At 68.3% G+C, this 52,468-nt stretch carries 50 protein-coding genes and 1 pseudogene (1 of these 51 running past the window's edge); 28 read left to right on the forward strand and 23 right to left on the reverse strand.

All coding sequences use genetic code 11. From position 1 onward, the window contains the following. Nucleotides 1-1,481: the 5' portion of a M23 family metallopeptidase gene (locus ACW7G5_RS12600; protein WP_457005017.1), read on the reverse strand. Its footprint begins 13 nt before the window's first position; only the first 1,481 of its 1,494 coding nucleotides appear in the window; its start codon is at nucleotides 1,479-1,481; its stop codon lies beyond the left edge, outside the window. 262 nt (nucleotides 1,482-1,743) lie between these two features. On the opposite strand from ACW7G5_RS12600, the gene tyrS reads away from it, so the two are divergent. After that, nucleotides 1,744-2,934 carry a tyrosine--tRNA ligase gene (gene tyrS / locus ACW7G5_RS12605; protein ID WP_457005105.1) on the forward strand — a complete coding sequence of 397 codons (1,191 nt, stop codon included), beginning with the start codon at nucleotides 1,744-1,746 and terminating at the stop codon, nucleotides 2,932-2,934. A gap of 83 nt (nucleotides 2,935-3,017) precedes the next feature. Then, nucleotides 3,018-3,530, forward strand: coding sequence for a hypothetical protein (locus tag ACW7G5_RS12610; protein ID WP_457005018.1), 513 nt, complete (start codon nucleotides 3,018-3,020; stop codon nucleotides 3,528-3,530). Between the two features lie 84 nt (nucleotides 3,531-3,614). On the opposite strand, the gene ACW7G5_RS12615 is transcribed toward ACW7G5_RS12610, so the two are convergent. After that, the gene (locus ACW7G5_RS12615; RefSeq protein ID WP_457005020.1) at nucleotides 3,615-5,312 is read right to left on the reverse strand and encodes a M28 family metallopeptidase; all 1,698 of its coding nucleotides are present in this window, start codon (nucleotides 5,310-5,312) and stop codon (nucleotides 3,615-3,617) included. Between the two features lie 66 nt (nucleotides 5,313-5,378). Beyond that, entirely contained in the window at nucleotides 5,379-6,065 is a 687-nt protein-coding gene (locus ACW7G5_RS12620) for a hypothetical protein (protein ID WP_457005022.1), read from the reverse strand. A 62-nt stretch (nucleotides 6,066-6,127) separates the two neighbouring features. Here ACW7G5_RS12620 and gpmI point away from each other — a divergent pair, with 62 nt between their 5' ends. From gpmI to ACW7G5_RS12635, 3 genes are all read left to right on the forward strand, one after another. Then, nucleotides 6,128-7,672, forward strand: coding sequence for a 2,3-bisphosphoglycerate-independent phosphoglycerate mutase (gene gpmI / locus ACW7G5_RS12625; protein WP_457005023.1), 1,545 nt, complete (start codon nucleotides 6,128-6,130; stop codon nucleotides 7,670-7,672). A gap of 92 nt (nucleotides 7,673-7,764) precedes the next feature. Further along, nucleotides 7,765-9,009, forward strand: a complete 1,245-nt coding sequence (locus ACW7G5_RS12630; protein ID WP_457005107.1) for a murein hydrolase activator EnvC family protein — start codon at nucleotides 7,765-7,767, stop codon at nucleotides 9,007-9,009. 86 nt (nucleotides 9,010-9,095) lie between these two features. After that, nucleotides 9,096-10,628 carry a S41 family peptidase gene (locus tag ACW7G5_RS12635; RefSeq protein WP_457005025.1) on the forward strand — a complete coding sequence of 511 codons (1,533 nt, stop codon included), beginning with the start codon at nucleotides 9,096-9,098 and terminating at the stop codon, nucleotides 10,626-10,628. Here ACW7G5_RS12635 and ACW7G5_RS12640 read toward each other — a convergent pair. After that, nucleotides 10,622-11,314 carry a rhomboid family intramembrane serine protease gene (locus ACW7G5_RS12640; protein ID WP_457005109.1) on the reverse strand — a complete coding sequence of 231 codons (693 nt, stop codon included), beginning with the start codon at nucleotides 11,312-11,314 and terminating at the stop codon, nucleotides 10,622-10,624. The two genes, ACW7G5_RS12635 and ACW7G5_RS12640, sit on opposite strands and share 7 nt — an antisense overlap. Nucleotides 11,315-11,452: 138 nt before the next feature. Here ACW7G5_RS12640 and ACW7G5_RS12645 point away from each other — a divergent pair, with 138 nt between their 5' ends. Then, nucleotides 11,453-12,793, forward strand: a complete 1,341-nt coding sequence (locus tag ACW7G5_RS12645; RefSeq protein ID WP_457005027.1) for an OmpP1/FadL family transporter — start codon at nucleotides 11,453-11,455, stop codon at nucleotides 12,791-12,793. 64 nt (nucleotides 12,794-12,857) lie between these two features. On the opposite strand, the gene ACW7G5_RS12650 is transcribed toward ACW7G5_RS12645, so the two are convergent. The 3 genes from ACW7G5_RS12650 to putA all read right to left on the reverse strand — a co-directional run bounded on the left by ACW7G5_RS12650 (nucleotide 12,858) and on the right by putA (nucleotide 17,145). After that, nucleotides 12,858-13,364, reverse strand: a complete 507-nt coding sequence (locus tag ACW7G5_RS12650) for a hypothetical protein (protein ID WP_457005028.1) — start codon at nucleotides 13,362-13,364, stop codon at nucleotides 12,858-12,860. 29 nt (nucleotides 13,365-13,393) lie between these two features. Then, complete coding sequence (locus ACW7G5_RS12655) at nucleotides 13,394-13,879, reverse strand: hypothetical protein (RefSeq protein WP_457005030.1); 486 nt, start codon at nucleotides 13,877-13,879, stop codon at nucleotides 13,394-13,396. 89 nt (nucleotides 13,880-13,968) lie between these two features. Next, nucleotides 13,969-17,145 (reverse strand): bifunctional proline dehydrogenase/L-glutamate gamma-semialdehyde dehydrogenase PutA, encoded by a 3,177-nt coding sequence (gene putA, locus ACW7G5_RS12660; RefSeq protein ID WP_457005031.1) that lies wholly within the window; start codon nucleotides 17,143-17,145, stop codon nucleotides 13,969-13,971. A gap of 243 nt (nucleotides 17,146-17,388) precedes the next feature. Here putA and coxB point away from each other — a divergent pair, with 243 nt between their 5' ends. The 5 genes from coxB to ACW7G5_RS12685 are packed head-to-tail and all read left to right on the forward strand — an operon-like array spanning nucleotide 17,389 to nucleotide 21,663. Next, complete coding sequence (gene coxB, locus ACW7G5_RS12665) at nucleotides 17,389-18,354, forward strand: cytochrome c oxidase subunit II (RefSeq protein WP_457005033.1); 966 nt, start codon at nucleotides 17,389-17,391, stop codon at nucleotides 18,352-18,354. Between the two features lie 23 nt (nucleotides 18,355-18,377). Further along, nucleotides 18,378-20,036 (forward strand): cytochrome c oxidase subunit I, encoded by a 1,659-nt coding sequence (gene ctaD / locus ACW7G5_RS12670; protein WP_457005035.1) that lies wholly within the window; start codon nucleotides 18,378-18,380, stop codon nucleotides 20,034-20,036. After that, a complete protein-coding gene (locus tag ACW7G5_RS12675) occupies nucleotides 20,020-20,160 on the forward strand; it encodes a hypothetical protein (protein ID WP_457005037.1) in 141 nt (46 codons plus the stop codon). The genes ctaD and ACW7G5_RS12675 overlap by 17 nt, the downstream gene beginning before the upstream one ends. Next, a complete protein-coding gene (locus tag ACW7G5_RS12680) occupies nucleotides 20,157-20,756 on the forward strand; it encodes a cytochrome c oxidase assembly protein (protein WP_457005039.1) in 600 nt (199 codons plus the stop codon). Before ACW7G5_RS12675 ends, ACW7G5_RS12680 begins: the two co-directional genes overlap by 4 nt. 22 nt (nucleotides 20,757-20,778) lie before the next feature. Next, nucleotides 20,779-21,663: a cytochrome c oxidase subunit 3 gene (locus ACW7G5_RS12685; RefSeq protein WP_457005041.1), complete on the forward strand. Its 885-nt coding sequence runs from the start codon at nucleotides 20,779-20,781 to the stop codon at nucleotides 21,661-21,663. 119 nt (nucleotides 21,664-21,782) lie between these two features. Here ACW7G5_RS12685 and ACW7G5_RS12690 read toward each other — a convergent pair whose 3' ends face one another. Beyond that, the gene (locus tag ACW7G5_RS12690; RefSeq protein WP_343254606.1) at nucleotides 21,783-22,001 is read right to left on the reverse strand and encodes a twin transmembrane helix small protein; all 219 of its coding nucleotides are present in this window, start codon (nucleotides 21,999-22,001) and stop codon (nucleotides 21,783-21,785) included. A 60-nt stretch (nucleotides 22,002-22,061) separates the two neighbouring features. On the opposite strand from ACW7G5_RS12690, the gene ACW7G5_RS12695 reads away from it, so the two are divergent. From ACW7G5_RS12695 to cyoE, 4 genes are read left to right on the forward strand one after another with little or no spacing between them, the layout of a single operon-like run. After that, the gene (locus ACW7G5_RS12695) at nucleotides 22,062-22,781 is read left to right on the forward strand and encodes an SURF1 family protein (protein WP_457005043.1); all 720 of its coding nucleotides are present in this window, start codon (nucleotides 22,062-22,064) and stop codon (nucleotides 22,779-22,781) included. Then, nucleotides 22,778-23,368, forward strand: a complete 591-nt coding sequence (locus ACW7G5_RS12700) for a hypothetical protein (protein WP_457005045.1) — start codon at nucleotides 22,778-22,780, stop codon at nucleotides 23,366-23,368. Before ACW7G5_RS12695 ends, ACW7G5_RS12700 begins: the two co-directional genes overlap by 4 nt. Beyond that, nucleotides 23,368-24,546, forward strand: a complete 1,179-nt coding sequence (locus ACW7G5_RS12705) for a COX15/CtaA family protein (RefSeq protein ID WP_457005047.1) — start codon at nucleotides 23,368-23,370, stop codon at nucleotides 24,544-24,546. The genes ACW7G5_RS12700 and ACW7G5_RS12705 overlap by 1 nt, the downstream gene beginning before the upstream one ends. A 1-nt stretch (nucleotide 24,547) precedes the next feature. Next, nucleotides 24,548-25,468 carry a heme o synthase gene (gene cyoE, locus ACW7G5_RS12710; RefSeq protein ID WP_457005048.1) on the forward strand — a complete coding sequence of 307 codons (921 nt, stop codon included), beginning with the start codon at nucleotides 24,548-24,550 and terminating at the stop codon, nucleotides 25,466-25,468. Nucleotides 25,469-25,807: 339 nt separating this feature from the next. Here the strand turns inward: cyoE and ACW7G5_RS12715 are convergent, their stop codons facing one another. The 6 genes from ACW7G5_RS12715 to rpsU all read right to left on the reverse strand — a co-directional run bounded on the left by ACW7G5_RS12715 (nucleotide 25,808) and on the right by rpsU (nucleotide 31,356). Beyond that, nucleotides 25,808-26,209, reverse strand: coding sequence for a hypothetical protein (locus ACW7G5_RS12715; RefSeq protein ID WP_457005050.1), 402 nt, complete (start codon nucleotides 26,207-26,209; stop codon nucleotides 25,808-25,810). 16 nt (nucleotides 26,210-26,225) lie between these two features. Continuing rightward, nucleotides 26,226-27,473, reverse strand: a complete 1,248-nt coding sequence (locus tag ACW7G5_RS12720) for a DNA/RNA non-specific endonuclease (protein ID WP_457005052.1) — start codon at nucleotides 27,471-27,473, stop codon at nucleotides 26,226-26,228. 204 nt (nucleotides 27,474-27,677) lie between these two features. Then, nucleotides 27,678-29,408: a DNA primase gene (gene dnaG, locus ACW7G5_RS12725; RefSeq protein ID WP_457005111.1), complete on the reverse strand. Its 1,731-nt coding sequence runs from the start codon at nucleotides 29,406-29,408 to the stop codon at nucleotides 27,678-27,680. Nucleotides 29,409-29,499: 91 nt separating this feature from the next. Next, nucleotides 29,500-30,423: a YihY/virulence factor BrkB family protein gene (locus ACW7G5_RS12730; protein WP_457005054.1), complete on the reverse strand. Its 924-nt coding sequence runs from the start codon at nucleotides 30,421-30,423 to the stop codon at nucleotides 29,500-29,502. A gap of 166 nt (nucleotides 30,424-30,589) precedes the next feature. Next, the gene (locus tag ACW7G5_RS12735; protein WP_457005056.1) at nucleotides 30,590-31,036 is read right to left on the reverse strand and encodes a GatB/YqeY domain-containing protein; all 447 of its coding nucleotides are present in this window, start codon (nucleotides 31,034-31,036) and stop codon (nucleotides 30,590-30,592) included. Nucleotides 31,037-31,140: 104 nt separating this feature from the next. Next, a complete protein-coding gene (gene rpsU / locus ACW7G5_RS12740) occupies nucleotides 31,141-31,356 on the reverse strand; it encodes a 30S ribosomal protein S21 (RefSeq protein WP_343254595.1) in 216 nt (71 codons plus the stop codon). A 103-nt stretch (nucleotides 31,357-31,459) separates the two neighbouring features. On the opposite strand from rpsU, the gene tsaD reads away from it, so the two are divergent. From tsaD to ACW7G5_RS12765, 5 genes are all read left to right on the forward strand, one after another. Continuing rightward, a complete protein-coding gene (gene tsaD, locus ACW7G5_RS12745) occupies nucleotides 31,460-32,545 on the forward strand; it encodes a tRNA (adenosine(37)-N6)-threonylcarbamoyltransferase complex transferase subunit TsaD (RefSeq protein ID WP_457005058.1) in 1,086 nt (361 codons plus the stop codon). A gap of 27 nt (nucleotides 32,546-32,572) precedes the next feature. Next, nucleotides 32,573-32,929, forward strand: coding sequence for a dihydroneopterin aldolase (gene folB, locus ACW7G5_RS12750; protein WP_457005060.1), 357 nt, complete (start codon nucleotides 32,573-32,575; stop codon nucleotides 32,927-32,929). Between the two features lie 21 nt (nucleotides 32,930-32,950). Then, on the forward strand, nucleotides 32,951-34,222 hold the full coding sequence (locus ACW7G5_RS12755; RefSeq protein WP_457005062.1) for a mechanosensitive ion channel family protein: 1,272 nt from the start codon (nucleotides 32,951-32,953) through the stop codon (nucleotides 34,220-34,222). Nucleotides 34,223-34,334: 112 nt separating this feature from the next. Next, a complete protein-coding gene (gene folK / locus ACW7G5_RS12760; RefSeq protein ID WP_457005064.1) occupies nucleotides 34,335-34,847 on the forward strand; it encodes a 2-amino-4-hydroxy-6-hydroxymethyldihydropteridine diphosphokinase in 513 nt (170 codons plus the stop codon). Between the two features lie 130 nt (nucleotides 34,848-34,977). Continuing rightward, nucleotides 34,978-35,811, forward strand: coding sequence for a DUF6159 family protein (locus tag ACW7G5_RS12765; RefSeq protein WP_457005065.1), 834 nt, complete (start codon nucleotides 34,978-34,980; stop codon nucleotides 35,809-35,811). A 17-nt stretch (nucleotides 35,812-35,828) separates the two neighbouring features. Here ACW7G5_RS12765 and ACW7G5_RS12770 read toward each other — a convergent pair whose 3' ends face one another. Further along, the gene (locus tag ACW7G5_RS12770) at nucleotides 35,829-36,581 is read right to left on the reverse strand and encodes a pteridine reductase (protein WP_457005066.1); all 753 of its coding nucleotides are present in this window, start codon (nucleotides 36,579-36,581) and stop codon (nucleotides 35,829-35,831) included. A gap of 70 nt (nucleotides 36,582-36,651) precedes the next feature. On the opposite strand from ACW7G5_RS12770, the gene ACW7G5_RS12775 reads away from it, so the two are divergent. Both ACW7G5_RS12775 and ACW7G5_RS12780 read left to right on the forward strand, forming a co-directional pair. Continuing rightward, entirely contained in the window at nucleotides 36,652-37,836 is a 1,185-nt protein-coding gene (locus ACW7G5_RS12775) for a class I SAM-dependent methyltransferase (protein WP_457005068.1), read from the forward strand. An 11-nt stretch (nucleotides 37,837-37,847) separates the two neighbouring features. Then, entirely contained in the window at nucleotides 37,848-38,255 is a 408-nt protein-coding gene (locus ACW7G5_RS12780; RefSeq protein ID WP_457005113.1) for a VanZ family protein, read from the forward strand. Here the strand turns inward: ACW7G5_RS12780 and ACW7G5_RS12785 are convergent. Further along, on the reverse strand, nucleotides 38,215-39,489 hold the full coding sequence (locus tag ACW7G5_RS12785) for a multifunctional CCA addition/repair protein (RefSeq protein ID WP_457005070.1): 1,275 nt from the start codon (nucleotides 39,487-39,489) through the stop codon (nucleotides 38,215-38,217). The genes ACW7G5_RS12780 and ACW7G5_RS12785 overlap by 41 nt on opposite strands. Before the next feature lie 8 nt (nucleotides 39,490-39,497). Then, entirely contained in the window at nucleotides 39,498-41,492 is a 1,995-nt protein-coding gene (locus tag ACW7G5_RS12790) for a transglycosylase SLT domain-containing protein (protein WP_457005072.1), read from the reverse strand. A 48-nt stretch (nucleotides 41,493-41,540) separates the two neighbouring features. On the opposite strand from ACW7G5_RS12790, the gene ACW7G5_RS12795 reads away from it, so the two are divergent. Both ACW7G5_RS12795 and ACW7G5_RS12800 read left to right on the forward strand, forming a co-directional pair. Then, nucleotides 41,541-42,353, forward strand: a complete 813-nt coding sequence (locus tag ACW7G5_RS12795) for a sulfite exporter TauE/SafE family protein (protein ID WP_457005073.1) — start codon at nucleotides 41,541-41,543, stop codon at nucleotides 42,351-42,353. A 100-nt stretch (nucleotides 42,354-42,453) separates the two neighbouring features. Further along, nucleotides 42,454-45,315 carry a TonB-dependent receptor plug domain-containing protein gene (locus tag ACW7G5_RS12800; RefSeq protein ID WP_457005115.1) on the forward strand — a complete coding sequence of 954 codons (2,862 nt, stop codon included), beginning with the start codon at nucleotides 42,454-42,456 and terminating at the stop codon, nucleotides 45,313-45,315. 48 nt (nucleotides 45,316-45,363) lie between these two features. Here ACW7G5_RS12800 and ACW7G5_RS12805 read toward each other — a convergent pair whose 3' ends face one another. The 3 genes from ACW7G5_RS12805 to ACW7G5_RS12815 all read right to left on the reverse strand — a co-directional run bounded on the left by ACW7G5_RS12805 (nucleotide 45,364) and on the right by ACW7G5_RS12815 (nucleotide 47,906). Further along, a complete protein-coding gene (locus ACW7G5_RS12805) occupies nucleotides 45,364-46,488 on the reverse strand; it encodes a zinc-binding dehydrogenase (protein WP_457005075.1) in 1,125 nt (374 codons plus the stop codon). A 150-nt stretch (nucleotides 46,489-46,638) separates the two neighbouring features. Further along, on the reverse strand, nucleotides 46,639-46,890 hold the full coding sequence (locus ACW7G5_RS12810; RefSeq protein ID WP_457005077.1) for a hypothetical protein: 252 nt from the start codon (nucleotides 46,888-46,890) through the stop codon (nucleotides 46,639-46,641). 146 nt (nucleotides 46,891-47,036) lie between these two features. Continuing rightward, a complete protein-coding gene (locus ACW7G5_RS12815) occupies nucleotides 47,037-47,906 on the reverse strand; it encodes a LysR family transcriptional regulator (RefSeq protein WP_457005079.1) in 870 nt (289 codons plus the stop codon). A gap of 94 nt (nucleotides 47,907-48,000) precedes the next feature. On the opposite strand from ACW7G5_RS12815, the gene ACW7G5_RS12820 reads away from it, so the two are divergent. Then, nucleotides 48,001-48,501, forward strand: a complete 501-nt coding sequence (locus ACW7G5_RS12820) for a lactoylglutathione lyase family protein (RefSeq protein ID WP_457005081.1) — start codon at nucleotides 48,001-48,003, stop codon at nucleotides 48,499-48,501. A gap of 565 nt (nucleotides 48,502-49,066) precedes the next feature. Here ACW7G5_RS12820 and ACW7G5_RS12825 read toward each other — a convergent pair. Continuing rightward, nucleotides 49,067-49,732: a hypothetical protein gene (locus ACW7G5_RS12825; protein ID WP_457005083.1), complete on the reverse strand. Its 666-nt coding sequence runs from the start codon at nucleotides 49,730-49,732 to the stop codon at nucleotides 49,067-49,069. A 246-nt stretch (nucleotides 49,733-49,978) separates the two neighbouring features. Here ACW7G5_RS12825 and ACW7G5_RS12830 point away from each other — a divergent pair, with 246 nt between their 5' ends. Together ACW7G5_RS12830 and ACW7G5_RS12835 are read left to right on the forward strand one after the other, a co-directional pair. Next, nucleotides 49,979-50,371 carry an IS110 family transposase gene (locus ACW7G5_RS12830; RefSeq protein ID WP_457005085.1) on the forward strand — a complete coding sequence of 131 codons (393 nt, stop codon included), beginning with the start codon at nucleotides 49,979-49,981 and terminating at the stop codon, nucleotides 50,369-50,371. Nucleotides 50,372-50,378: 7 nt separating this feature from the next. Further along, nucleotides 50,379-50,594 (forward strand): annotated as a pseudogene (locus ACW7G5_RS12835) (IS110-like element ISCARN26 family transposase); the annotation flags it as partial. A gap of 119 nt (nucleotides 50,595-50,713) precedes the next feature. On the opposite strand, the gene ACW7G5_RS12840 reads toward ACW7G5_RS12835, so the two are convergent. Further along, on the reverse strand, nucleotides 50,714-51,046 hold the full coding sequence (locus ACW7G5_RS12840; protein WP_457005087.1) for a YegP family protein: 333 nt from the start codon (nucleotides 51,044-51,046) through the stop codon (nucleotides 50,714-50,716). Between the two features lie 132 nt (nucleotides 51,047-51,178). Then, the gene (locus ACW7G5_RS12845) at nucleotides 51,179-51,751 is read right to left on the reverse strand and encodes a hypothetical protein (protein WP_457005089.1); all 573 of its coding nucleotides are present in this window, start codon (nucleotides 51,749-51,751) and stop codon (nucleotides 51,179-51,181) included. A 626-nt stretch (nucleotides 51,752-52,377) separates the two neighbouring features. Between ACW7G5_RS12845 and ACW7G5_RS12850 the strand changes: the two genes are divergently transcribed. Next, on the forward strand, nucleotides 52,378-52,468 hold a 91-nt coding region (locus ACW7G5_RS12850; RefSeq protein ID WP_457005116.1), incomplete at its 3' end, for a transposase.

A 52,468-nucleotide genomic window follows, 5' to 3' on the forward strand; every position in this document is an offset into this window, starting at 1 on the left:
CGGCCGGACGGCGCGTCGCGCCTCGCCTTGGCCACGCGGGTGCCATCGGCGGCATCCGGTACCTGGGCGTAGATGATGTCTTCGACGGTGCGGATGCGCGCCAGCGCCGGCCCGGTCTGGGCGTGGAAGGCGGCCAGCGCGACGCCCTTCAGCGGCTCGGGCTCGGGCATGGTGTGCTGCAGCGGGTTGCGGTGCACGCCGTTGATGCGGAACTCGTAGTGCAGGTGCGGGCCGGTGGACAGGCCGGTGGTGCCGACGCGACCGATCACCGTGCCCTGGCTGACGCGCTGCCCCTGGCGGATGTTGCCAAAGCCGGACATGTGCGCGTACAGCGTGGTGTAGCCGCGACCGTGGTCGAGGATCACGGTGTTGCCATAGCCGCCACGCCAGCCCTTGAACTGCACCCGCGCGTCGCCGGCGGCCATGATCGGCGTGCCGGTGCGCGCGGCGTAGTCCACGCCCTTGTGCTGGCGGACGTTGCCGCTCACCGGGTGCCTGCGCGAGCCGAAGCGCGAGCTCAGGCGCGCGTACTGGATCGGCATGCGGATGAAGCTCTTCTTCAGCGGCCGGCCTTCGGCGTTGTAGTACTCGGTCTTGCCGTCCTGCTCGAAGCGGAACGCGGTGAACGGCTTGTTCTTGGCGGTGAACACAGCGGCCAGGACCTTGCCCGTACGCAGCAGTTCGCCCTCGCGGTAGACCTGCTCGACGACCACGCTGAAGCGGTCGTTCTGGGTGACGTCGGTGTTGAAATCGATGTCGTACTGGAAGATCTCATCGGTCAGCATGTTGATGCTGGAACCCGACAGCCCGAGCTTGCGGGCGGAGTGGAACAGTGAGCGGCCGACCTTGCCGCTGACCACGGAGGTGCGGACCTCGATGGGGCGCTCGATGACGGTTTCGACGACCTTGCCGGCGTCCAGCGCGAGCTCGACGCGCTCGGCTTCGCCGCGGTCGTAGCGCAACGCGTGCAGGCTGCCGCGGCCACCATTCTCCGGGGCCGGGTTGAAGGCGAAGCCGAGCTGCACGCCGGGACGCAGCCGGGTCAGGGCATCGCGCGCGCCGGGCTGCTCGAGAAGCGCGTGCATGGTGCTGGCCGGGATGCCCAGTTCGTCGAAGATGGCGCCGAGGGTCTGGCCCTTTTCCACCGTCACCGGCATCCAGTTTGCGGCCGCCGCTTCCGGCTCCGGCTGCACGGGAAGCGCCGGCAGCGACAGCGACAGCGTGGTCAGGCGCGCGCTGTGGGGTACGTCGACGGCGGTATTGAAACCGGGCACGATGGCCAGCAGCAGGGCACCTGCGGTGGCGATCAGGCTGGCATGGGCCCACTGCCGCCGCGACCAGCGGCGGTTGCCGGTGGTTTCGGCGGAGGCTTCAGCCTGGTGGCTGCTGGTGGTGGCCTGGCGCTCGAGTTCGCGCAGGTTTTCGAGGCGGACGCGCTCGCTGCGCTGCGCGTCGGATTGATGCGATTCGGGCGTGGTCATATGTGGATCGGACCCCCGGGCCCGTGCGTGACGGGCGCGTCACCGGGCCACCATAATCACGCGAAGATCACGCGTCAAACGATTGACGCGGCTGGAGTTTCTTCTTGGTAATAATTTAACTTCCAGTTAACAACCACTTGAACCCGCGTCACATTTCCATGCCGGAACGACGCCCAGCCGGACCCGAGCCTTGTCACAGAACTCCCACGAACACGCCAGCCAGCCGCACGTCCCATCCGCGCACGCGGTCGACCCCGGCGCCATCGAATTGATCGCCCGCGGCACCGACGAGATCCTCAAGCGCGAGGAACTCGAGGCCCGACTCGCCTCCGGCCGCCCCCTGCGGGTCAAGGCCGGATTTGACCCGACCGCCCCCGACCTGCATATCGGCCACACCGTGTTGCTCAACAAGATGCGCCAGTTCCAGGACCTGGGGCATACGGTGGTGTTCCTGATCGGCGACTTCACCGGGATGATCGGCGACCCTTCCGGCAAGAGCGCCACCCGCAGGCCGCTGACCCGCGAGGACGTGCTGGCCAATGCGAAGACCTACGAGGACCAGGTGTTCAGGGTGCTCGACCACGAGCGCACCGAGGTCCGCTTCAACTCCGAATGGTTCGGCAAGATGGCTGCCGCCGACATGATCCGCCTGGCTGGCCAGCACACCGTGGCGCGCATGCTCGAGCGCGACGACTTCGCCAAGCGCTATGCCGCGCAGCAGTCGATCGCGATCCACGAATTCCTCTATCCGCTGGTGCAGGGCTACGACTCGGTGGCGCTCGAGGCCGACGTCGAGCTCGGTGGCACCGACCAGAAGTTCAACCTGCTGATGGGCCGCGGCCTGCAGGAGCATTACGGCCAGAAGCCGCAGGCGGTGCTGACGATGCCGCTGCTGGTGGGCCTGGACGGCGTCAACAAGATGTCCAAGTCGCTGGGCAACTACATCGGGGTCACCGATCCGGCGATCGACTTCATCAACAAGACCATGAAGATCGGCGACGACCTCATGTGGGACTGGATCGAATTGCTGAGCTTCGACATCGGCATCGACGAGGCGACGGCGCTGAAGGCGGGCGTGGCCTCCGGTGCGCTGAATCCGCGCGAGGTGAAGCTGCGCCTGGCGCGCGAGCTGGCCACGCGCTTCCACGATGCCGCAGCGGCGGAAACCGCGATCGCAGGCTGGCACGCGGCGGTGACGGGGCAGGGCGACACTTCGCTGCTTCCGCTGCAGGACGTGACGGTGCCGGCCGACGGCCTGCGCATCGCCGCACTGCTGACCGCGGCCGGGATCACGCCGTCGAATTCGGAGGCCAATCGCAAGTTGAAGGAGCGCGCGGTGAAGGTGGACGGCACGGTGGTCGATGATGCGGGCACCACGTTCGCGCCCGGCTTCGAAGGCGTGCTGCAGGTCGGCAAGCGGAACTTTGCGCGGGTGCGGCTCATCACCGGCTGATCGGGACTTGGCCGCTTTCGGATGGAAAAGCCGTTACTGCATTGTGCTCGTACGACGTCCGTCGTCGAATCCAGAGGAAGAACATGAAAGCCCCGCTCTCGATACTATCCATCGCAATGTTGGCCGCAGCGATCGCCACACCAAATGCGCACGCCGGCACGAGCGCGCGTATGAGCCAGGAGAGCGGTTCCCGGGCCTGCCAGGGCGCACTGCCCGCATTCGCCGGGACGCTGCGCGCCCGCCCCCTCGGAATCGGCAACGAAGGGGCCGCCCCTGCGTTCGTCACCTGCGCCTGGGAAGGCTGGGATGGTGGATACGGCCGCACCATGAGCCAGGCGTCGCTGTACATGGGCAACACCGGCGCAGAGGCGGTGACGGTTAACTGCACCTTCGTGCACGGCCATGCCATGGGGTCGAACAATACATACGCCCCGGTCTCGCACACGCTCAATCCCGGCGACGGGACCTTCGTCCATTTCCCGACCAGTCAAATGGGCTTAGACCAGCTCTATTGGCCACAGGTCAGCTGTGCGCTCCCGCGGGGCGCGGTCATTCACTACCTTTACCAGTATTACAACGAAGAAATCGGCAGCTGAGGGGCGCTTCCCGGATGCCGGAAATGGGACGGCGCCTTGCGGCGCCGTCCCATGCAGCCGTTCCCGGCCACGGGTCGTCAAGGCTTACTGCGCGCCGGTACGCATCGCCTCGCGCGCGGCCTTGAAGGCGTTGCCTTCGTACCAGTTCGGCCAGCTGCCGTCGTCAGCCAGGGTACGACCCACGCCGTACAGCACTTCCAGGTCCTGGATCACGCCGTCGAGGTTCCATGCCGGGTCGAACTCGTCGGCAGGCTTGTGGTACGCGACCTCGGTGTAGTGGCGCGCATGTTCCGCGCCCGCGTCCTTGCCGCCGTCGAGCAGGTCGTCGCCGCCCTTGGCGTACAGCGCCGGCACGCCGGCCTTGGCGTAGTTGAAGTGATCGGAGCGGAAGAAGAAGCCGCCGGCCGGGTTGCCTTCGGACACGATTTCACGGTCCTGGCCATCGGTGAAGGTCTTCAGTACGTCCTCGAGCTCGGAGTTGCCCTTGCCGACCACGACCATGTCACGCGACGGACCGGCGACGCTCATCGCGTCGAGGTTGACCACGGCCACGGTGTCCTGCAGCGGGAACACGGGGTGCGCGACCTGGTACTTGGAGCCGAGTAGGCCGGACTCCTCCAGGGTCACGGCCACGAATGCGATCGAGCGCTTCGGCTGGCCGTCGGCTTTGAACTTTTCGGCGATCTCGATGATGCCGGCGATGCCGGTCGCGTTGTCGATGGCGCCGTTGTAGATCGTGTCGCCCTCGCCCTCGTGCGTGCCCAGGTGGTCCCAGTGGCCCATGTAGACGATTGCCTCGTCGGGCGCTTCGCTGCCGCGAAGCACGCCAATGACGTTGCGCGACGAGCTCTCGCGGGTGGTGCTGGCGAGGTCGAAGGACACGCGCGCGTCCAGCGGGACCGCGCTGAAGCCGCGCTGGTTGGCCGCGGTGTACAGCGCCTCCAGGTCCTGGCCGACGTCGGCGAAGAGCTTCGTCGCGGCCTCGGCGCTCAGCCAGCCCTGGGCCGGCAGGCGCGGCTCCGGATCGTCGGATGCGCGCAGGTCGAACTGCGGGCCGGACCACGAATTCTTGACCACGTCCCAGCCGTAGGACGCGCCCGCGGTGTCGTGGATGATCAGCGCGGCGGCGGCGCCCTTGCGCGCGGCCTCTTCGAATTTGTAGGTCCAGCGGCCGTAATAGGTCATGCGCTCGCCTTCGAACAGCGAGTCGTCCTTGGCATGGAAGCCGGGGTCGTTGACCAGGATGACCACGGTCTTGCCGGTGACGTCGATGCCGGCATAGTCGTTCCAGCCGAGCTCCGGCGCGTCCACGCCGTAGCCGACGAACACCAGGTCGCTGTCGGCGACCTTGACCTCGGCCTCGCCGGTGCGGGTGCCGATCACCATGTCGGTGCCGAACGCGAGCTCGCGGGGCTCGCCGGCGACCTCCATGTGCAGCACGGTCGATTCGTCGGCGGTGGTCTCGACCATCGGCACGGTCTGGAAGAAGCTGCCGTCGTCGCCGCCGGGTTCCAGCCCGATGCGCTCGTACTGCGCCTTGATGTATTCGACGGTCATCTCGCCACCGGGCGAGCCGGGTGCGCGGCCCTGGAATTCATCGGAGGACAGCGTCTTCACCATCTCGGCGAAGTCGTCCTTGCTCAGGTCGGGGCTGAAGTCGTGCGTGGACGCTTCCGCGGCCGGCGCGTCGCCGGTGGGGGCGGCGGTGGCGGGTTCGCCGTTGCCGCACGCGGCCAGGGCCGTGGCCACGGCGAGGCTGAGCACAAGGTGGGTCGGTCGCATTCGTCGGGTCCTGCAGAAATGGAATCCCCGATTCTATGCGTTCGGCGCCATGCGGGGGCGCGGGCTTCAGTCGCTGGTGCGAGGCGGCGCGGTCGCCGTCGAGTAGGGCACCGGCGTGGCGCCGCTGATTTCGCCGACGCGGGCGCTGTCGTGCACGTACAGCGTGACCTCGCGTTCGAACTCCAGCGGGCCGTCGACCACGGCGCCGGGCCCGATGATGATCCGCTGGCGGCGGGTGCTGATGCGGATCGGCATCCAGTTGGCGCTGGGCTTGTCGACGTGCAGGCGTCCGCGCACGTGCGAACCGGTGCCGATGGTCACGTTGCCGCTGCTGGTGCCGACGTCGCCGGCCACGACCGTCGCGACCAGGCCGATGGCGCCGTTGACGGTCTCGACGTCGCCCTCGACCTCGCCGCCGCGGCCGATGAACACGCCGCCGTTGACGGTCTCCACGCTGCCGCCGATGCGCGCGCGTTCGCCCACGCGGATGCCGCCGTTGACCGTGGACAGTCCGCCGCTGGCGATGTCGTTGCCGGCGCGGATGGCGCCGTTCACCGTGTTGGCGTCGCCGGTGCGGGCGCCATCGTCCAGGGTGATGCTGCCGTTGACGGTTTCCAGCTGGCCGTGCCCGGTGCCGGCGCTGGCGGTGATCGCGCCGTTGACGCGGTTGATGTCTTCCGCGGCCAGCGCGGAGCCGGCCGCGAGCGCGGCGATGAAAACGAGGGCGAATCGGGGAGCTTGACGGATGTTCATGGCCCGAGTCTGCGCCGGCCGGCGCTACAATGCATGCGTCCAACGTCACAGGGTCGAACGTCGTGCCTGAGCCCGATTCCGTCCGCCGGCCGAAGCCGGTCGTGCTGCTGATCCTCGACGGCTGGGGCCATCGCGACGATCCCCGCGACAACGCGCTGGCGCTCGCCGACCTCCCCAACTGGCGGCGCCTGTTCGCCGCGCACCCGACCACACTGGTGCATACCGAAGGCACCCACGTCGGCCTGCCCGACGGGCAGATGGGCAATTCCGAGGTCGGGCACATGAACATCGGCGCCGGGCGCGTGGTCTACCAGGACCTGACCCGGGTCGATGCCGCGATCGCCGACGGCAGTTTCTTCGCCAATGACGGCCTGCGCGCGGCCTGCGCCGCGGTGAACGCGTCGGGCGGCACCCTGCACGTCATGGGCCTGCTCTCGCCCGGTGGCGTGCACAGCCACGAGGCGCACGTGCTGGCGATGCTCGCGCTGGCCAGGCGCGAGGGCGTGGCGCGCGTCGCCGTGCATGCGTTCACCGACGGCCGCGACATGCCGCCGCGCTCGGCCGCGCCCAGCCTGCGCGCGCTGGCCGATGCCTGCGCGCTGCACGGCAACGCGCGCATCGCCAGCGTCAGCGGGCGCTACTACGCCATGGACCGCGACCAGCGCTGGGAGCGCGTGCGCCTGGCCTGGGACGCCATCGTCGAGGCGCGGGCGGAGCACGTCGCGCCCGATGCCATGGCCGCGCTTGACGCCGCCTACGCCCGCGGCGAGAACGACGAATTCGTGCTGCCGACGGTGATCGCCGGCGCCGAACCGATGCGCGACGGCGACGCGATGGTGTTCATGAACTTCCGCGCCGATCGCGCGCGCCAGCTGGCCGCGGCGTTCGTGGCCCCGGCATTCGATGGATTCGCCGCGCGGCGGCCGGTGCTGGCCAGCTTCACCTGCCTGACCGAGTACGACGCCACCCTGCCGGTGGCGCTGGCGTTCGCGCCCGACGACCTGCGCAACACCCTGGGCGAAGTGCTGGGTGCCAATGGCCTGGCCCAGCTGCGCATCGCCGAGACCGAGAAGTACGCCCACGTCACCTTCTTCTTCAACGGTGGCCGCGAGACCCCGTTCGACGGCGAGGAGCGCATCCTGGTGCCGAGCCCGAAGGTTGCCACCTATGACCTGCAGCCGGAAATGAGCTGCCCCGAGGTAACGGAAAAGCTGGTGGCCGCGATCGCCTCCGGCCGCTTCGACGCCGTGGTCTGCAACTTCGCCAACCCCGACATGGTCGGCCACACCGGCGACCTGCAGGCCGCGATCAAGGCCGTGGAGGCCGTGGACCGGGCACTTGGCGAGGTCGCCGCGGCGGTCGCCGCGCAGGGCGGCGAGCTGCTGGTCACCGCCGACCATGGCAACGTCGAAATGATGCGCGACCCGGTGACAGGCGAGCCGCACACGTCGCACACCGTTGGTCCGGTGGATCTCATCTATGTCGGTGGGCGCGGCGATGCGACCCTGCGCACGGGTGGTGCGCTGCGCGACCTTGCGCCGACGATGCTCGACCTGCTGGGCGTCGCGAAGCCGGTGGAGATGACCGGTTGCAGCCTGCTGGCGTGAACCTCGCGCCGGCCACGCCGCCGCGCCGCGACTGCCTGCACCGGCGCGTTCCGGCGCGGCCGCTGCTGGCCGGATCCGTGCCGCTGCTGCTGATGCTGTCGGCGTTGCTGGTGTTGCTGGCATTTCCCGCCGGGCCGGCATCGGCCCAGGACAGCCGTGACGCGCAGCGCCGGCTGGACAAGGTCAAGCGCGAACTCAACGAAGTCGGACGCGAGCGCCGCCGCATCGAAGGCGACCGCGGCAAGGCCAGCCGTGAGCTTCGCGACGCCGATGAGCGGGTAGCCCGCAATGCCCGGGAACTTGCCGCCACCGGGGCGGCGCTGGCGCGGCAGCAGCAGGCGCTTGCGGATCTGGAGACGCAGCGTGACGCCCTCGCGGAAGGCCTTTCGACGCAGCGCAAGGAGCTTGCCGGGCTGCTGCGCGCGGCCTACACCGTGGGCGGGACCACGCCCCTGAAGCTGCTGTTGGCACAGGATGATGCCGCGGGCGCCAATCGCAGCCTGGCCTATCACGGCTATCTGCAGCGCGGCCGCAGCGCGCGGATCACCGAGCTGTCAGCCGAGCTCGCCGGGCTCGAGGAGATGGAGCAGGCGATCGCCGCCGAACGGGCGGCCCTGGTCGCCACCAGCGAGCGCCAGCGCGCGCAATCCGAGGCGCTGGAGCGCGAGCGTGCCGAGCGCGCCAAGGCGGTGGCCGGGCTCGATGCCAGCTACAGGGACCGCAGCGAGCGCGAGAAGGCCCTGGGCGCCGATGCGAAGTCGCTCGAACGCCTGCTCGCGCGCCTGCGCGAGGCGGCGCGCAAGGCCGAAGCCGAGCGCAAGGCCGAAGCCGCGCGCCGCGCCGCCGCAGCCACCGCGGCGCGCGATGGCGACAAGCCCGGCGCGGGCGCCGGGGCCGGACGCAATCCCGTGCCCGATGCGCCAAAGGTCGCGGTCGCCCGCACCGCCGCGGTCCAGGTCGGCGGCCTGTCCTGGCCCCTCAGCGGCAGCCTGCTGGCCGGCTATGGCGCGCGCATGCCCGACGGCCGCCGCAGCGATGGCGTGCTGGTCGCCGCCGCCGCCGGCACCCCGGTCACCGCGGTGGCCGAGGGCACCGTGGTGTTCGCGGAATGGATGACCGGCTACGGCCTGATCCTGATCGTCGATCACGGCAACGGCTACATGAGCCTGTACGCGCACAACGACAGCCTGCTCAAGAACCCCGGCGACCGCGTCCGCCGCGGCGATGCGGTGTCCACCGTCGGCACGTCCGGCGGCCAGGGCCGCGCGGCGCTGTATTTCGAGCTGCGCCGGGAGGGCAAGCCCGTCGATCCCCGCACCTGGCTGCAGAAGCGCTGACGGGGCCCGCGCCGCGCCGGCGGCATAATCGACTGAACCCGCGCGCGGATGCGCGGTCCAATTCCCGTTCCCTCCCGGAGTTCCGCATGCGCGCCAGCCTGTTGACGCTCGCCCTCGCCAGCCTGTTGGCGCTGCCCGCCATCGCCCAGGACGCGCCCGCCGTGCCCGCCGCGCCGCCCGCCGAATCTGGCGCCGTGCCGGAGGCGGTTGAGCCCGCGCAGCCCGCGCAGGCGGAACCGCAAGGGCAGGCCGGGCCGCAAAAGCAGGCGGGCCAGCCAGAGCAGGATGGAGACGCCGACGCCGACGCCGACGCCGACGCCGACGCCGACGCCGATGCCGATGCCGACGCCGATGCCGACGCCGATGCCGACGCCGATGCCGATGCCGACGCCGACATCGCCGCTGCAGAGCCACCCCTCGACGGGGATCCCGCCAGCGCGATCCCGCTGGAAGAGATCAGCCGCTTCGTGCTGGTGTTCAACGCCGTGCGCGCCGGCTATGTCGACGAGGTCGAGGACCGCGAGCTGATGCAGGCGGCGATCCGCGGCCTGCTGCTCGACCTCGACCCGCACAGCGCCTACCTCCAGCGCAGCGACGCCGAGGCCTTCGAGGAAGGCACCACTGGCGCCTACGAGGGCATCGGCGTGGAGGTCATGCAGCTGCCCGACGGCCGCATCCGCGTGATCTCGCCGATGGACGACAGTCCGGCACAGCGCGCGGGCATCCGCTCCGGCGACATGATCGTGGCCGTGGATGGCGAGGAGCTGACGCCCACCAGCCACGAAGGAAGCGGACCGTTGCGCGGGCCACCGGGCACCGAGGTCGGCGTCACCATCGTCCGCGAGGGCGAAGCCGAGCCGCTGGAGCTGCGCGTCGCGCGCGCGGTCATCCGCACGCCCAGCGTGCGCGGCAGCATGCGCGAGCCCGGCTTCGGTTATATCCGCATCGCCGGCTTCCAGGCCGATACCGCCAGCGACTTCGCCGATACCCTGGACGGACTCCAGGCCAAGGCCGGCGGTGACGGCCTTCGCGGGCTGCTGGTCGACCTGCGCAGCAACCCCGGTGGCCTGCTGACCTCGGCCGTGCAGATCGCCGACGACCTGCTGGAGAGCGGCGGCATCGTCAGCACCCGCGGCCGCATCCAGGTGGGCGACACGGCCTTCAGCGCGACCCCCGGCGAGCGCATGCGCGGGCGTCCGGTGGTCGTACTGGTGGACGCCGGTTCGGCCAGCGCCTCGGAGGTGCTGGCCGGTGCGCTGCGCGACAACAACCGCGCCTGCATCGTCGGCAGCCGCAGCTTCGGCAAGGGTTCGGTGCAGACGGTGATGCCGCTGGACAACGGCGATGCGGTCAAGCTGACCACGGCGCGCTACTTCACCCCCAACGGCACCTCCATTCAGGCCCGCGGCATCGAGCCCGACCTGGTGCTCGACGTCAAGGGCGCACCGGTTGCCGGTTTCGGCGAAATCACGCTGCCCGGGCACCTGGTCGCCGAAGGCGAGGAGGGCAGCCGCGCGGGCCAGGTGCTCGACGGCGACGAGCCGGTGGTGCAGGCGATGGCCGCGCTGCGCCGCCTGGCCGAGGGCGACGACTGCGTGCCGCCGCCGGTGGCTCAGTAACCCTTCTGCCGGCGCAGGCGGCGCGCGATGGCGCGCCGCGAGAACAGGGCGAAGACGACGCCGAACGCGAAGCCCGCGACGTGCGCCGACCAGGCCACGGCGCCGAACGCCGGACCGATGTAGGCGAACACCACCTGCAGCAGCGCCCAGATCCCGATCAGCAGCGGCGCCGGCGCGCGCACGAACTCGAGGAACAGGCCCAGCGGCAGCACCACGCCCAGGTGCGCGCGCGGGAACAGCGCCAGGTAGGTGCCGATCAGCGCCGACACCGCGCCGCTGGCCCCGATCACCAGGCGGTCGGGCGTGTCGATGACCAGCACGGTCGCGAGGTTGGCCAGCGCGCCGCCGACAAGGAACAGGGCCAGCAGCCGCCATGGCCCCATCACCCGTTCGGCAGGCAGCCCGAAGATCAGCAGGAACACCAGGTTGCCGAGCAGGTGGGCCCAGTCGGCGTGCACGAACAGCGCGGTCAGCAGCCGCACGCCGCGCTCGCCGTCGGCCCAGGACACCAGCAGGTCGCCCGGCCCCAGCGCGCCGGTCAGCGCGCCCCAGCGCACCATCAGCGCCTGTTCCACGGCTTCCGGGCGGGTGCTGGCCCACAGGTAGACCACCCACAACGTTGCACACAGCAAGGGGGTTGCCCAGCGCATCGCGGGGCGGGAACGCGTCGGGATCGAGACGAACATGCGTTGCGGGCCGGGCAGGGGCGGGTTCACAAAGATAACCGGCGGCAGGCGTGACGCGGGGCAGCTGTGCATGACCATCCGCCACGGTATAGTGCGCGCCACACCAATATCCGCAAGCCCTCTGTCAGGAGTTTTTCAATGCGTATCTCCCCCACTCTGCAGGCTTCGGCCCTCGCGCTCGGCATCCTCGGCGCACTGGCCCTCGCCCCCGTCCACGCGTCCGGTTTCCAGCTCAAGGAAAACAGCGTCAAGGGCCTCGGCGCCGCGTTCGCCGGCTCCGGCGTCAATGAAGGCGACGCATCGGTCGTGGTCAACAACCCGGCCACGATGACCCGCTTCGAGGGCACCACGGTCCAGGCCGATCTTTCGGTCATCGACCTGAGCTACCGCTTCGAAGGCAGCGGCACCGACGCGCTCGGCCGCCCGCTCAACGGCGGCGACGGCGGCGAAGCCGGTGACGTCACCCCGATCCCCGCGTTCTCGGTGATCCACAAGCTCGACAACGGCCTGGCGCTGGGCGCCATGGTCAGTGCCCCGTTCGGCCTGAAGACCGAGTACGACCCCGACTGGCAGGGCCGTTACTTCGCCGACACCTCCGACATGCAGATCGTGAACCTGACTCTGTCGGCGGCGCTGGATCTCAACGACCACCTGTCGGTCGGCGTGGGCGCGGTGTACTCCAAGGCCGACGTGACCCTGTCCAAGGCCGTCGACTTCGGCACCCTGCTGTTCTCCAACCCGGCCACCCGCCCGCTGCCGTTCGCGCTGCCCCAGGCCCGCGACGGCCACGCCGAGATCGAGGGCGACGACACCGGCTTCGGCTGGCTGGTCGGCTTCAACCTGCGCCCGACCGATCGCCTCGCGATCGGCGTCAGCTACCAGTCCGAGATCGACTACGAACTTCGCGGCACCGCGGAATGGGCCGTGCCCGGCGATGTGCGCGCAGTGTTCAACAGCAACCCGATGACCGCGCAGCTGTTCAACAACGGCGGCGTCGGTGCCAAGCTGACGACGCCGTCGACCTTCGCGGTCGTGGCGCGCTACGACTTCACCGACCGCTTCGCGATGATGGCCAACTGGACCGAAACCGGCTGGTCGTCGCTGCGCGAAGTGCGCGTCAACTTCGACAACGGCGATCCGGATTCGGTCGAGCCCTTCGGCTGGGAAGACACCGCGTTCATGTCGCTTGGCGCGGAATACAAGCTCAACGAGTCCTGGACCCTGCGCGGCGGCGTTGCGTATGACGAGACCCCGACCAGCCTCGAGCACCGCACCCCGCGCCTGCCCGACGACGATCGCCGCTGGTACTCGATCGGCGCCACCTGGAACGTCAGCGACGCGATGGACGTGAGCTTTGCCTTCACCCACCTGAAGCCGAAGGATCCCAAGATCGACTTCGCGAGCGGCGGCAGCACCATCACCGGTCCCTACGACGGCGACGCCAACCTGTTCGGCGTGTCGGCGCAGTACCGCTTCTGACGGCAGGCGCCAAGCCTGCAGTTGGACGACGAGGAAGCCCCGCGCAAGCGGGGCTTCTTTCGTTTCAGCTCATGAGCTGGTGAACGTACAGCGTGCGCACGCCCACGCCAGGCGCCAGCGTGCAGCTGGTGTTGAATGGGGTGCCGCTTCTGGGCGCATAGTCGGGCAAGTCGGCGGTCGACCAGGAAATCCCCGCGACGGTGCCGGCCGGCAAGGTGACCGATTTCGTCGAATATTCGGGCGGGTCGTTGCCGGCACCGCCGCCCATCACGCCCGTACAGCTGACGGTGACATCGACCGCGGAATCATTGGCCAGATAGACGCTCTGGCCAAAGGCATGCATGTCTCTGAACTGCACGCTTGTCGGCGAGCAGGTGACGAACGCCAGTGACGTGCCTTCGTTCTGGATAGCCAGCGGGCGCTTGCGGATCTGCCCCTCGTAATTGGGCAGCGCGGCCTGGCAGGCGCCGCTGCCGTTGACCTGCAGCGACTGGGTGAGGCTGCCGGCACTGGCCGGGAGGGCCAGCGCCAGCGCGCCAGTGAGGAGAATGCTGGTGAATGCAGTTCGCATGATGGATCGTCCTCCCGTTCCTGGATTCACTAGATGGACACCCCATAGGATTGGACGGTGCCGATTCCGGTCCCCGGCGGCAGGTTGCAGCTCGTCACCCACTTGCTGCTTCCGTCAGTGTCTTTCCAGTTGAGGATTCTCGTCGCACCGGACGGAACGCTGATCGCCTTGGATACGTATATCGTGGGGATCTGGCCGATGGACACGCCGGTGCAGCTCACGGTGGCCGCCGAGCTGCCGTTGTTGATGAACGTGACGTCCAGGCCGTAGTCGCCGTCGGCGAGGCCTGTGAACTGCGGCGGCGCGCAGGTCACGAAGGCGGACGCGGTGCCTTCGTTCTGCAGCGCCAGTGGCCGTTTGCGGACCTGGCCCTCGAAGGCGGGCAATGCCGCCTGGCAGGTTCCTGGACCCGTGGACATCTGGTCCAGGTACGCGGACTGTGCCGACGCTGGCGTGGCCGACAGCACCAGCAATGCAACGGCGGCAGTGGTGAGCAGGGGTCTGGCGATGTGCATAGGATCTGTCCTTCGATACCCGTGGATGAGCATGGGGTATACGAGCTGCCGGATGGCAGCCGGACATTCGCCGTGCTGGGCGCTCGTCGTCAGTCGCCAAGCGTCAGCAGCGAGGCATTGCCGCCAGCCGCAGTGGTGTTGATGGTGACGACCTTCTCGGTGGTGAAGCGCGGCAGGTAGTGGGGGCCGCCGGCCTTGGGCCCGGTGCCGGACAGGCGCTGGCCGCCGAAGGGCTGCACGCCGACCACCGCGCCGACCTGGTTGCGGTTGACGTAGACGTTGCCGACCCGCGCGCGCGCGGCGATCAGCTCCACGGTGTCGTCGATGCGCGAGTGGATGCCAAGCGTCAGGCCATAGCCGGTGGTGTTGATGGCATCGATCACCTGGTCGAGCTGGCCGGCCTTCCAGCGGATCACGTGCAGCGCGGGACCGAAGTTCTCGCGGTCCAGCTGCGACAGCGACTTGAGCTCCCAGGCGCGCGGGGCGAAGAAGGTACCGTGCGCGGTGTCGTCGCCCATCGCAGCGATCGCGATCAGCCGCGCCTCGTCCTGCATGCGCGCGGCGTGGCGGTCGAGCATGCCCAGCGCGTCGGCATCGATCACCGGACCGACGTCGGTCGACAGGTCGTCGGGATCGCCGACCTTGAGCTCGGCCATGGCGCCGGCGAGCATGGTGATGACCTTGTCGGCGATGTCGTCCTGCACGAACAGCACGCGCGCGGCCGAGCAGCGCTGGCCGGCGGAGGTGAAGGCCGAGGCCATCACGTCCTTGATCAGCTGCTCGGGCAGCGCCGAGGAGTCGGCGATCAGCGCGTTCTGGCCGCCGGTCTCGGCGATCAGGGTGCCGATCGCGCCGTCGCGCGCGGCCAGCGCGCGGTTGATCGCAAGCGCGGTGCCGTTGGAGCCGGTGAACACCACGCCGGCGATGCGCGCGTCGCCGGTGAGCGCCGCGCCGACGCTTGCGCCGTCGCCGGGCACGAACTGCAGCACGGCGTCCGGCACGCCGGCCTCGTGCAGCAGCTTCACCGCCTCGAAGCCGACCAGGCTGGTCTGCTCGGCGGGCTTGGCCAGCACGGTGTTGCCGGTCACCAGGGCCGCGGCGACCTGGCCGATGAAGATCGCCAGCGGGAAATTCCACGGCGAGATGCAGGCGAACACGCCGCGCCCGGCCAACTGCAGGGTGTTGGTCTCGCCGGTCGGGCCGGGCAGGATCTCCGGCGCGGACATGCTGCGCGCCTGGCCGGCGTAATAGCGCAGGAAGTCGACCGCCTCGCGCACTTCGGCCACGCCGTCGGGGATGGTCTTGCCGGCCTCCAGCGTGCACAGCGCCATGAAGCGCGGCATCCGCTGCTCCAGCAGGTCGGCGGCGTGCTCGAGCAGGGCGGCGCGGCTGGCCACCGGCGTCGCGTCCCAGGCAGGCTGCGCGGCGACCGCGTTGACCATCGCGCGCTCGACCGTGGCGGCGTCGGCGGGCTGCCAGCGGCCGACGGTGCGACGGCGGTCGGCGGGGCTGGTGACGTCGATCCAGTCGCCGGCGCTGGCGGCCCCCGGGACCAGCGGCGTGGCCTGCCAGTTGCCGGGTTCGGCGGCCATCGCCGCGGCCAGGCTGCGCAGGTCGTCGTCGTTGGCGAGGTTGATGCCCATGGAATTGGTCCTGTCGGTGCCCTGGCTGCGAAGCATGTCGGCCGGGAGCGGGATGCGCGGATGCGGGATGCTGTCGAATGCGGCCACGACGTCGACCGGGTCGCGGACCAGGTCGTCGATCGGCACGTCGGTGTCGGTGATGCGGTTGACGAAGCTGGAGTTGGCGCCGTTTTCGAGCAGGCGCCGCACCAGGTAGGGCAGCAGCTCTTCGTGGCTGCCCACCGGCGCGTACACGCGGCAGGGCACGCCCAGGCGGTCGGCCGGGATCACCTCGTCGTAGAGATCGTCGCCCATGCCGTGCAGCTTCTGGAACTCGAACGGCCGCCCGGCCGCCAGCCGGTGCACGGCGGCGATGGTCTGCGCGTTGTGGGTGGCGAACATCGGGTACACCGCCGCGCCGGCGTCGAGCAGGCGGCGGGCATTGGCGAGGTAGCTGACGTCGGTGTTGGGCTTGCGCGTGAATACGGGGTAGCCGGGGAAGCCCTCGACCTGGGCGCGCTTGACCTCGGCGTCCCAGTAGGCGCCCTTGACCAGGCGCACGGGGACCTGGCGCCCGCCGCGGCTGGCGAGGCCCGCGATCCAGTCGATCACGAACGGCGCGCGCTTCTGGTAGGCCTGGACGACGATGCCGAAGCCGTTCCAGCCCTCGAGCGAAGGATCCAGCCAGGCGGCCTCGATCACGTCCAGCGACAGCTCCAGGCGGTCGGCCTCCTCGGCGTCGACGGTCAGGCCGATGCCGTGCTGCTTTGCGCGCTGCGCCAGCTCCAGCAGGCGCGGCGCGAGTTCGGCCAGCACGCGCGCGCGCTTGGCGTGTTCATAGCGCGGATGCAGGGCCGACAGCTTGACCGAGATCGAGGGCGCTACGATGGCGTCGGCGGGGCGGCCGGCGTCGCGCCCGGCGTCGCGGCCGATGGCATCGATCGCGGCGCGGTAGGCCTCGAGGTAGCGGTCGGCGTCGTGCCGGGTCAGCGCGGCCTCGCCCAGCATGTCGAATGAATAGAGGTAGTGCGCGTTGCGGCCCTTGCGTGCGCGCGACAGCGCCTCGCCGATCGTCCGCCCCATCACGAACTGGTGGCCCATGATCTTCATCGCCTGGCGCACGGCCAGGCGGATCACCGGCTCGCCCGCGCGGCCGACCAGGCGCTTGAAGGCGCCGTGCACGTCGCGCCTGGTGCCGTCGGCCAGGTCGACCAGGTGGCCGGTCAGCATCAGGCCCCAGGTGGAGGCGTTGACCAGCACCGAATCCGATTGGCCGACGTGGCGCTTCCAGTCGGCGTCGCCCAGCTTGTCGCGGATCAGGCGGTCGGTGGTCTCGCCATCCGGGATGCGGAGCAGGGCTTCGGCCACGCACATCAGCAGCACGCCCTCCTCGCTGCCCAGGTCGTACTGGCGCATGAAGGACTCGACCACGCCCTGGTCGGGCGCGCGCAGGCGCACGCGGCGGACCAGGTCCGCCGCGGTGGCGGCGATCGCGGCCGCGTCCCCGGGCGGCTGGCGGGCCTCTTCGAGCAGGGCGCGGACCCGCGTCGCCTCGTCCGCCAGCCAGTGGCGGGTGATGTTGGCGCGCAGCGGATCGGACGGCGGAGGCGGGGCAACCGGGAGGAAATCGTTCACTGGGGTCATGCGCGGGGAGGGAACTCGAATTCTAGCCGTCGGGGCGGGCCAGAAGCGCGCCCGCAGGGCACCTGCGAAGCCGCCGCGCTTGCCGGTCAGGCAGCGCGGCGGCTAACATCACGACGATCAGGCGCCCCCACTGGGGTGTGGCCGGTCCACTTGCCGGAGCGTCATGCCGGCCGGGGGGCCTTCCGAACAACCGTTCCAACAGGCGGCCAGCCGGCCGCCACCGACGACATTGGGGTTGCACGCATGAGGCAGGCGCGATTCTTGCGGTGGATTCTGGCGGCCGTTGCCGCGGCACCGGCAGCGGCATTGGCGCAGGCGGCCGACCCGACGCGATGGCAGCTGAACATGGGGCGCGGGGTCACCTCCTCGTCGCAGAACGCCTACGACGCGCACATGCTGGTGCTGTGGATCTGCGTGGCGATCAGCGTGGTCGTGTTCGGCGCGATGGCGTACGCGATGTTCGCCTTCCGCAAGTCCAAGGGCGCGGTGGCCGCCAAGTGGAGTCACAACCTCAAGGCCGAAGTGGTCTGGACCGTGATTCCCGTGATCCTGCTGGTGATCATGGCCTGGCCGGCCACCGCCAAGCTGATCGCGATGTACGACACCCGCGACTCGGCGATGACCGTCAAGGTCACCGGCTACCAGTGGATGTGGAAGTACGACTACCTCGGCGAGGACGTCTCCATCACCAGCCGCCTCGACCGCGAGAGCGACCGCATCCGCCAGAGCGGCGAGCGCCCGGACCTTGCCGCCAATCCCCACTACCTGCTCGACGTCGACAACGAGCTGGTGCTGCCGGTGGACACCAAGGTCCGCTTCGTGATCACCGCCGACGACGTCATCCACTCCTGGTGGGTGCCGGCGCTGGGCTGGAAGCAGGACGCGGTGCCGGGCATCGTCAACGAGGCCTGGACCCAGATCCACGAGCCCGGCGTGTACCGCGGCCAGTGCGCCGAGCTCTGCGGCAAGGACCACGGCTTCATGCCGATCGTGGTCCGTGCGCTGCCGAAGGACGAGTACGCAAGCTGGCTCGCGTCGATGAAGCAGTCCGGCGCAGGCGTGCCGAGCGAGCCGTCGGCGGTGCCGCAGGGCGGTGAGGGCAATGCCCCGAGCTCGGTCGACCCCGATATGGTCGAAGACGTGCTGCAGGGCGAGGAGCCCACCGCCCCGCAGGCACCCGCCCCCGCCGACGCTTCCAGCGCCGGCTGACCGAACACGAAAGGCCGACAGTCATGTCCACGCATACCGCAACCGCCGAACACCACCACGACGAGGGCCACAAGCAGGGCTTCGTCCAGCGCTGGTTCTTCTCCACGAACCACAAGGACATCGGCACGCTGTACCTGCTCTTCAGCTTCATGATGTTCATCATCGGCGCGGCGATGAGCGTGGTCATCCGCCTCGAGCTGGCGGTGCCGGGGCTGCAGCACGTCGACCCGCACTTCTTCAACCAGATGACGTCGATGCACGCGCTGGTGATGATCTTCGGCGGCGTGATGCCGGCCTTCGTGGGCCTGGCCAACTGGCTGATCCCGCTGCAGATCGGCGCGCCCGACATGGCGCTGCCGCGCATGAACAACTGGTCGTTCTGGATCCTTCCGTTCGCCTTCACGATGCTGCTGATGACCCTGTTCCTGCCGGGCGGCGCACCGGCCGGCGGCTGGACCATGTACCCGCCGCTGTCGCTGCAGGGCGGCTCCAGCATGGCCTTCGCCATCTTCGCCATCCACATGATGGGCATCAGCTCGATCATGGGCGCGATCAACGTCATCGCCACCGTGCTCAACATGCGCGCGCCGGGCGTCGACCTGCTGAAGATGCCGATCTTCCCGTGGACCTGGCTGATCACCGCATTCCTGCTGATCGCAGTCATGCCGGTGCTCGCCGGTGCGGTGACGATGCTGCTGACCGACAAGTTCTTCGGCACCAGCTTCTTCAATGCCGCCGGCGGCGGCGACCCGGTGATGTACCAGCACATCTTCTGGTTCTTCGGGCACCCGGAGGTCTACATCATGATCCTGCCGGCCTTCGGCGTGGTCTCGGAGATCATCCCGACCTTCAGCCGCAAGCCGCTGTTCGGCTACCAGGCCATGGTGTACGCGACCGCCGCGATCGCTTTCCTGAGCTTCATCGTGTGGGCGCACCACATGTTCGCCTCCGGCATGCCGCTGGGCGGCGAGATCTACTTCATGTACGCGACCATGCTGATCTCGGTGCCCACGGGCGTGAAGATCTTCAACTGGGTCAGCACCATGTGGAAGGGTTCGCTTACCTTCGAGACACCGATGCTGTTCTCGATCGCCTTCGTGATCCTGTTCTCGATCGGCGGCTTCTCGGGCCTGATGCTCGCGATCGTCCCGGCGGACTTCCAGTACCACGATACGTATTTCGTAGTCGCCCACTTCCACTACGTGCTGGTCACGGGCTCCGTGCTGGCGCTGATCGGCGCGGTCTACTACTGGTGGCCGAAGTGGACCGGCCGCATGTACAACGAGGCTTGGGGCAAGTTCCACTTCTGGTGGACGATGGTGTTCGTCAACCTGCTGTTCTTCCCCCAGCACTTCCTGGGCTTGGCCGGCATGCCGCGCCGCATCCCGGACTACAACGTGGTGTTCGCCGACTGGAACCTGATCAGCTCGATCGGTGCGTTCGGCATGTTCGTCACGCCCTTCATGATGTTCGGCATCCTGTTCCACTCGCTGAAGAAGGGTGCCGTTGCGCCGCAGCGTCCGTGGGAAGGCGCACGTGGCCTGGAGTGGACCGTGCCGTCGCCGGCGCCGCACCACACCTTCACCACGCCGCCGGTGATCGGCCCGGGCGACCTCGCCCATGGCGACCTGGATCCGGAAGGCGGCGAGATCGAGCCCGTCAACGATGCCAGCCGCGCCTGACAACCGCGATCCCGCACGCGTCGCCGAACAGCGGCGGCGCGCGCTGCGCATGGCGCTCGTGCTGGGCGCGGTCGCGCTGGCGATCTACATCGCATTCATCCTTTCCGGAGTCCTGGCGTCATGACCGGCAAGCGCTCCAATACCGCCGGCATCGGCAAGATGGTGCTGGCCGCTGGCGTCGCGTTCGCGTTCACGTTCTCGCTGGTGCCGCTGTACCGGATCGCCTGCGAGAAGGTCTTCGGCATCCGCCTCGACAACACCGCGGCTGATGCCGGCACGGCGGCCGCCGCCGGTGCCGCGGCCGAGGCGCGCATGGTCACGGTGGAATTCGACGGCGGCGTGAACTCCTCGCTGCCGTGGTCGTTCCGGCCCAACCAGGCGCGCATGCAGGTGCAGGTGGGCCAGCAGTACGAGACCACCTATTTCGCGCACAACGACAGCGAGCGTTCGATCGTCGGCACGGCCACGCCTTCGGTGGCACCGGCGCGCGCGTCGGGCTATTTCGCCAAGACCGAGTGCTTCTGCTTCACCGCGCAGACGCTGACCGCGGGCGAGACGCGCGACATGCCGGTGCGTTTCATCATCGACCCCTCGCTGCCCGACGACGTCAAGACCATCACCCTGTCCTACACTTTCTACAAGAACGACGTCCTGACCGAACGCGAGCAGGCCACCGTCGCCGCCGCGGCAGCGACGACCGTGCCGCACGCGGCACCTTGACCCAGCAACAACGGATACCGACATGGCACAGGCCCAAGCCAACCACCAAGACCCGAACGTCTATTTCGTCCCGCACGACAGCAAGTGGCCGCTGTTCGCATCGGTGGCGCTGTTCGTCCTTTTCTTCGGGCTCGCGAGCTGGTTCAACGAGGTCTCCTGGGGCAGGACCGTGTTCTTCGTCGGCGCGGCCGGCCTGATCCTGATCCTGTTCAAGTGGTTCGCCGACGTGATCCTCGAGTCGGTCTCCGGTTACCACAACCGCCAGGTCGACGGCTCGTTCCGGATGGGCATGGTGTGGTTCATCTTCTCCGAGGTGATGTTCTTCGCCGCGTTCTTCGGCGCGCTGTTCTACGCGCGCGCGCTGTCGCTGCCGTGGCTTGGCGGCGCCGGCGATGGCGTGATGACCAATGCCCTGCTGTGGGAAGGCTACAGCGCGGCCTGGCCGTCGGCCGGCCCGGGCGCGATCGGCGGCACCTTCCAGACCATCCCGGCCTGGGGCCTGCCGCTGCTCAACACGCTCATCCTGTTGACGTCGGGCGTCACCCTGACCATCGCCCACCACGCGCTGAAGGCCGACAACCGCCGCCAGCTGCTGGTCTTCCTGGGACTGACGGTGCTGCTCGGCTGCACCTTCCTGTTCTTCCAGGTCGAGGAATACATCCACGCCTACCGCGACCTCAACCTGACCATGGGTTCGGGCATCTACGGCTCGACCTTCTTCATGCTCACCGGCTTCCACGGCGCGCACGTGACGCTCGGCACGATCATGCTGGCGATCATCTGGTTCCGCTGCCTCAAGGGCCATTTCACCAAGGACAACCACTTCGCCTTCGAGGCCGTGGCCTGGTACTGGCACTTCGTCGACGTGGTCTGGCTGGCGCTGTTCCTGTTCGTCTACGTGGTCTGAGGCGCGCGCCCGCCAGGGCGGCCGTCATGGAATGACGAAGGCCGGCGATTGCCGGCCTTCGTGTCTGCGCCGCCGGACCGGATCGACGCCGCGGGACGGCGCCACCCGGTCGGCCTGGCTCAGCCCTGGATGCCGTGGGGCGTGATCCACCCCATCCAGATCGACAGGAGCACGATCAGGATCAGCGCCACGGACAGCGCGATGCGCTTGGTGAGTGCGTTCACGGTGCGCTTGGTGGTGCCCTTGTCGACCAGCATGTAGTACAGGCCGGCGCCCAGGTTCCATACGATCAGGATCAGGAATCCGATGATGAGCAGGGTTTTCAGCGAATCACTCATGCGTGGCCTCCAGCGGGCCGGTGCGATCCCCGCAGTATCGCACCTGGGGTGGGCGACGCGATGAGCCGCAATGCGACTCTGTCCTTCGGCTGGGCGCTGGCGCTGCTGGCCATCGCGGGCTTCTGCGCACTGGGCCAGTGGCAACTCGGCCGCCAGCACCAGAAGCAGGCGATGCTGGACGCCGTGGCGGCGACCGTGGCCGCGCGCGCGCCGCTGGCGCTGTCGGCGGCTGCCGATCCCGCGCGCGTGCGCGGATACGACTGGGTCGCCGGCCCCGGCCATTTCGCCGAGGTGCCCGCGGTACTGCTCGACAACCAGCAGCGCGGCGGCCGCGCCGGCGTGCGCGCCTACCGCGTGTTCGTGCCGGAGGCGGGGAGCGATCCGCTGCTGGTGGAGCTGGGCTGGCTGCCGCTGCCCGGCGACCGCACGCTGCCGCAGGTGGCGCGCCCGGTCGGTGGCCAGATGCTGGCCGGGCTGCTGGCGCCGCCGCCCTCGCACGGCATCGGGCCCGCCGGCTTCGCCGCGCAGGCCGACGGCACCCTGCTCGCGATCGGGTTGGACCCGGCCGCGCTGGCGGCGCCGCTGCACCAGCCCGGGCTTGCGCCGCGGGTCCTGAAGCTCGATCCAGGGATCGAGCTTGGCTACGCCCGCGACCTCGACGTGCTGCCCAACACCTTGCCGCCCGAACGCCACCTCGGCTACGCCGTGCAGTGGTTCGCGCTTGCCATCGCGGTGCTCGCCACCGCCGTGGTCCTCACCTTCCGCAGGCCCCGCAAATGACCGACCCCACGCCCCGACCGCCGGTGACCCCGCGCCAGCGCAACCGCAACCGCACGCTGCTGCTGCTGATCGTGGCGGTATTCTTCGGCAGCGCGCTGGTGGCCGGCGCGCTGCGCTTCTCCGGCTGGCGCCCGGCAGGCATGAAGAACCACGGCGAGCTGCTGCAGCCGCCCGGCGACCTGCGCGAGGTGGTGCCGCGGCTGGTCGACGGCGGCGAATACCACTGGAACCCGGTCGAGCGCACCTGGCGGATCGTGGTCGCGCCGCCCGCGGACTGCACGACGGCCTGCGTGGCCCTGTCACAGGACCTGGACAAGGTCTGGCGCCTGTTCGGCCACAATGCCGACAATGTGCACATCCTCTGGGTCGGCGCGCCGCCCGAGGGCGCGCTGCAGAACCGGGTCTGGCACGTCATCGAGCCGGTGCCCGCGTTCAACGCGGAGCTCCCCGGACTTGATGCAGGCGGCGCGCAGGGCGTGCCGGTGTATGTTGTCGACCCCCACGGCTTCGTCATCCTGCGCTACGCGCCGGGCTCCGATCCCGGCCACCTGCGCACGGACCTGGCGCGCCTGCTCAAGCTGAAGTGATGACCAACGGCAACGCCCAGCAGTACGGATCCCGCTACATCCACCGCCACTTCCACCGGATCGCCTGGCTGGCGGTGGCGCTGGCGCTGGGCGTGATCGTGTTCGGCGCCTTCGTGCGGCTGTCGCACGCAGGCCTGAGCTGTCCCGACTGGCCGACCTGCTATGGCCGCGCCACCTGGCCGCAGGCGGCGCACCACGTCGCCGACCACGCCGCCAGCAGCATCCGCGCGTTCGAGGACCACAAGGCCTGGCGCGAGCAGGTGCACCGCCACGCCGCCGCGATCCTTGGCCTGCTGGTGCTGGCGATGGCGCTGCTGGCCGCGCGCCGACGCCCGCACGGCATCGCCCAGGTGCTGGTGGCCGCAGGCGTGGTGGCGGTGGCGATACCGGTGTACATGTCCGGCGCCCACGTCGCGGCCTCGGTGCTGGCGATAGCGGGCGAAGCCATCCTGCTCGCGGCCGCGCTGCGCTGGCGCGGCGGCGACCTCGCGCGCGAGGCCTCGCTGACGCTTGCGGTGATCATCTTCCAGGCCCTGCTTGGCATGTGGACGGTGACCTGGCTGCTGAAGCCGGTGGTTGTGATGGGTCACCTGCTGGGCGGCCTGCTGACCTTCTCACTGCTCACGTGGATGGCCTGGCGTGCCCTCAACCGGCCGATCGTGCTCGCCTATGCCGGGCGGCTGCGCTGCCTGCTGTGGGGCGCGCTGGCGGTGCTGGGCGTGCAGGTCGCGCTGGGTGGCTGGGTCAGCGCCAACTACGCGGCGCTGTCCTGCGGGGCCGGCGGCTGGTCGATCGCGAACTTCCCGCAGTGCGCCGGCATGTGGCTCCCGCCCACCGATTTCAGCGAAGGCTTCGTGCTCTGGCGCGGCATCGGCGTGGACTACGAGGGCGGCGTGCTCGATGGCGTCGCGCGGATCGCCATCCATGTCGCGCACCGCCTGGGCGCGGTGGTGGCCGCGGCCGTGCTGCTGTGGGCCGCGGTGCGCATGCTGCGAACGCCGGGCCTGCGCGGCTGGGGTACGCTGCTGGCGCTGCTGACCGTGGCCCAGGTCACCCTGGGCATCCTCAACGTCAAGCTGTCGCTGCCGCTGCCGGTGGCGGTGATGCACAACGGTGGCGCGGCGCTGCTGGTGTTCGTGCTGGTTTCGTTGCTGGCGCGCCTGCGCGGGGTGGACTGAGATGGCTGCGAAATTCGGCCAGTACTGGCAGTTGACCAAGCCGCGGGTAGTGGCGCTGATCGTGTTCACCGCGTTCGTGGGCATGTTCATGGCGGTGCCCGGGCTGCCGCCGCTGCGGGAGTCGCTGGCCGGCTTCATCGGCATCTGGCTGGCTGCCGCATCCGCCGCCGCGATCAACCACCTCATCGACCAGCGCATCGACAAGGTCATGGTGCGCACCGCCAACCGCCCCTTGGCCACCGGCAGCCTGGCGCCGGCGCAGGTGCTGGCGTTCGCGGTGTTCCTGGGCGCGGCGTCGATGACGATCCTGATCGCGCTGGTGAACGTGATCACCGCGTTTTTGACCTTCGCCTCGCTGATCGGCTACGCCATCGTCTACACCGGCTTCCTGAAGCGCGCCACGCCGCAGAACATCGTCATCGGCGGCATCGCCGGCGCCGCGCCGCCGCTGCTGGGCTGGTCGGCGGTCACCGGCATGCAGAACGAATGGGACTGGGCGCACGCGCTGCTGCTGGTGCTGATCATCTTCGTATGGACGCCGCCGCATTTCTGGGCGCTGGCGATCTTCCGCCGCGAGGACTACGCGCGCGCACTGGTGCCGATGCTGCCGGTGACCCACGGCGTGCAGTACACGCGCTGGCAGATCCTGCTGTACACGGTGCTGCTGGTGGCGGTGACCATGCTGCCCTGGGTGGCGGGCATGAGCGGCCTGTTCTACCTGGGCGGGGCGCTGGTCCTGGGCCTGGTATTCCTGTGGTACGCGTGGCGGCTGATGGACCCGCCGGACGAGTTCTTCGCCATGCGGGTGTTCAACTACTCGGTGGTTTACCTGATGGCGCTGTTCGCGTTCCTGCTCATCGACCACTGGCTGCTGCCGTTCCTGCAGCCGGGGCCGCTGCTTGAGCTGCGGCGGGTGGGGTAGGCCGGTGCTGCGTGACAGGGCGCGGGAAGAGCTTTTTTGCCACGGATTTGCGCGGATAAGCGCGGATAGGGCAAAAGCATTTTTGGCCGTGGATGCCCAGACGATGCAGCAGCCCTTGTAGGAGCAGCTATAGCTGCGACCTGATCTTCCCCGGGTCCAGGAAAAGGCGCCTTTCAGCCGCGGATTGCCGCGGATTACGCGGTCCCATCGCTGAAGATGCTCCTGGAGTCTGAGTTCCGGCGAATCGTCTTCGCAGCTATAGCTGCTCCTGCAAATACGAAGGCTTTTGCTCTATCCGCGCTTATCCGCGCAAATCCGTGGCAAAAAAGCTCTTTGCCTTCATTCGCCCGGCCGCGCCCGCGCCGCGACTTCGGCCAGCGTGGCCGGCGTGATGTCCCACTGTTCCGGCGTGTCGTAGTCAAACTCGACGGCCATGCGCCCGCTGTCGCGCCACAGGCGCAGGACGCAGGCATCCCAGGGTTCCTTGCCGGGCAGGCGGGTGGCTTGGCGAAGATCGTCGAGGGTCGGACCCAGCGTGTCGTCGTCCGGCGTGGCGGCGGCGTAACCACCGTCGGCGGCGTAGCGGAAGCCGGTCACGCGGCGGGCGAGGGCGCCGTCGCCATAGCGGACGATCAGCGCATAACCCTGCCATTCGCCATCGGACACGGCCGGGTCCGCCACCAGCAGCTTGCCGATGCGGGCGATCAGTTCATTGCGGTCCAGCGCGGGGCCTGCGTGCATGCGGGGCAGTTTGCCGTCAGGCGGCGGCCCTGTCGATCATGTCGGGCATGCGGTTGGAGGCAATGGCGTCGAAGGACTGGCCGTCGCTGTTGCCGAAGGCGAGCAGCGAGGGGTCGTAGACGACGCTGCCGGTCACCGGATCGATCACTTCGTAGTCGACATGCACTTCGTCGGGGCGGGCGGCGTCGTTGCGCACCAGGTCGATGTCGATCCGCACGTCCATGCCCGCGCCCAGCCAGTCGCTCCACTCCTGCTCCATCCTGGCGTAGGCGCCCTGGTTGAAGTTGCTGAACTGCGGGAACATGTTGACCTCGCCATGTCCCTGCGCGAAGCGATAGGCCATCAGGTGGCCAACGTCGTCGCCGCTGCCCTTCATGTCGTTGTCGGTGCGGAATCCGCTTTGTGCGTTGCCCTCGATGCGATCGGAGTCGCGGCCGCGGCTCGACGGCTCCCAGGTCAGCACCGCTTCGGCGCCGGTGGGGCGGCCTTCGGCGTCAAGCGTCCAGGTGATGTCGTTGACTTCGCCCGAGCCGGCTTCGGCTACGGTGCCGCGCACTTCGCCGGGCTCGACGTCTTCGCTCACGGTCACGGTGCCGTCGGGCACCTGGCCGGTCAGCAGCATGCGGGTGTACTGCGCAAGGTCGGCGCCGGCCGGGTCGGACAGCATGGTGGTGTGGCGGGTGAAGTCCTCGCGCTCCAGCGCGGGGGAGCCGGGGCCGCCGTCGCGCGGGGCGTCGAACAGCTGCTCCGAGCCGGTCATCACCCGCAGGCCCTTCTTTTCGGTCATTTCAAGCGACAGGCGCAGGTCGTCGATGGAGGCCAGGTCGTTGGCCGCGGCGAGCTCGCGGAAGGCGGGTTCCAGCGCGGTGCCTGCGTAGTCGGCGCCGTGCACCTCGATCCGGGTGCGCAGCGGGATGGTCGCGGGATCGAAGGGATTGACCGATGCCATCGCCGCCGGCGTCGCCTCTTCGTTTCGCAAAGTGACCTCGTAGCGCACCGGTACATTGGTGGCGGCGCCGTCGGGGCCGTGCACGGTCATCTGGCCGCTGGCCTCGTAGTGGGTATTCCACTGGTCGGAGCGTTCGTTGCCGGTCACCACGCTGCGCGGGTCGAGCTCGAAAGCGACCTCTTCGGGCCGTGCGTCCAGCAGCGCCGGATCCAGCGCCGGCTTGCCGGCGTCGGGGCGCAGCAGATTGCCGGGCCCGTCGCCCCAAGGCTGCGGTGGGGGCAGGGAAGCGAGCAGGCTGTGGGTTTCGAACGACATGCGTCAGGCACCGGTCGGCGGAAGCGTCTCCAAGACGATACGGGGCCGTACCCATGGCCACCATTGGGGGAAACCCCTGTCTTCCGCATGACACATCAGACCCCGACCGCCCTTGTAGGAGCCGCTATAGCGGCGATCGCGGTTGCGGGGTGGCCTGCAGGCCTCCGGCAGGCCCTGAGACTCTGCAGGCAGGGCCTCCGGGATTCAGGTGTTTCGGGCCTGCAGCAGTTCGCGCAGTTCGGCCTTGTCGGCCGCGTCCAGGCCCTCCTCGCGCTGCTTGGCGAGCAGTTCGTCCACGCGCTGGCCCAGGGTCTGGCGGTCGAGCTGGGCGATGGCGTCCAGGAACTCCAGGCGCCAGCCGGCCTCGTCGCCGGGCAGGTCGAGGCTGGCGAGCTTCTGCAGCGCGCCGGCCTCCTCGCGGCCCTCGAAGTGGCCGAGCAGGGTGCCGGTGCCGATGTCCGGGCGCGCGCTGACGATGGCCACCAGTTCGGTCAGCAGTTCGATGCCCGGCTGGCGCAGGGCCACGAAGCGATACGGTGACTGCAGCTCCAGCGCCAGCTGCGGACGCTGCAGCAGCAGGGTGATCGCGCCGCGCACCATGCTTCGGCGTGGTGCGTTGCCGGCGGGCGCCCGGCGTGCGCGTGCGGCCGGGACATGCACGTTCGATGCAGCCGCGCGGGCGCCGACGCCGGTGAGTTCGGTCAGCCGCTGCTGCATCAGGTCGGCGAAGGCGCCGTCGGGCAGCTGCGCCAGCATCGGCTTGGCGCGCTCGGCCAGGCGCGCCTTGCCGTCCAGCGTCGCCAGGTTGATGCCGTCCTCGGCGAGGCTGTCGAACAGGAACTGCGACAGCGGCGTGGCCTGGGCCAGGCGGGCGTCGAAACCGGGCGCGCCCTCGTTGCGGACGATGGTGTCGGGGTCTTCGCCGTCGGGCAGGAACAGGAAGAAGGCCTGGCGGCCGTCCTTCATTCGCGGCAGCACCGATTCCATCGCGCGCGTGGCGGCGCGTCGGCCGGCGGCGTCGCCGTCGAAGCAGAAGTAGACGTCCGGCGCGTTGCGGAACAGCAGCTCGGCGTGGTCGGGCGTGGTCGCCGTGCCAAGGGTGGCCACGGCCTGGGTGATGCCGTGCTGGAAAAGCGCCACCACGTCCATATAGCCTTCCACCACGATCAGCCGCTCGATCTTCTGGTTGGCCTGGCGTACCTGCCACAGGCCGTAGAGTTCGCGGCCCTTGTGGAACAGCGGGGTCTCGGGCGAATTGAGGTATTTTGGCGAATCCTCCGGCTTCAGCACGCGGCCGCCGAAGGCGATCGCACGGCCACGGCGGTCGTGGATCGGGAACATCACCCGGTCGCGGAACTTGTCGTAGACGTGGCCGCGGTCGTTCTTCGACAGCATGCCGGTGCGCTCGAGCAGCGACACCCGGCGCGGATCGGTGCCGAGCGCGTCCTTGAGCGCGGAGAAGCCGCCGGGCGCGTAGCCGATGCCGAACTGCTCGCGGATCGAGGCGTCCACACCGCGGGCGTCGAGGTAATCCAGGGCTTCGTTCCCTGACATCAGGGCGCCGCGATAGAAGCGGGCCGCTTCATCGAGCACCGTGTACATGTCGCGGGTGTCCGGGTTTTCATTGTGCTGCCGCGTCTCGCGCGGCACTTCGATGCCTGCGCGCTTCGCGAGTTCGTCGATCGCATCGAGGAACTCGAGCCGATCGAAGTTCATCAGGAACGAGATCGCGGTGCCGTGCGCCCCGCAACCGAAGCAGTGGTAGAACTGTTTGTTCGGCGACACCGTGAACGAGGGCGAGCGCTCGTCGTGGAACGGACAGCGGGCCGAATACTCGCGGCCCTGGCGTTTCAGCGGCACGCGAGCGGCGATCACCTCGACGATGTCCGTGCGGGCGAGAAGGTCGTCGATGAAAGCGTCGGAGAGGCGGGCCATGGCTGCGGCCATGATCGCATGCGTGCGCAGGCCCACACCGGCCCCTAACCCCCCGAACCCCAGCCTTTTTCCGACATCCCGGTAGGAGCAGCTATAGCGGCTCCTGCGGGGCCGGGGCGGTCCGCTGCCGCCGGGCGGTCCGCGCGTCCAAGCGCCGACGCACGTCCGACAGCCGCCAGCGTTCATCGATCACCGCCGTGATCATCGCGCCCACGAAAAACACCATCGCCGCGTAGTACAGCCACACCAGCAGCACCACCAGCGTGCCCATCGAGCCGTAAGCGCTGCCGGGCGCGGCCTGGGCGATGTACAGGCCGATGGCCCAGCGGCCGAGCACGAACAGCAGCGCGGTCAGCAGGCCGCCCATCAGTGCCTGGCGCCAGCGCACTCGGCGGTCGGGGAGGTAGTGGTACATCAGCGCGAACGCCAGCGCATACAGCACCAGCGCTGCCAGATTGCCGAGCACCGGCAGGGTCGGCGAGCCGCCGAACACCACCTCCAGCGCCGTGGTCAGGGCCGCCGAGACCAGCAGCAGGAAGCCCAGCGCCAGCACCACGCCGAAGGAGAACACGCGCTTGCGCAGCCAGGCCCGCAGGCCTCCGCGGACCTTGTCGCCGGAGGTGTGGAAGATCAGGTTCAGCGTGCCCTGCAGGCGCGCGAACACGGCGGTGGCGCCGAAAAACAGCAGCCCCGTGCTCCACAGTCCGGCCAGCGAGCCGACGTCCGGCTCGGCGCGGGCGTTCCGCAGCACGGTGTTGGCGACCTCGCCCGCGCCCGTCCCGGCGATCGCCTGCACCTGCTCCAGCAGCGCGTCCTGGGCGGCGGGGTAGAGCGAGGCCGTCAGCCACAGCAGCAGCACCAGCAGCGGCGCCAGCGACAGCAGGGCGAAGAAGGTCAGCGAGGCGGCGTGGGTCAGGATGTCGACTTCGACGAAGCGCTGCGCAATCGCATATGGCAGCGACTGCTGCAGGCGTTCCAACCTTGCCTTCAGGCGCCCGGTGATGAGTTCAGCCATGGCGCGCAGGATGCGGCCGATCCTGTGCACGCACCGTGGCGGTGCGCTCGAACGTCTCTGTGGGAGCGGCTATAGCCGCTCCCACAAAAGTCGAGTGGCTGGGCCACCAGGGGCCAGTGGCAGGTCCTGCAAGAGGCCAGGGCAGGACCTGCAAGAAGCCCACGAATCAGCCGGCGAGGGACTTCTTGACCAGCGCGGACACCTGGCCCATGTCGGCCTGGCCGGCGAGCTTCGGCTTCAGCACGCCCATCAGCTTGCCCATGTCGGCCGGGCCGGCGGCGCCGGTCTCGGCGATCGCGGCGTCGATGGCGGCCTGGACTTCGGCTTCGCCCATCTTCTCGGGCAGGTAGCGCTGGATGACCTCGATCTCGGCGCGCTCGATGGCGGCAAGGTCCTCGCGGTCGGCGGCCTCGAACTGGCTCACGGAATCCTTGCGCTGCTTGACCATCTTTTCCATGGCGGCGAGCACCTGGGCGTCGTCGATCTCGACGCGCTCGTCGACCTCGCGCTGCTTGATCGCGGCGTTGACCAGGCGGATCACGCCCAGGCTGGCCTTGTCGCCGCTTTTCATGGCGGCCTTCATGTCTTCGGTGAGACGCTGTTTGAGGCTCATCGTTGGTTCTCCGTTTGCATCAACACAAGAAGCCGGCGACGCTTGCGCGTGCCGGCTTCAGGGATGGATCACGACCGCGGCGCAGGGCGCGCCGGCAGGCCGGATCAGTACATGCGCTGGCGCTTGGTGACGTCGCGCGAGGTGCGGCGGACCTGGCGCTTCACCGCGGCCGCAGCCTTGCGCTTGCGCTCCTGCGTCGGCTTTTCGTAGTACTCGCGTTTGCGGGTCTCGGCCAGCACGCCGGCCTTTTCGCAGGTGCGCTTGAAGCGGCGGAGGGCAAACTCGAAGGGCTCGTTTTCGCGGACTTTGACGCTGGGCATTGGGAATCTCTAGGTTCGGAGTGCGCCGGTTTCCCCCCGGCGAGCCGCGTATGATAGCCCCGTCTCCCGCGCCGCGCAAATGCGCCGGTCCGCCCAGGTCCACATGATCGTCCTCGGAATCGAAACCAGCTGCGACGAAACCGGCGTCGCGATCTACGACACCGCAGCCGGCGGTGCCGACGGGCTGCGCGCGCACGCCGTCTACAGCCAGATCGCCCTGCACGCCGAGTACGGCGGGGTGGTCCCCGAGCTTGCCAGCCGCGACCACGTGCGCAAGCTGCTGCCCCTGGTCCGCCAGACCCTGGCCGACGCCGGGCTCGGGGTCGGCGATCTCGACGGCGTGGCCTACACCGCCGGCCCCGGCCTGGTCGGAGCGCTGCTGGTCGGCGCCGGCGTGGCGCGCGCGCTGGCCTGGGCGCTGGAGCTGCCGGCGGTGGCCGTGCACCACATGGAAGGCCACCTGCTGGCCCCGCTGATGGAGGCCGATCCGCCGCAGCCGCCCTTCGTGGCCCTGCTGGTGTCGGGCGGCCATACCCAGCTGGTGGCCGTGGACGCGATCGGCCGCTATCGCCTGCTTGGCGAGACCCTGGACGACGCCGCCGGCGAGGCCTTCGACAAGACCGCCAAGCTCATGGGGCTGCCGTATCCGGGCGGGCCGCAGCTGGCGGCCCTGGCCGAGACCGGCACGCCCGGCCGCTACGCCTTCCCGCGGCCGATGACCAATCGCCCGGGCCTGGATTTCAGCTTCAGCGGCCTGAAGACCCAGGTGATGCTGGCCTGGCGCGCGAGCGACCAGTCCGACGCCACCCGCGCCGACATCGCCCGCGCCTTCGAGGACGCGGTGGTCGACACCCTGGCCATCAAGTGCGAACGCGCCCTGGACGCGGCCGGCTGCGACACCTTGGTTGTGGCCGGCGGCGTTGGTGCCAACCGGCGCCTGCGTGCGCGCCTGCAGGCGATGGCGGCCAAGCGCGGCGGCCGCGCCTGTTTCCCGCGGCCCGAGCTGTGCACCGACAACGGCGCGATGATCGCCTTCGCCGGCGCGCTGCGCCTGGAAGCCGGGCAGCGCGCGTCCGACGCGGTGCACGTCACGCCGCGCTGGGACATGGCCACGCTGCCCGAGGTCGCGTCGGTGCCGGCGACACTGTTCGCTCCGGGCGCATCCGGGGCGATCGCGCCACCGCGTTAAGCTGGCCCGCCGTCCGGACCGCGCGCCATGGATCATGTCTTCATCGAAGGCCTCGAGATCGAGGCGCTGATCGGCATCTACGACTGGGAGCGTCGCATCCGCCAGACGCTGGTGTTCGACCTCGAGATGCGCTTCGACAACCGCGTGCCCGCCGCCAGCGACGACATCGCCCACACGCTCAACTACAAGGCGGTCAGCAAGCGCCTGGTCGAGTACGTCTCGCAGTCGGATTTCGGCCTGGTGGAGACGCTGGCCGAGCGCTGCGCTGCGATCGTGTTGCAGGAGTTCAACGTCGAGTCGCTACGATTGAAGCTCAGCAAGCCCGGCGCCGTGCGCGGCGCGCGTGCGGTCGGCGTGGTCATCGAGCGCCACCGGGCCGGCTGATCCGTCCACTCCGGAGATCCCATGCAAGTCCGACTCGAAGCCCTGCGCGATGCGCTGGCGCCCTATCCCTGGGCCTATTCCCTGCTGGTACTGGCGGCGCTGCTGCTGGTGGCATGGCTGGCCAACTTCGTCACCAAGCGGATCCTGCTGCGCGGCCTGCGCCAGGTGCTGATGCGGGTGGCCACGCTCACCGGGCATACCGGCAGTTCCATCAGCCGCATGCGCGTGGTCTCGCGGCTGGCCAACGTGGTGCCGGCGCTGGTGATCGGCAGCGGCATCGCGCTGGTGCCGGACCTGTCGCCCGGGCTGGTGGCCTTCATCATCGGCCTGTGCCGGGTGTTCGTGATCTTCACCGTGGCGCTGGCCTTCGGTCACGCGCTCGACGTTGCCAACGAGGTCTACGAGCGCCGCCCGGACGCGCGCAACAAACCGATCAAGGGCTACCTGCAGGTCGCCAAGATCATCGCCCTGGTGATGGCGACGCTGGCCTCGGTCGCGCTGCTGGCCGGCGTGGACCTGGTGCACGTGCTGACCGGCCTTGGCGCGGCGAGCGCGGTGCTGATGTTGATCTTCCAGGACACCATCCTGTCGTTCGCGGCCAGCCTGCAGATCAGCGGCGACGGCCGCGTGCGCATCGGCGACTGGATCGAGATGCCCAGCCAGAACGCCGACGGCGACGTCATCGACATCGCCCTGCACACGGTCACCGTGCAGAACTGGGACAAGACCATCACCACGGTGCCCACGCGCAAGCTGATCAGCGACTCGTTCAAGAACTGGCGCGGCATGACCGAATCAGGTGGCCGCCGGATCAAGCGCGCGATCTACCTGGACCAGCACAGCACGCGCTTCCTCACCGCCGACGAGATCGTGGGGCTGCGCCGCTTCCGCCTGCTTGGCGATTATCTGGGCGGCAAGGAAGCCGAACTGCGCGAGTGGAACCAGGGCTTGGGCGAGTACGGCAGCGACGCCGTGAACCACCGCCGCGTGACCAACCTCGGCACCTTCCGCAGCTACGTGCAGCAGTACCTGTCCAGCCATCCCGGCGTGAACCAGGGCATGACCCTGATGGTGCGCCAGCTGGCACCCACCGAAGCCGGCCTGCCGCTGGAGATCTACTGCTTCACCGCCGACGTGCGCTGGACGGTGTACGAGGGCGTGCAGGCGGACATCTTCGACCATCTGCTGGCGATCCTCCCCGAGTTTGGGCTGCGCGTGTTCCAGGCGCACAGCGATGCGCCGGTCGAGGTGCGCCTGCTCCGCGAGGACGGGCCGCCCGCCACCGCCGGCTGAGGGGCTGCGGCCCCGCCGGGAGGCTCCGTGCGGGATCGCCGCGCGGGTGCGGCGACGCTCGCGCGCGGGCCGCCCGGTGCGCGATCATGGGCGCCCCCACGGAGCGCGGCCCATGCCCATCGCCTGCCTCAGCCTCGGCAGCAATGTCGATCCCGAACGCCACGTCGCGATCGCCTTCGCGGCGCTGCGGGAGCGCTTCGGCGACATCCTCGCGTCGGCCGCCTACCGCACGCCGGCGGTGGGGTTCGCGGGCGCGGACTTCGTCAACGCCGCCGCCGTCATCGACAGCGACCTCGACGTGCACGCGCTCAACGACTGGCTGCACGCGCTTGAAGACGCGCACGGCCGCGACCGCAGCGGTCCGCGCTACGGCGACCGCACCCTGGACATCGACATCGTGCTGTTCGACGACATGGTCTGCAGCGGTCCCGGCAACCTGCGCCTGCCGCGCGGCGAGCTGCGGCATGCGTTCGTGCTGCGGCCGCTGGCGGAGATTGCGCCAGGGCTCGTGGAGCCGACCAGCGGCCGGACGCTGGCCGAGCTGTGGGCCGGGTCGGACGAGCGCGGCGTAGCGATGCAGGAGGTTGCGCTGCCGGTGCCGGATGCTGCCCCGGGCGGCGGCTGACCACCGGTACTGACGCGGAGCGGGCCCGGTCGGTCACACTCCGCGCGCCGGCGCCGTCATGGGGACATGTGCTGGACGAGGCGGCCAATCGGCCGTGGCGGGGCGCAGGACGCAGACGGAGGGTGGGGCCATGTTCGAGAAGTTCTCGCGCAGCTGGGAGATGGTGAAGGCAAGCGCGGCGGTGCTGCGCTCGGATCGCGAGCTGATGCTGTTCCCGGTGCTGTCCGCGCTGGCCACGCTGCTGGTGCTGGCGAGCTTCGCGCTGCCGACGCTGGCGCTGCGCCTGTTCAGCAGCGGCCTCAGCGTCGGCGGCGTCCTGCTGGGCTTCGCCTTCTACTTCTGCACCTACAGCGTGATGATCTTCTTCAACTGCGCGCTGGTGGGCGCGGCGATGATCCGCCTGGACGGTGGTGACCCGACGCTGGCCGACGGCTTCGCCGCCGCGCGCTCGCGCCTGGGTGCGATCTTCGGCTATGCCGCGATCGCCGCCACCGTCGGCGTGCTGCTGCAGTCGATGAAGGCGAAGGACAACAATTTCATCGTGCGCCTGGTTGGCAGCGGCCTGGGGCTCGCCTGGACCCTGGCGACCTTCCTGGTGGTGCCGGTGCTGGTCAGCCGCGATGTCGGCCCGATCGATGCGCTGAAGCAGAGCGTCACCCTGCTCAAGCGCACCTGGGGCGAGAACGCCGTCGGCCAGGTCGGCATCGGCGCCGCGTTCGGCCTGCTGAGCGGTGGCGCCGTGCTGGTCTCGGTGCTGCTGGTGGTGCTGGCCGCGCAGGCGTCGATGGTGCTGGCGGTGGTGGTCGGCGTGGTGTGCCTGGCGGGCGTGCTCATGCTGGGCGTGTACCAGGCCGCGCTGACCGGCATCTACTCGGCGGTGCTGTACCGCTATGCGGTCTCGCATGAAGTGCCGGAAGCGTTCCGCGGCACCGGCATCGCCACGGCGTTCGCGCCGAAGCACTGAGGCGCAGCAGCGCTCGCCTACGGCCCGCGCCCGCCGTCCACCGCCAGCACGCTTCCAGTGGTGTAGCCGGCGTCGCGCAGCAGCCACAGCACCGCGCCGGCGATCTCCTCGGGGGTGCCGGTGCGGCCCAGCGGCGTCATCGCCAGCAGCCGCTGCTGCAGTTCGGGATCGATGCCTTCGTCCGGCCACAGGATCGCGCCCGGCGCCACCGCATTCACCCGCACCTCCGGCGCCAGCGCGACGGCCAGGGCGCGGGTGGCCGCCTCCAGCGCGCCCTTGCTGGCGACGTAGGCCGCGAGGTCGGCGCGCGGCGCGCGCGCATAGACGTCGGAGATGTTGACGATGGCGCCGCCGGCCGCGCGCAGGTGCGGCGCCGCCGCCTGGGCGAGGAAGAACGGTGCGCGCGCGTTGACCGCCATCATCGCGTCCCAGTGCCCCGGGTGGATGCTGCCGAACGGGGCGGGGGCGAACGCCGAGGCGTTGTTGACCAGGGCGTCCAACCGGCCGAAGCGGCCCACGCTGTGCGCCACCAGCTCCGGCAGCCGGTCGAACTCGGCAAGCTCCGCCCGCAGCGGCAGCACGCTGCCAGTGCGCGCGGACTCCAGCTGCGCCGCCAACGCCAAGGCCTCGTCGGCGGAGTCGCGGTAGTGCAGCACCAGGTCGTAACCCTCGGCGTGCAGGCGGCGCGCTATGGCGGCGCCCAGGCGGCGCGCGGCACCGGTGACAAGCGCAACGGGATGGCCTCCCGGCATGACTGGCTTCGTACTCATGACACGACACCATAACGTTCCGCGACGCCGGTTTCCGTATCCTGTCGCGCGTTACGCACCGGAATCCCCCATGCCCTTTCCCCCGCTTGATCCTGACGCGCAGGCGCACAGCGAGCGCCTGCGCGGCCTCATCCATGCCGTGATCGCCGATGCCGGCGGCGCGATCCCGTTCTCCCGCTTCATGGAGCTGGCGCTGTATGCGCCAGGCCTCGGCTACTACAGCGCGGGCAGCACCAAGTTCGGCCGCGCCGGCGATTTCGTCACCGCGCCGGAGCTCGGCAGCCTGTTCGCCGAATGCGTGGTTGAGGCGCTCGCACCCCCGCTGCGCCAGCTGGGCGCGGACAGCAGCTTCCTCGAGATCGGTGGCGGCAGCGGCGCCTTCGCCGAGGCCGCGCTCAGGCATCTCGCGACGCTTGACGCGCTGCCGGCGCGCTACGCCATCCTTGAACCCAGCGCCGACCTGCGCGAGCGCCAGCGCGAGCGCCTGCATGCGCGCCTGCCGGAAGCGCTCAGCGCCCGCGTGGAATGGCTCGACCGGCCCTTCGACGAGCCCTGGCAGGGCGTGCTGTTCGCCAACGAGGTGATCGATGCGCTGCCCACCCCGCGCTTCGTGATCCGCGGCGGCGAGGTGATGGAGGAAGGTGTCTCGGTGGCCGCCGACGGCAGCTTCGCCATCGTCGAAGTGCCCGCCGATGCGCTGATGGGCGCGGCCGTGCGCCACGTTGAGCGCCAGCGCGACGAAGGCGCTTTCCCGGATGGCTACCGCTCGGAATTGCTGCCGCAGCTGCCGTACTGGATCCAGGCGGTGATGGGCGGGATGCAGGCGGGCGCGATGCTGTTCATCGACTACGGCCATCCGCGCCGCGAGTATTACGCCGCCACCCGCGATCGCGGCACCCTGCGCGCCTTCCACCGCCACCACGTGGTCGACGATGTGTTCGCGCGCGTGGGCCTGCAGGACATCACCGCGTCGGTGGATTTCACCGCGCTGGCCGAGGCGGGCACCGGCGCCGGCTTCGACTTCGCCGGGTACAGCAGCCAGGCCATGTTCCTGATCGGCAACGGGCTGGAGCAGCGGCTGGCGGCGCAGGAAGAAGCCGCCGCGAGCGAGACCGCGCGCTACGCGCTGCGCCGCCAGGTGCAGCAGCTCACCCTGCCCACGGCGATGGGCGAGCGCTTCCAGGCCATGGGCTTCGAGCGTGGCGTGCCGTTCGAAGCCGCGTTCCTTGCCGGTGACCTGAGCTTCCGCCTGTGAACCGGCCGCGGGTGGGGCGCTCGCTCAAGCCGCTCCACCACCCGTGGGCATGGTGTGCACTGTGGTGCCTTGCGATCGCTGCGGTGGTGGTGTTTTCGCTGATGCCCGCGCCCGACCTGCCGGACGCGCCGGGCAGCGACAAGCTGCACCACTTCATCGCCTACTTCGCGCTGGCCGCAAGCGCGGTGCAGCTGTTCGCACGCTGGCCGGCGCTGCTGGGCGCGGGCCTGGGGCTGGTGCTGCTGGGCATCGGCCTGGAGCACGGGCAGGGTGCGCTGACCGGAACCCGCATGGCCGATCGCTGGGACGCGCTGGCCAATACCCTGGGCGTGATCGCCGGCCTGGCGACGCGGTTGACGCCGATGCGCGACCTGCTGCTCAGGCTGGAGGCGCGCCTGCTGTCCCGGGCCCGGGGCTGACGTCGCCCCTGCGCAGCGTGCGCGCAGCTGCGATCGCAGCGATGCGCGCCTCGCGCAGCGCGGCGCCAAAGGCGGGGCCTTCAAGTTCCCGGTCGGCGATGTCGGCGCCGGTCACCGCGGCGGCGGCGTCACGCAGCGAGACCAGTTCACGCGCCTGCGGATAGGGCGTATCGGCGAGGCCGGCGCGGCCGCGCTTGTCGGCCTCGCAGGCCGTGGCCAGGCGGCGGATGCGGTCCGGCTTGCGGAAGCCGTCGCAGCGCGCAAGCAGGTCATGCACGGTCTGGTCGCGCAGCTCGGCCAGGCGGTGCACGTTGAGGTGCTCGCGACAGGTGATCACGCCCAGGTCGCGGTGCGCCGCCGGCACCCGCAGCCGCTCGCACAGTGCGCGCACGGGGGCCACGCCGCGCTGCTCGTGCTGGATGTGCCTGGGCAGCTCGTCGGCTGGCGTCAGCGCCTTGCCGAGGTCGTGCACCAGGGCCGCGAAGCCGACCTCGTCGTCGCCCGGTGCCAGCTGCGCGGCCATGTCGCACACCAGTTCGATGTGCACGCCGGTGTCGATTTCGGGGTGGTACTCCGCGCGCTGTGGAACGCCGTAGAGCGCATCGACCTCGGGCAATACCGCTGCCAGCGCGCCGCAATCGCGCAGGGTGCGCAGGAAGGCCGAGGGCCTGGGCGAGCGCAGCGCGCGCACCAGCTCCTGCCAGACGCGTTCGGGCACCAGCTCGGCGAGCTCGCCGCCGGCGACCATGTCGCGCATCAGCGCCTGGGTCTCGTCGGCCACGCTGAAGCCCAGCGACGCGAAGCGCGCCATGAACCGCGCCGCGCGCAGCACGCGCAGCGGATCCTCGGCGAAGGCGGGGCCGACGTGGCGCAGCACGCGGATCTCGAGATCGTGCGCACCGTTGTATGGATCGGTCAGGCGGCCGTCTTCGCGCTCGGCGATGGCGTTGATGGTGAAGTCGCGGCGGCCGAGGTCCTCCTCCAGCGTCACCAATGGATGCGCATCCACCACGAAGCCGCGATGCCCGCGCGCCGACTTGCGCTCGGTGCGCGCCAAGGCGTGCTCTTCGCCGGTGTCGGGGTGCAGGAATACGGGGAAATCGCGGCCTACCGGCCTGAAGCCCGCTTCGAGCATCGCCTCCGGCGTGCTCCCGACGACCACGAAATCCCGGTCGCCCGCCGCCAGTCCCAGCAGCCGGTCCCGCACCGCCCCGCCAACAAGGAACGTCTCCACGCCGCCGCTCACCTTCCCGAAGCCGTTGTGGGAGCCGCAGCCGCTCCCACAACAGCCGCGGGACACGCGAACGCTTTGCGCACCGCGCCGCTGCGGCCGTGCATGCGATCGCTGACCGGCACCGCGCGATCGCCCAGGCGCCAGTCGTAGATCACGCTGAAGGCCAGCACGCGCGCCACGTAGTCGCGGGTTTCCTTGTAGGTGATGGTCTCGATCCAGAAGTCGGCGTCCATGCCCGGACGGTCGGCCTGCCAGCGTGCGGTCGGCGTGGGGCCGGCGTTGTAGGCGGCGATGGCGACGTAGGGCAGGGTGTATTTGTCCTTCATCTCGCGCAGGTAGGCGGTGCCGATGCGGACGTTGGTGGCGGGGTCGAACAGGGACTCCGCGCCCGCCCACGGCATGCCGAGCCGACGCGCTACGCCGGCGCCGGTCTCGGGCAGCACCTGCATCAGCCCGCGGGCGTTGGCCGGTGAGCGTGCGCGCGGGTTGAACACGCTTTCGGCGCGGATCTCGGCGGCCACCCAGGCAGGGTCGAGGTTGTTGCGCGCGCTCTCGCCGCGGATCAGCAGGTCGTGGTGCAACGGGAAGCGCAGCGTGTACAGCCGCAGTTCGTCGGGCTTGCGCTCGCCGCCGGCGTTGACCAGGCCAAACACGCCGCGGTCGAACCAGCCGTTGGCCTGTGCGATCTCCACCGCCATCTGTCGCTGCCGGTCGCTGAAGCGCGACAGCGCGTCGCGCCACTCCCGGGTCGCCCATGCGGCGCGATTGATGCGGAACAGGGCCATCGAACGCTGCATCGCCGGATCGGCGGCGACGGCGGCCTTCTCGGCCGCGCTGCCGCCGTGCTCGATCGGGCACAGCGCGTAGGGCTGGTCGATGCGGTCCGCTGCAAGGAAACCGTGGAAGTCGGGATCGCGCGCCGCGGCGGCGTACAGCGGCCGCGCGCCGGCGCGGTCGCCGGTGAGCTCGTGCAGGCGCGCGGCGAAGTACGTCCAGCGTGAATCGCCGCGCTGTGCGTCGCCCATGCGCCTGATCGCGGCCAGCGCCGCCGGCCAGTCGGAGCGCGCCATCGCTTCGCGCACGCGCCATTCGTGCAGGCGCGCGTCATAGGCGGCTTCAGGCACCGCCGCCAGGCGCCGTGCGCCGCCGTCGTGGTAGGACGCCACCGTCCACAGCGCGACCTGGTACAGCACGCGGTTGCGGTCGGCGTCGGTGAACTGCAGCGCCTGCGCGACCTGCGGCAGCAATGCCTCGGCGGCGTCGGGGTTGGAGCGTGCCAGCGTGGCGAGGCCGTGTGAAGCCGCCAGGCGACTGCGCGCGTTCTTCGACCAGGACACTGCGCTGGCATCGGCGTGGCCCAGGTATGCCGCGTAGGCCTCCGCCTGCTTGCGCGCGTCAGCGGGCAGGCCGCGCGCGGCGGCGCGCACCACACCAGGCTGACCCTCGGCGATCGCCGTTTCGATGCGCGCCCAGCGCAGGCCGTCGTCCATGCCGCCGCGTTCGGCCAGGGCATCGAACACCGGGTCGCAGGCATCGGGCTGCGAGCGCCCGGCACGGCGCCACAGCTGCTGCACTTCGGCCGTCCATGCGGCATCGGCTGCACCGGTTCGCAGCCGCGCTTCAAGTTCGCTGCACGCAAGCGCCGCCGAACCGGTGCCGGGCACCCACGCCGCGCGGAACGGACCCCAGGCCTTGCGCCGCGCCAGCTCGCCCAACCACGCCGCGCGGAAGGTGTCGGCCACGGCCTGGCCGCGGTGGCGATCCAGGAAATCAAGCGCCTGCGCCGGCGTCAGGTTGGTGAGGTCGCGGCGCAGCCGCGCGTAGCCGATCCACCCCTGCAGCGGATGATCGGCGCGCAGCGGCGGCAGCGGCTGGCCGATCTCGGCGGCGGCAAGCGCGCGCCGCGCAAGGTCGTCGTCGGGCAGCGCCTGCGCCTTGGCTGCGATGGGGGCCGACAGCGCGAACGCCGCGGACAGTAGGATGGCGAACTTTCCTTGCGGCATGCGGGGACTATATCGAATGGGCGGGGCGCCCATGTTGAAGGAGTCGACGTGATCGAAGGGTTCTGGATGTTCCCGCTGCTCGGCATCCTGGTCGGCGTGCTGGCCGGCCTGCTCGGCATCGGCGGCGGCCTGGTGCTGGTGGCGGCGCTGGCCTGGCTGCTGCCGCTGCAGGGCGTGCCGGTGGACACCGCGATGCACGCCGCGCTTGCGAGTTCGATGGCCAGCATCGTGTTCACCGCGCTGTCCTCGGCGTGGTCGCACCACCGCCGCGGCAGCGTGCTGTGGCCGACCGTGGCCTGGATGATGCCGGGGCTGGCAGTCGGCGGCGTGCTCGGCAGCCAGGTCGCGGTGGGCCTGGACGGCATCGTGCTGCGCTGGATCGTGGCCGGGTACTGCCTGCTTGCCGGCGCGCAGATGGCCTTCAGCGGCGCGCGCGCGGACAGCGGCCGCGACATCGTGCCCACCGGCCTGCCGATGACCGCGGCCGGCACCGGCATCGGCGCGCTGTCGGCGGTGGTCGGCATCGGTGGTGGCAGCATGACTGTGCCGCTGCTGGTCTGGCGCGGCGTGCGCCCGGTGCGCGCGGTCGGCACGTCGTCGGCCTGTGGCGTGGCCATCGCGATCGGAAGCGCGCTGGGCTACGCGCTCAACGCACCGCCGGGCGGGCTGCCCGAAGGCGCGGTCGGCTACGTCTACCTGCCGGCCGCGATCGGTGTCGCCCTGACCTCGGTGCTGGCCGCGCCCTTGGGCACGCGGCTGGCGCATGCCATCAGCGGTCCGACGCTGCGCCGGGTGTTCGCGCTGTTCCTGGTGGCGGTCGGCCTGAGCCTGGTCCTGCAGGGCCGGGCACCCTTGGGGTAAACCCGGGGCTTGCCGCTGTTTTACATTTTGTTTACAACTGGGCTGCCGACGGCACGGGGGCAACGGGACGGCGTACAGCCACCAGGAGAGCTCCATGGCCATGCCCCCGCGTCGCCTGCTCGCAGTCGCCGTCTGCGCTGCGCTGCCCTTTGCCTCGCCCTTCGCCGCTGTCGCGCAGGATGCGCCCGAGGCCACCACCCTTGATACGGTCACCGTCACCGGTTCGCGCATCAAGCAGTCCGCGCTGGAAACCCATGTCCCGGTACAGGTGCTCAGCCGCGAGGACATCGACCGCAGCGGCTTCAAATCGGTTGCCGATGTCGTCCAGAACCTGACCGCCAGCGGTGCGGCGCTCAACACCAAGTTCAACTCCAGCGGCAACTTCGGCTTCCCGCCCGATGGCGGCGGCGTCGGTGCCGGCGCGGCGACGGTCGACCTGCGCCACCTCGGCCCCAAGCGCGTGCTGGTGCTGGTGGACGGCATCCGCTGGGTCAATGAATCGTCCGGCTCCGGCGTGGGCTCGGCGGTCGACCTCAACACCATCCCGCTGGCGCTGGTCGACCGCATCGAAGTGCTGGAGGACGGCGCCTCGTCGATCTACGGCTCCGACGCCATCGCCGGCGTGGTCAACATCATCACCCGCAGGAACGTGCAGGGCGGTGACATCGAACTGCACTACGGCACGTATGACGACCTTGGTGGCGACACCTGGGGCGCCGACATGGGCTACGGCGGCGGCAACGACCGCGTGCAGTGGTTCGCCGGCGCGTCGTACTTCAAGCAGGAAGAGGTGTCGTCGCTGGAGTACGGCCCGGCCAGCATCCCGGTGCCCGGCACCGGCCTGTCCAACGGCAGCTCCGCCACGCCGCAGGGTCGCTTCGTCTTCATGGATCCGAACACCGGCCTGGTGCACGACATCACCCCCAACACCGGTGCCACCGATCCCGGCTTCACGCCCGGCGAGGACTGCGCGCGCAGCGATGATTTCCACTGTTTCGCCGCCGGCGACCGCTTCAACTTCGCGCCCTACAACATGCTGCTGACACCGTCGGAGCGCAAGACCGTGTTCGGCCAGGTGCGATTCGCCTTCAACGACAACGTCGGCGGCTACGTGCGCGCGCTGTACAACGAGCGCCAGTCGGCCAACCAGGCCGCGCCGGAGCCGTTCTTCCTCGGCACCGACGCCGGCATCTACAACCACTGGGGCGAAAGCAGCCTGGTGATCTCGGCGCTCAATCCCTACAACCCCTTCGGCTTCGACCTCAGCACCGTGGGCGACGACGCCAACCTGTTCCTGCTTGGCCGCCGCCCGGTGGAGGGCGGGCCGCGGCGCTACGAGCAGGACGTCGAGACCTGGTACGTGGCCGCCGGCCTGGACGGCAGCTTCAGCGTGCGCGAGCGCCCCTGGGACTGGGACATCAACGTGGTGCGCAGCGAGAGCAGCGCCGAGCAGACCAACTTCGGCAGCTACAACCTGCGCCGCATCAACGAGGCCCTGGGCGATCCCGCCGCCTGTGCCGGGATCGCCGGCTGCGTGCCGCTGAACGTGTTCGGCGGCGTGGGCACGATCACGCCGGAGATGCTCGGCTTCATCCAGCCGGTGGTGCGCGACGAGAGCGAGAACAGCCTCACCCTGGCCTCGGCGAACATCACCGGTGCGCTGGCCGAACTCCCGGCCGGTTCGCTGGGGTTCGCCGCCGGCTACGAGTACCGCAAGTACGAAGGCCGCTACCAGCCCGACCCGATCACCGTGGCCGGCGAATACAACGGCGTGCCGTCCGGCCCGACCGCGGGCGACTACGACGTCAACGAGGTCTACCTCGAACTGGCCGTGCCGCTGATGGCCAATGCCGAACGCGGCAGCGCGCTCGACATGAGCATCGCCGGCCGCTACTCCGACTACTCCACCTTCGGCGGCGAAAGCACCGGCAAGCTGGGGCTGCGCTGGCAGCTGGCGGAGGAGTTCGTGCTCCGCGGCTCGTTCGCGCAGGGCTTCCGCGCGCCGTCGATCGGCGAGCTGTACGGCACGCTGTCGCGCTTCGACGCCACCCTGGTCGATCCCTGCTCCGGCGCCGCCAACGCCGTGCGTCCCGAGTGCGTGGCACAGGGCGTGCCGGCCGACTACGTGCAGACCAATCCGCAGATCTCGGTGGTGACTTCGGGCAACGCCGACCTGCAGCCCGAGACCAGCCGCAGCCTGAACCTGGGCGCGGTCTGGAGTCCCTCGTTCGCGGCCGGCGCGTCGTGGTCGGAGCGCATGGACCTGGGCCTCACTTTCTACAAGCACACCATCGAGGACGCCATCCAGGCGCCGGACGCGCAGGTCATCCTCAACCGCTGCGTGTTCGAAAGCGATCCGTTCTCGTGCGCGTCCTACGACCGCAGCGACCGCGGCCAGATCGTCCGCTTCGACGACATCCTCGACAACCTCGGCACCATCCGCACTGACGGCTGGGACCTGAGCCTGGGCTGGCTGCTGCCCGAGCGGGGATGGGGCCAGCTGCGCTTCGATGCCAAGGCGACGTTCGTCGGCGAGTACGAACTGGTGAACGAGTCCGGGCAGGCCGAGCCGCGCGCGCCCGGCGTCGAAGTGAACAACAGCGCCATCCCCGACTGGACCGCCAACCTGTCGACGCAGTGGAGCAGGGGACCGTGGGCGATCGCCTGGAACGTGCGCCACATCGACGACCTGCGTGAATCCTGCGGCGGCGCCAACGGCTTCGCCATCTGCGACGACAGCGCCAACGACATCAACCACCTGGACGCGACCACCTACCACGACCTGCAGGCGTCCTGGAACAGCGAAGCCTGGTTGCGCGGCCTGCGTGTCACCCTGGGCGTCAACAACCTCACCGGCGAGGACCCGCCGATCTGCCTGAGCTGCTCGCTCAACGGCTATGACGCCGCCACCTACGACCTGCCGGGGCGGTTCTTCTACGCACGCGTGGGGCTGAAATTCTGAGCCTGGCGGCCGGCTGGCAGCGATGCCGGCCGGCCGCGTCGAGCGCGCTCAGCGCGACGGGTCGATCAGGTACTTCCCGCCCGTCGCCTTGCGCTCGTACTCGCGAAGGATGTCCAGCTGCAACGCGTCGCGCAGGCTGATGGTGCGGGTGTAGCGGCTGGCGAAAGTAGTGGTGAGCTCGTCCGCCACGCGCTGCCGCATCCGCGCCGCGACCTCGCGCCCCGCCTTCTGCAGGAACGGAAACAGCAGCCAGCCACCCACGTTCCAAGTGAAGCCGAACGTGCGGTTGAGCACCGTCGGCCCGGTGTCCAGGCTGCCGTAGATGTAGACCTGTTTGGGTGTGTTCGAACCGTAGGGGCTGTACGCGGGCGCGGCATCGTCGCTGCGACCTGCCGCGGCTTCCATCGCCTGCAGGATCTGCCCGGCCAGCGTGCCGCCGCCGATCGCGTCGAAGGCGATGGTGGCGCCGGTGTCGCGGATGGCCTGCGTGAGTTCCGCCTGGAAATCGGGCGAGGTGCTGTCGACGATGTGCCGCGCGCCGATCGCGCGCAGCACCCCGGCCTGCGCCTGGCTGCGCACGATGTTGACCAGTCCGATGCCGTCCTTGATGCAGATCCTGTTGAGCATCTGGCCGAGGTTGGAGGCCGCGGCGGTGTGCACGATCGCGCGGTGACCCTCCGCCTTCATGGTCTCGGTGAAGCCCAGCGCGGTCAGCGGGTTGACGAACATCGACGCGCCGTCCGCCACGTCCGCGCCTTCCGGCAGCAGGATGCAGTCGCGCGCAGGCAGCTTGCGCAGCTGCGCGTACATGCCGCCGCCGAGCATGCCGACCTTGCGGCCCAGGAAGTGGCGAACGTTGGCGCCGGCCTCGACCACGGTGCCGGCGCCTTCGTTGCCGACTGCCAGCGACCGGTCCAGTCGATCCTTGATCGCGCCCAGGCGCTCCCGCGGAATGTCGGCGACCACCACCGGCCGCTCCGGCGTCCCTTCCGCCCTGGCGGTCGCCATGTCGGCGGGGCCGATCAGCAGGCCAAGGTCGGAAGGATTGATGGGCGCAGCCTCCACCCGCACCACCAGCTCGTCCGCGCCGGGCGCGCCAGTCGTGACGTCTTCCAGGCTCAGGCGCAGCTGGCCGTCGCTTGTCGCCAGTGATCTCAGCTCCAGTCCGTTCATCGGCATGTCTCCAGGTAATGGACGCCCGACGGCTCAGCCGGGGAGGGTGTTTATCGGGCCTCACCGTCTCGCCCGGAAGCCTGATGTTCCTTGCTTCTGGTTGCGAGATGGAAAGCGGCATATGCGGCCATCAGGGGCGTAGAACCCTTGTCAGTCGGCACTTCCAGGGACAGGCGTTGCAAGCTGAGCTTCGATTGTGTACCAGACAGAAATAAGCCAAAGGGCAGGACCAAAGCTACCGCCGCATGCGGATTGCTGGATGTGCTGGATGTGTACGCTTGAATTTTGTCCAAGCCACGCATTGATGGTTGTCTCGAACTCAATGCCGTTACCAGCACTATCGCGTGCTACAAATCCCTTGTCACGCATAGGTGCATGGACCCAGAACAGTTTGACTTGCACGTAAGACTCTCCATGAGTGGCGGGCAGAACGAAATGTAAGAGTAGCCCGAACTAAGGGCACCGCAGCCAGGGCGCGCCCGCTGTGGGGTCTGACGCCAAACTCAACGGCTTGTCCGCTGAAATGATCTGTTAAACCTCGATCGAGTTCAGAGCCATTGCCTGGCTTCCACAATGACGGTTCTCAGTCTCTTCTGCAGCGCCCTGTGACGCCGGTAGCAAAGGTATAGCGTTTCACTTGCCGGATTGGAAAGCCAATGAATTTTTATTTGCTCGGGCTTGTTGAACGCCTCAACCGCAAAGGCCGGTAGCACTGTAAAACCCATCCCCATACTGACCGGTTCCAAAATCAATCCGATCTGGTTTGAGAATCCCCTTCTAGGAAACAGGTTGCTGTGCTGGAACTCCGGATAGTTGGCGCCAAGCAACAGGTTGGCGTGATGACTTCCGTCAGGGTGGTCAATAAAGCCCAGGGCCATCAAGGTTTTCCAATCCGGGTCTTCGACCATCGAAGGCGTCACCAACAATAGCGACTCTTCCGCGACAGGAGTGCAACTGACGTCCGGCAGGGCGGATTTCGACGTCATGAATCCGATATCCATGGTGGATTCAGCGATTGCTCTCTCTACGTCGGAATTGGGTGCAAAGCGATAATCGATAATGAGTTTTGGGTGCCTGCTCTGCAACGCCAATAGATGTGGGTATAGCTTGAGCCCAACGCTCCCCGGAGACATCACCCGAACCACTCCTTCATAAGGAGGGTCTTCTCCGACTTTTTGCTCGAGATTCGCCAATGCCAATAGAATGTCCTGCGCTTCGGCGTACAGCCTTCCGCCTGCATCCGAGAGCGAGAATTTCTTGCCCTCCCTTACGAGCAACTCGGTGCCGAGTTGCTCTTCCAACTTGCGCACATGCTGACTCACCCCCGACTGCGTCATATGCAGGCGCTCGGCCGTGCGGGTGAAATGACCAATTTCAACGAGGGCACAAAAGCTGCGTAACCAGGTAGTGTTTATCATTACGGAAAATGATCATCCTGATGGCAAGTGATAATTTCACATAATTGTAGGTGCTCGGTAACCTATTCTCAATGTTAGGAGAGGAGGACACGCAATGAGCAACGTTTACCCAAGAAATTTCTCACACATCGGCATTTCCGTGCCAAACCTTGAGCAGGCCGTCCAGTTCTACACAGAGGTAATGGGCTGGTATCTGATCATGGAACCAACTGAGATCGAAGAGGACGACAGCGCAATCGGAGAGATGTGCACGGAAGTGTTCGGAGCAGGGTGGGGAAGCTTCCGAATCGCCCATCTATCCACCGGTGACCGGATTGGTGTGGAGCTGTTTCAGTTCAAGAATCAAACAAGCCCGGCAGACAATTTTGAATACTGGAAAACTGGCGTCTTCCACTTCTGCGTGCAAGACCCAGATGTTGAAGAGCTCGCCGAGCGTATTGTGGCCGCTGGTGGCAAACGGCGCATGGAGAAACCGCGCTACTACTATCCGGGCAAGAAACCCTACCGCATGATCTATATGGAAGATCCATTCGGAAACATCGTAGAGATCTACAGCCATAGCTATGAGCTTATATATAGCGAGGGAGCCTATTGAGCCATTGGCAAGTGGAGTTCCAGCGGGCGCTCGAAGTTGGGAAGCCCGCTGGATTTAACGCCTGAACTAAGCCGCGCCGCCAAGCGGCGTCGGCTTGAATGAATTGTTAGGGCCCGCGTTCGACCGATACGTCGGTGAACGCTGGCTCTTGCATGATGAGCCCGTGGACGTAAGAGAAGCACGGATCATCAGATGACATCTTGGCTTTGCCAAAATGCGATGTATAGGAGCGCGAAGCCGAGCTGGGCGCCTCGTTGTTTTACTAGCCAGAACCCACCTAAGCCTTGGGCTAGGGTAAGGGTAAGGATGGGACCGGCAGCCACGATAAGCACCTGGTCCGCAAGGCTCACCGCACCTTTCGGTGAAACCGGATTAAACGTTGCAATCATCTCGTGTCCGAGCGCGATGCCGGTAGCCCAATGCGCGAGTTCATGGACGAGGAAGCTTGCAATGCCTGTAACGAACAACAGCGGATAGAAACGAGCGGGAAAGGTGGCCTTCGAGTTGGCGACAAGAATCTCCAGAAGGGCCTAACGCCTGAGTTAAGTTCGGCTTGAACGAATTGTTAGGCGCCGCCGGACGTGCTGAACGTGACCTTGCCTTCTTCATCGAGCACTTCGATGCTGGCGTGACCGTCATGGTCCACCCGCAGTTGGATACGAGTGCGGCCCTGTGGGTCAGCTAGCAGAATTTCGGCATCTTCGTTCTTGTTGTGGATTGCGATGCGACGCTCAACGACCTTGCTAGCTTCGATAACGTCCAAATCCGCAGGCGGGCGGGAGTTGATATGAATCCCGGCAACGGCCTCTTTGCCATCGGGGCTTACACGGGTAATCATTCCCATTGCATCGTAGTTTGGATAGTCGAACGCTAGTGCTGACACTTTGCCCATTTTGGCATCGGTAATCGCGACACCACCTACCTCGTTGCCATTGGCGTCATAAAGGACGATGCCTGCGGGTTGCACAGCGCGCGGGTATTCTTTCCCGCCTAGCTTAGGTAGCGGGAAGCGCTCAGCATTGGAAATCACCAGGCGGGACACACCCGAAGGGTCCACGACATTGATTCGTTCGACAGTTAACTCAGCCTGGCTATGCGGAGACTTGCCGGCGGTCAGTGCTACGACTCCAAGCGCGAGCGTTGTTATGACCGCATAAACCTTAAGCCAGCGGATGTCTCGGGTGACTTTAGAATGCACATCGGGCGCAGCACTGAATTTGTCGTGAATCATTCATCGCTCCTGAAGGGTTGATAGAAGCCTAACGCCTTATGTCTTGAGTTTCCCCTACCGTAGGTGCCGAGAGCCCGACGTGCGCGCCCGATAACGCCTCGGTGTCAGACCACCGTAATTCAGCAGGGGCCGCACGCCGGATCTCGCGCCCTGCGCCCGAACAGTTGATCGAGGTTTCCCTCGAACTGATAAGCGTGGGCCTCGGGCGCGATGCTCTCGGCCAATCAACTGTAGCGGAGAACGAACATGTCAGCAGGAGGGATCGATGTGGGCAAGGCCAGCCTGGATCTGGCCGTGGATGGGCAGCCGAGCGTGCTTCGGTTCGCCAACAATCGGGCGGGCATCGCCAAGCTGGTCAAGCGACTGCGGGCACCTGGGGCCACGCGGATCGTGGTCGAAGCCACCGGCGGCTACGAGGAGCCACTGCTCGAGGCCTGCTGCGATGCCGGTCTGTGGATTGCCCGGTTCAACCCTCGCCAGGCCCGCGCCTTCGCCAACGCCACTGGCGAGCTGGCCAAGACCGACGACATCGACGCCCGTATCCTGGCGCTCATGGCCCGGCTGTTCGCCGACCGCCTCAGGCCCTACGTCGCGCCGCCGCCATGGCCCGGGAGCTCGCCGCGATCGAGAAGACGATGAAGGCCCTATCCGTGGCGGTCGTGCCCCCGTTCGTGTTGCGCTCTACATGGCCACGCTCTCGGCCGTGCGTTGGGATCCCACGATGAAGGCGCACTACCAGCAGCTGCGAGCACGCGGAAAGCTGGGCAAGGTGGCTCTGGTGGCGTGCATGCGGAAGCTGCTCGGAATCATCAATGCCAAGCGCCGCGACGAGCTTCGGGCCGAGGGCCTGGCACTGGCTTGAGCGGCACGCTTCAAGACAGTTGCTAAGTTAAGCCGACCCGCGCAGTGGAGTGGACCAGGTGGCAAGCTTTACCTGCCGCCTGGGCCGCGTAACGAAGCGGGTTCGGCTTGAACGCATTGTTAGGCGCCGCCCTTGATCGTTGGCGTTTGTCCATTGGCTTGAACCGATGCAATGCCTGTATCGCGTGAAGCCGCCGAAGCATACATTTGACTGGTTCCGATGACTTGGTGATTGGCAGCCTTAAGCGTGAAGTAGGACTTTCCGTTACTCGATTCCTTCTTCTCGTACCGCGATGCGTCGGCCGAGTTTGACTGCACAGATGCAATGCCATTCTTCGCCGAGTCTTGGGACTTATAGAGCTCGCTGGTGAGGATGGTTTCAGCGTTGCCAGCCTTCAGAACGAAGCGGAACTGCCCATCCGAGCTCTTACCCAGTTCGAACCAACCTGCCATGTCGTTCTCCTTCTCTTGCGGTGGTGGAAATCGAGTTGCGGTGAAGTGTGTGCGAGGCCTAACACTTGAATTAAGCCGACCCGCGAAGCGGGTTCGGCTTGAATGAATTGTTAGGCCGCGTGGCCGAGCTAATCATATCGGCTGTTGTAACGAGGCCATGTATTGGCCAAGCGTGAGTCCACTTCGCTCTACCTGGGCCATTAGATATACAACCTTCCCGCCACTTTTGGCAGCTTGCTTTAAAGGCCCAGCCTTTTGATCGTTAGTCAGCACGAAGGCTCGAAATGAGCGGGCTGCTAGGGATACATCAGCTTGGTTGGCAGTCAGCCCGCTTCTGCGAGGTGTTTTGCCAATCAACTGTGACTGAATCTCTGGAGATGCATAAAACCGGCGATCTGCGTCGGATTGAAACGTACCCTGACCAAAACCGCCGTAAACTTGAACCTTTGAAGGCGAGCCATCAGGTTCGAAGGCTTTAAACCCGAACACCGACGTCGTCTTTATTGAGGAGTTCTTGATATTGGCTCGAATGTAAGCCTTAAGCGCCTGCCGTCTCTCGTCGTCTGGAATAGCTTCGATTTCGATTTCAACTTCTCGGGTGAGGTATAGCGCATACCTGTCCGGTGGAAGCTCGGCGAGCAGATCTACTGACTTTTCTTGAAGGTAGTTCCACGCGCAGCTGTCGATATAAACGGCGATAGTCATGTCGAGAATGTTTCCTTGCGGCCTAACACTTGAGTTAAACCGACCCGTAGCGGGGTGGCGACTAGGTGCTAGCGTAGCGGAAAAGCATCCAGGCGATGCTCCGATTCGGGCTCGGCTTGAACGAATTGTTAGGCCGCAAACCGACTAGCGACCGGAAGGAATCGTGGCCATAGCAGCGCAGAAAATGCCCGCCACTGCCGTTGCTGCGGATTATGGTCACGGCTGAACAGCGTCCCGGCGCGGTCTGATCAACGCGCTGGTGTTGATCACCTTGCTGCTGTTGCCAAATCAGGCCACCCCTCGGCTCGTCATCGCAATCGGAGAGCACCTTTGACCGGGTCGGTTTAGCGTGACCGATCGTACTCAACGAGCTTGACGCGGCCGTGGATTGTGATGCGATAGCCGGAGTCAGTGCGCACGAAGCAGCCGCGTTCGCCGGTGTCTGTGCCGCCAAAGAGCCTATCGACAAACACAAATTTTCCCGGTTGCTGTGCCAGCCAGGCAACGAAGACCGTTCGCGCCGAGTCACCGGGTTCCGGTGACGAAGCTAGAAAACGTGCCATTGGACCGGCCAACCTTTTGTAGACACCCGCAGGCCATAATTCAGGGCAACAGCAGGGGTGTTTATGAGCAGCAAGCAGTACACGGATGAGTTCCGGGCAGAGGCGGTGAAGCAGGTTTTGGAGCGCGGCTTCACGGTGGTGGATGTGGCCGCCC

This window comes from Luteimonas sp. A501, from assembly GCF_054052085.1.

Bases quoted from the DNA above. Each gene is read 5' to 3' on its own strand.
- ACW7G5_RS12715 (WP_457005050.1), bottom strand. From the start codon at position 26,209: ATGCACGCAGGCCCCGCGCTGGACCGCAATGAACTGATCGCCCGCATC.
- ACW7G5_RS12630 (WP_457005107.1), top strand. From the start codon at position 7,765: ATGCTGTCGGCGTTGCTGGTGTTGCTGGCATTTCCCGCCGGGCCGGCA.
- ACW7G5_RS12830 (WP_457005085.1), top strand. From the start codon at position 49,979: ATGTCAGCAGGAGGGATCGATGTGGGCAAGGCCAGCCTGGATCTGGCC.
- ctaD (WP_457005035.1), top strand. From the start codon at position 18,378: ATGTCCACGCATACCGCAACCGCCGAACACCACCACGACGAGGGCCAC.
- ACW7G5_RS12705 (WP_457005047.1), top strand. From the start codon at position 23,368: ATGACCAACGGCAACGCCCAGCAGTACGGATCCCGCTACATCCACCGC.
- putA (WP_457005031.1), bottom strand. From the start codon at position 17,145: ATGACCCCAGTGAACGATTTCCTCCCGGTTGCCCCGCCTCCGCCGTCC.
- ACW7G5_RS12645 (WP_457005027.1), top strand. From the start codon at position 11,453: ATGCGTATCTCCCCCACTCTGCAGGCTTCGGCCCTCGCGCTCGGCATC.
- ACW7G5_RS12615 (WP_457005020.1), bottom strand. From the start codon at position 5,312: ATGCGACCGACCCACCTTGTGCTCAGCCTCGCCGTGGCCACGGCCCTG.
- ACW7G5_RS12825 (WP_457005083.1), bottom strand. From the start codon at position 49,732: ATGATTCACGACAAATTCAGTGCTGCGCCCGATGTGCATTCTAAAGTC.
- ACW7G5_RS12755 (WP_457005062.1), top strand. From the start codon at position 32,951: ATGCAAGTCCGACTCGAAGCCCTGCGCGATGCGCTGGCGCCCTATCCC.
- ACW7G5_RS12820 (WP_457005081.1), top strand. From the start codon at position 48,001: ATGAGCAACGTTTACCCAAGAAATTTCTCACACATCGGCATTTCCGTG.
- ACW7G5_RS12775 (WP_457005068.1), top strand. From the start codon at position 36,652: ATGCCCTTTCCCCCGCTTGATCCTGACGCGCAGGCGCACAGCGAGCGC.
- ACW7G5_RS12685 (WP_457005041.1), top strand. From the start codon at position 20,779: ATGGCACAGGCCCAAGCCAACCACCAAGACCCGAACGTCTATTTCGTC.
- folK (WP_457005064.1), top strand. From the start codon at position 34,335: ATGCCCATCGCCTGCCTCAGCCTCGGCAGCAATGTCGATCCCGAACGC.
- ACW7G5_RS12765 (WP_457005065.1), top strand. From the start codon at position 34,978: ATGTTCGAGAAGTTCTCGCGCAGCTGGGAGATGGTGAAGGCAAGCGCG.
- ACW7G5_RS12690 (WP_343254606.1), bottom strand. From the start codon at position 22,001: ATGAGTGATTCGCTGAAAACCCTGCTCATCATCGGATTCCTGATCCTG.
- ACW7G5_RS12770 (WP_457005066.1), bottom strand. From the start codon at position 36,581: ATGAGTACGAAGCCAGTCATGCCGGGAGGCCATCCCGTTGCGCTTGTC.
- ACW7G5_RS12675 (WP_457005037.1), top strand. From the start codon at position 20,020: ATGCCAGCCGCGCCTGACAACCGCGATCCCGCACGCGTCGCCGAACAG.
- ACW7G5_RS12700 (WP_457005045.1), top strand. From the start codon at position 22,778: ATGACCGACCCCACGCCCCGACCGCCGGTGACCCCGCGCCAGCGCAAC.
- ACW7G5_RS12720 (WP_457005052.1), bottom strand. From the start codon at position 27,473: ATGTCGTTCGAAACCCACAGCCTGCTCGCTTCCCTGCCCCCACCGCAG.
- ACW7G5_RS12790 (WP_457005072.1), bottom strand. From the start codon at position 41,492: ATGCCGCAAGGAAAGTTCGCCATCCTACTGTCCGCGGCGTTCGCGCTG.
- ACW7G5_RS12650 (WP_457005028.1), bottom strand. From the start codon at position 13,364: ATGCGAACTGCATTCACCAGCATTCTCCTCACTGGCGCGCTGGCGCTG.
- coxB (WP_457005033.1), top strand. From the start codon at position 17,389: ATGAGGCAGGCGCGATTCTTGCGGTGGATTCTGGCGGCCGTTGCCGCG.
- ACW7G5_RS12800 (WP_457005115.1), top strand. From the start codon at position 42,454: ATGCCCCCGCGTCGCCTGCTCGCAGTCGCCGTCTGCGCTGCGCTGCCC.
- folB (WP_457005060.1), top strand. From the start codon at position 32,573: ATGGATCATGTCTTCATCGAAGGCCTCGAGATCGAGGCGCTGATCGGC.
- ACW7G5_RS12815 (WP_457005079.1), bottom strand. From the start codon at position 47,906: ATGATAAACACTACCTGGTTACGCAGCTTTTGTGCCCTCGTTGAAATT.
- ACW7G5_RS12695 (WP_457005043.1), top strand. From the start codon at position 22,062: ATGAGCCGCAATGCGACTCTGTCCTTCGGCTGGGCGCTGGCGCTGCTG.
- ACW7G5_RS12680 (WP_457005039.1), top strand. From the start codon at position 20,157: ATGACCGGCAAGCGCTCCAATACCGCCGGCATCGGCAAGATGGTGCTG.
- rpsU (WP_343254595.1), bottom strand. From the start codon at position 31,356: ATGCCCAGCGTCAAAGTCCGCGAAAACGAGCCCTTCGAGTTTGCCCTC.
- tsaD (WP_457005058.1), top strand. From the start codon at position 31,460: ATGATCGTCCTCGGAATCGAAACCAGCTGCGACGAAACCGGCGTCGCG.
- cyoE (WP_457005048.1), top strand. From the start codon at position 24,548: ATGGCTGCGAAATTCGGCCAGTACTGGCAGTTGACCAAGCCGCGGGTA.
- dnaG (WP_457005111.1), bottom strand. From the start codon at position 29,408: ATGGCCCGCCTCTCCGACGCTTTCATCGACGACCTTCTCGCCCGCACG.
- ACW7G5_RS12840 (WP_457005087.1), bottom strand. From the start codon at position 51,046: ATGGCAGGTTGGTTCGAACTGGGTAAGAGCTCGGATGGGCAGTTCCGC.
- ACW7G5_RS12735 (WP_457005056.1), bottom strand. From the start codon at position 31,036: ATGAGCCTCAAACAGCGTCTCACCGAAGACATGAAGGCCGCCATGAAA.
- ACW7G5_RS12620 (WP_457005022.1), bottom strand. From the start codon at position 6,065: ATGAACATCCGTCAAGCTCCCCGATTCGCCCTCGTTTTCATCGCCGCG.
- ACW7G5_RS12635 (WP_457005025.1), top strand. From the start codon at position 9,096: ATGCGCGCCAGCCTGTTGACGCTCGCCCTCGCCAGCCTGTTGGCGCTG.
- ACW7G5_RS12730 (WP_457005054.1), bottom strand. From the start codon at position 30,423: ATGGCTGAACTCATCACCGGGCGCCTGAAGGCAAGGTTGGAACGCCTG.
- ACW7G5_RS12640 (WP_457005109.1), bottom strand. From the start codon at position 11,314: ATGTTCGTCTCGATCCCGACGCGTTCCCGCCCCGCGATGCGCTGGGCA.
- ACW7G5_RS12655 (WP_457005030.1), bottom strand. From the start codon at position 13,879: ATGCACATCGCCAGACCCCTGCTCACCACTGCCGCCGTTGCATTGCTG.
- ACW7G5_RS12610 (WP_457005018.1), top strand. From the start codon at position 3,018: ATGAAAGCCCCGCTCTCGATACTATCCATCGCAATGTTGGCCGCAGCG.
- ACW7G5_RS12845 (WP_457005089.1), bottom strand. From the start codon at position 51,751: ATGACTATCGCCGTTTATATCGACAGCTGCGCGTGGAACTACCTTCAA.
- ACW7G5_RS12805 (WP_457005075.1), bottom strand. From the start codon at position 46,488: ATGAACGGACTGGAGCTGAGATCACTGGCGACAAGCGACGGCCAGCTG.